Annotated in this window: 57 protein-coding genes (2 of these 57 only partly in view); 32 read left to right on the top strand and 25 right to left on the bottom strand. The window is 69.4% G+C overall.

Annotated elements, in window-relative coordinates:
- Both DAERI_RS06755 and DAERI_RS06750 read left to right on the top strand, forming a co-directional pair.
- Positions 1 to 454, top strand: the 3' portion of a protein-coding gene (locus DAERI_RS06755) for a hypothetical protein (RefSeq protein ID WP_103128650.1). 47 nt of this gene lie to the left of the window's left edge; the window shows 454 of its 501 coding nt (coding positions 48-501); its start codon lies beyond the left edge, outside the window; its stop codon occupies positions 452 to 454.
- Positions 451 to 843 carry a hypothetical protein gene (locus tag DAERI_RS06750; RefSeq protein WP_103128649.1) on the top strand — a complete coding sequence of 131 codons (393 nt, stop codon included), beginning with the start codon at positions 451 to 453 and terminating at the stop codon, positions 841 to 843. The genes DAERI_RS06755 and DAERI_RS06750 overlap by 4 nt, the downstream gene beginning before the upstream one ends.
- A 412-nt stretch (positions 844 to 1,255) precedes the next feature.
- Here DAERI_RS06750 and DAERI_RS06745 read toward each other — a convergent pair whose 3' ends face one another.
- From DAERI_RS06745 to DAERI_RS06735, 3 genes are read right to left on the bottom strand one after another with little or no spacing between them, the layout of a single operon-like run.
- A complete protein-coding gene (locus tag DAERI_RS06745; protein WP_103128648.1) occupies positions 1,256 to 1,819 on the bottom strand; it encodes a nucleotidyltransferase family protein in 564 nt (187 codons plus the stop codon).
- Positions 1,806 to 2,801: an ADP-ribosylglycohydrolase family protein gene (locus DAERI_RS06740; RefSeq protein WP_103128647.1), complete on the bottom strand. Its 996-nt coding sequence runs from the start codon at positions 2,799 to 2,801 to the stop codon at positions 1,806 to 1,808. The genes DAERI_RS06745 and DAERI_RS06740 overlap by 14 nt, the downstream gene beginning before the upstream one ends.
- Positions 2,798 to 3,472 carry a hypothetical protein gene (locus tag DAERI_RS06735; protein ID WP_235610281.1) on the bottom strand — a complete coding sequence of 225 codons (675 nt, stop codon included), beginning with the start codon at positions 3,470 to 3,472 and terminating at the stop codon, positions 2,798 to 2,800. The genes DAERI_RS06740 and DAERI_RS06735 overlap by 4 nt, the downstream gene beginning before the upstream one ends.
- Positions 3,473 to 3,613: 141 nt before the next feature.
- Here DAERI_RS06735 and DAERI_RS06730 point away from each other — a divergent pair, with 141 nt between their 5' ends.
- Both DAERI_RS06730 and DAERI_RS21945 read left to right on the top strand, forming a co-directional pair.
- A complete protein-coding gene (locus tag DAERI_RS06730) occupies positions 3,614 to 3,937 on the top strand; it encodes a PadR family transcriptional regulator (protein ID WP_103128645.1) in 324 nt (107 codons plus the stop codon).
- Positions 3,938 to 3,940: 3 nt separating this feature from the next.
- Entirely contained in the window at positions 3,941 to 5,155 is a 1,215-nt protein-coding gene (locus DAERI_RS21945) for a permease prefix domain 1-containing protein (protein WP_133161975.1), read from the top strand.
- On the opposite strand, the gene DAERI_RS06725 is transcribed toward DAERI_RS21945, so the two are convergent.
- Positions 5,152 to 5,610 (bottom strand): TlpA family protein disulfide reductase, encoded by a 459-nt coding sequence (locus tag DAERI_RS06725; RefSeq protein ID WP_103128644.1) that lies wholly within the window; start codon positions 5,608 to 5,610, stop codon positions 5,152 to 5,154. The two genes, DAERI_RS21945 and DAERI_RS06725, sit on opposite strands and share 4 nt — an antisense overlap.
- 38 nt (positions 5,611 to 5,648) lie before the next feature.
- Here DAERI_RS06725 and DAERI_RS06720 point away from each other — a divergent pair, with 38 nt between their 5' ends.
- A complete protein-coding gene (locus tag DAERI_RS06720) occupies positions 5,649 to 6,410 on the top strand; it encodes an ABC transporter substrate-binding protein (protein WP_103128643.1) in 762 nt (253 codons plus the stop codon).
- 1 nt (position 6,411) lies between these two features.
- Here the strand turns inward: DAERI_RS06720 and DAERI_RS06715 are convergent, their stop codons facing one another.
- Positions 6,412 to 7,629, bottom strand: coding sequence for an RNA-guided endonuclease InsQ/TnpB family protein (locus tag DAERI_RS06715; protein ID WP_103128642.1), 1,218 nt, complete (start codon positions 7,627 to 7,629; stop codon positions 6,412 to 6,414).
- Between the two features lie 536 nt (positions 7,630 to 8,165).
- On the opposite strand from DAERI_RS06715, the gene DAERI_RS06710 reads away from it, so the two are divergent.
- The 7 genes from DAERI_RS06710 to DAERI_RS06680 all read left to right on the top strand — a co-directional run bounded on the left by DAERI_RS06710 (position 8,166) and on the right by DAERI_RS06680 (position 15,055).
- Positions 8,166 to 8,861: an amino acid ABC transporter permease gene (locus DAERI_RS06710; RefSeq protein WP_103128641.1), complete on the top strand. Its 696-nt coding sequence runs from the start codon at positions 8,166 to 8,168 to the stop codon at positions 8,859 to 8,861.
- Positions 8,861 to 9,769: a zinc-dependent alcohol dehydrogenase gene (locus DAERI_RS06705; protein ID WP_103128640.1), complete on the top strand. Its 909-nt coding sequence runs from the start codon at positions 8,861 to 8,863 to the stop codon at positions 9,767 to 9,769. Before DAERI_RS06710 ends, DAERI_RS06705 begins: the two co-directional genes overlap by 1 nt.
- Positions 9,766 to 10,626: an AraC family transcriptional regulator gene (locus DAERI_RS06700; protein ID WP_165794100.1), complete on the top strand. Its 861-nt coding sequence runs from the start codon at positions 9,766 to 9,768 to the stop codon at positions 10,624 to 10,626. The genes DAERI_RS06705 and DAERI_RS06700 overlap by 4 nt, the downstream gene beginning before the upstream one ends.
- A gap of 10 nt (positions 10,627 to 10,636) precedes the next feature.
- The gene (locus tag DAERI_RS06695; protein ID WP_103128638.1) at positions 10,637 to 11,347 is read left to right on the top strand and encodes an AzlC family ABC transporter permease; all 711 of its coding nucleotides are present in this window, start codon (positions 10,637 to 10,639) and stop codon (positions 11,345 to 11,347) included.
- On the top strand, positions 11,344 to 11,640 hold the full coding sequence (locus DAERI_RS06690) for an AzlD domain-containing protein (RefSeq protein WP_103128637.1): 297 nt from the start codon (positions 11,344 to 11,346) through the stop codon (positions 11,638 to 11,640). The genes DAERI_RS06695 and DAERI_RS06690 overlap by 4 nt, the downstream gene beginning before the upstream one ends.
- 418 nt (positions 11,641 to 12,058) lie before the next feature.
- On the top strand, positions 12,059 to 13,789 hold the full coding sequence (locus tag DAERI_RS06685) for a PASTA domain-containing protein (RefSeq protein WP_103128636.1): 1,731 nt from the start codon (positions 12,059 to 12,061) through the stop codon (positions 13,787 to 13,789).
- A gap of 132 nt (positions 13,790 to 13,921) precedes the next feature.
- A complete protein-coding gene (locus DAERI_RS06680) occupies positions 13,922 to 15,055 on the top strand; it encodes a cysteine desulfurase family protein (RefSeq protein WP_103128635.1) in 1,134 nt (377 codons plus the stop codon).
- Here the strand turns inward: DAERI_RS06680 and DAERI_RS06675 are convergent.
- From DAERI_RS06675 to DAERI_RS06660, 4 genes are all read right to left on the bottom strand, one after another.
- Positions 15,042 to 15,734, bottom strand: coding sequence for a Nif3-like dinuclear metal center hexameric protein (locus DAERI_RS06675; protein ID WP_103128634.1), 693 nt, complete (start codon positions 15,732 to 15,734; stop codon positions 15,042 to 15,044). The two genes, DAERI_RS06680 and DAERI_RS06675, sit on opposite strands and share 14 nt — an antisense overlap.
- A gap of 166 nt (positions 15,735 to 15,900) precedes the next feature.
- Positions 15,901 to 18,666: a valine--tRNA ligase gene (locus tag DAERI_RS06670; protein ID WP_103128633.1), complete on the bottom strand. Its 2,766-nt coding sequence runs from the start codon at positions 18,664 to 18,666 to the stop codon at positions 15,901 to 15,903.
- Positions 18,659 to 19,162: an NUDIX domain-containing protein gene (locus DAERI_RS06665; RefSeq protein WP_235610280.1), complete on the bottom strand. Its 504-nt coding sequence runs from the start codon at positions 19,160 to 19,162 to the stop codon at positions 18,659 to 18,661. The genes DAERI_RS06670 and DAERI_RS06665 overlap by 8 nt, the downstream gene beginning before the upstream one ends.
- Positions 19,163 to 19,515: 353 nt before the next feature.
- Positions 19,516 to 20,037 (bottom strand): DUF4388 domain-containing protein, encoded by a 522-nt coding sequence (locus DAERI_RS06660; protein WP_103128632.1) that lies wholly within the window; start codon positions 20,035 to 20,037, stop codon positions 19,516 to 19,518.
- Positions 20,038 to 20,198: 161 nt separating this feature from the next.
- On the opposite strand from DAERI_RS06660, the gene pdxH reads away from it, so the two are divergent.
- From pdxH to mqnB, 4 genes are all read left to right on the top strand, one after another.
- Positions 20,199 to 20,843 (top strand): pyridoxamine 5'-phosphate oxidase, encoded by a 645-nt coding sequence (gene pdxH / locus DAERI_RS06655; RefSeq protein WP_103128631.1) that lies wholly within the window; start codon positions 20,199 to 20,201, stop codon positions 20,841 to 20,843.
- Between the two features lie 300 nt (positions 20,844 to 21,143).
- Positions 21,144 to 21,668: an NfeD family protein gene (locus DAERI_RS06650; protein ID WP_103128630.1), complete on the top strand. Its 525-nt coding sequence runs from the start codon at positions 21,144 to 21,146 to the stop codon at positions 21,666 to 21,668.
- A gap of 31 nt (positions 21,669 to 21,699) precedes the next feature.
- The gene (locus tag DAERI_RS06645) at positions 21,700 to 23,304 is read left to right on the top strand and encodes a flotillin family protein (protein WP_103128629.1); all 1,605 of its coding nucleotides are present in this window, start codon (positions 21,700 to 21,702) and stop codon (positions 23,302 to 23,304) included.
- 72 nt (positions 23,305 to 23,376) lie between these two features.
- Positions 23,377 to 24,006, top strand: coding sequence for a futalosine hydrolase (gene mqnB / locus DAERI_RS06640; protein ID WP_103128628.1), 630 nt, complete (start codon positions 23,377 to 23,379; stop codon positions 24,004 to 24,006).
- 15 nt (positions 24,007 to 24,021) lie between these two features.
- On the opposite strand, the gene DAERI_RS06635 is transcribed toward mqnB, so the two are convergent.
- The 3 genes from DAERI_RS06635 to DAERI_RS22345 form a co-directional block, all read right to left on the bottom strand.
- Positions 24,022 to 24,315 (bottom strand): hypothetical protein, encoded by a 294-nt coding sequence (locus DAERI_RS06635; protein ID WP_103128627.1) that lies wholly within the window; start codon positions 24,313 to 24,315, stop codon positions 24,022 to 24,024.
- A gap of 102 nt (positions 24,316 to 24,417) precedes the next feature.
- Positions 24,418 to 24,834 carry a uracil-DNA glycosylase gene (locus tag DAERI_RS06630; protein ID WP_103128626.1) on the bottom strand — a complete coding sequence of 139 codons (417 nt, stop codon included), beginning with the start codon at positions 24,832 to 24,834 and terminating at the stop codon, positions 24,418 to 24,420.
- A gap of 21 nt (positions 24,835 to 24,855) precedes the next feature.
- Complete coding sequence (locus DAERI_RS22345) at positions 24,856 to 25,002, bottom strand: hypothetical protein (RefSeq protein WP_165794099.1); 147 nt, start codon at positions 25,000 to 25,002, stop codon at positions 24,856 to 24,858.
- A 228-nt stretch (positions 25,003 to 25,230) separates the two neighbouring features.
- Between DAERI_RS22345 and tdh the strand changes: the two genes are divergently transcribed.
- The 4 genes from tdh (at position 25,231) to dnaJ (ending at position 29,281) form a co-directional block, all read left to right on the top strand.
- Positions 25,231 to 26,292: an L-threonine 3-dehydrogenase gene (tdh, locus tag DAERI_RS06625; protein WP_103128694.1), complete on the top strand. Its 1,062-nt coding sequence runs from the start codon at positions 25,231 to 25,233 to the stop codon at positions 26,290 to 26,292.
- Positions 26,285 to 26,902 (top strand): LysE family translocator, encoded by a 618-nt coding sequence (locus tag DAERI_RS06620; protein WP_103128625.1) that lies wholly within the window; start codon positions 26,285 to 26,287, stop codon positions 26,900 to 26,902. Before tdh ends, DAERI_RS06620 begins: the two co-directional genes overlap by 8 nt.
- Positions 26,903 to 27,050: 148 nt before the next feature.
- On the top strand, positions 27,051 to 28,079 hold the full coding sequence (trpS, locus tag DAERI_RS06615; RefSeq protein WP_103128624.1) for a tryptophan--tRNA ligase: 1,029 nt from the start codon (positions 27,051 to 27,053) through the stop codon (positions 28,077 to 28,079).
- A gap of 77 nt (positions 28,080 to 28,156) precedes the next feature.
- Positions 28,157 to 29,281 carry a molecular chaperone DnaJ gene (gene dnaJ / locus DAERI_RS06610; RefSeq protein WP_103128623.1) on the top strand — a complete coding sequence of 375 codons (1,125 nt, stop codon included), beginning with the start codon at positions 28,157 to 28,159 and terminating at the stop codon, positions 29,279 to 29,281.
- A gap of 67 nt (positions 29,282 to 29,348) precedes the next feature.
- Here dnaJ and DAERI_RS06605 read toward each other — a convergent pair whose 3' ends face one another.
- Both DAERI_RS06605 and DAERI_RS06600 read right to left on the bottom strand, forming a co-directional pair.
- Positions 29,349 to 29,837, bottom strand: a complete 489-nt coding sequence (locus DAERI_RS06605; RefSeq protein WP_133161973.1) for an SMI1/KNR4 family protein — start codon at positions 29,835 to 29,837, stop codon at positions 29,349 to 29,351.
- Between the two features lie 31 nt (positions 29,838 to 29,868).
- Positions 29,869 to 30,312 carry a DMT family transporter gene (locus DAERI_RS06600; protein ID WP_103128621.1) on the bottom strand — a complete coding sequence of 148 codons (444 nt, stop codon included), beginning with the start codon at positions 30,310 to 30,312 and terminating at the stop codon, positions 29,869 to 29,871.
- Between the two features lie 151 nt (positions 30,313 to 30,463).
- Between DAERI_RS06600 and DAERI_RS06595 the strand changes: the two genes are divergently transcribed.
- Positions 30,464 to 31,462 (top strand): ribose-phosphate diphosphokinase, encoded by a 999-nt coding sequence (locus DAERI_RS06595; RefSeq protein ID WP_103128620.1) that lies wholly within the window; start codon positions 30,464 to 30,466, stop codon positions 31,460 to 31,462.
- 57 nt (positions 31,463 to 31,519) lie between these two features.
- Here DAERI_RS06595 and DAERI_RS06590 read toward each other — a convergent pair whose 3' ends face one another.
- Together DAERI_RS06590 and DAERI_RS06585 are read right to left on the bottom strand one after the other, a co-directional pair.
- Positions 31,520 to 33,013 carry a serine hydrolase gene (locus tag DAERI_RS06590; protein ID WP_103128619.1) on the bottom strand — a complete coding sequence of 498 codons (1,494 nt, stop codon included), beginning with the start codon at positions 33,011 to 33,013 and terminating at the stop codon, positions 31,520 to 31,522.
- A gap of 52 nt (positions 33,014 to 33,065) precedes the next feature.
- Positions 33,066 to 34,541, bottom strand: a complete 1,476-nt coding sequence (locus DAERI_RS06585; RefSeq protein WP_103128618.1) for a hypothetical protein — start codon at positions 34,539 to 34,541, stop codon at positions 33,066 to 33,068.
- 177 nt (positions 34,542 to 34,718) lie between these two features.
- Between DAERI_RS06585 and DAERI_RS06580 the strand changes: the two genes are divergently transcribed.
- The 4 genes from DAERI_RS06580 to DAERI_RS06565 all read left to right on the top strand — a co-directional run bounded on the left by DAERI_RS06580 (position 34,719) and on the right by DAERI_RS06565 (position 37,757).
- Complete coding sequence (locus DAERI_RS06580; protein ID WP_103128617.1) at positions 34,719 to 35,567, top strand: VOC family protein; 849 nt, start codon at positions 34,719 to 34,721, stop codon at positions 35,565 to 35,567.
- Positions 35,568 to 35,610: 43 nt separating this feature from the next.
- Complete coding sequence (locus DAERI_RS06575) at positions 35,611 to 36,459, top strand: FG-GAP repeat domain-containing protein (protein WP_133161972.1); 849 nt, start codon at positions 35,611 to 35,613, stop codon at positions 36,457 to 36,459.
- Between the two features lie 123 nt (positions 36,460 to 36,582).
- Positions 36,583 to 36,909 (top strand): non-heme iron oxygenase ferredoxin subunit, encoded by a 327-nt coding sequence (locus DAERI_RS06570; protein ID WP_103128615.1) that lies wholly within the window; start codon positions 36,583 to 36,585, stop codon positions 36,907 to 36,909.
- Positions 36,910 to 36,911: 2 nt separating this feature from the next.
- A complete protein-coding gene (locus tag DAERI_RS06565) occupies positions 36,912 to 37,757 on the top strand; it encodes a hypothetical protein (protein WP_103128614.1) in 846 nt (281 codons plus the stop codon).
- A gap of 3 nt (positions 37,758 to 37,760) precedes the next feature.
- On the opposite strand, the gene DAERI_RS22340 is transcribed toward DAERI_RS06565, so the two are convergent.
- Positions 37,761 to 37,931 (bottom strand): hypothetical protein, encoded by a 171-nt coding sequence (locus tag DAERI_RS22340; protein WP_165794098.1) that lies wholly within the window; start codon positions 37,929 to 37,931, stop codon positions 37,761 to 37,763.
- Between the two features lie 24 nt (positions 37,932 to 37,955).
- Complete coding sequence (locus DAERI_RS06560; protein WP_103128613.1) at positions 37,956 to 39,170, bottom strand: S8 family serine peptidase; 1,215 nt, start codon at positions 39,168 to 39,170, stop codon at positions 37,956 to 37,958.
- A 111-nt stretch (positions 39,171 to 39,281) separates the two neighbouring features.
- On the opposite strand from DAERI_RS06560, the gene DAERI_RS06555 reads away from it, so the two are divergent.
- From DAERI_RS06555 to DAERI_RS06545, 3 genes are all read left to right on the top strand, one after another.
- Positions 39,282 to 40,115 carry an alpha/beta hydrolase gene (locus DAERI_RS06555; RefSeq protein WP_103128612.1) on the top strand — a complete coding sequence of 278 codons (834 nt, stop codon included), beginning with the start codon at positions 39,282 to 39,284 and terminating at the stop codon, positions 40,113 to 40,115.
- Positions 40,116 to 40,169: 54 nt separating this feature from the next.
- The gene (locus DAERI_RS06550) at positions 40,170 to 40,937 is read left to right on the top strand and encodes an SDR family NAD(P)-dependent oxidoreductase (protein WP_103128693.1); all 768 of its coding nucleotides are present in this window, start codon (positions 40,170 to 40,172) and stop codon (positions 40,935 to 40,937) included.
- Positions 40,938 to 41,035: 98 nt separating this feature from the next.
- Positions 41,036 to 42,139 (top strand): App1 family protein phosphatidate phosphatase, encoded by a 1,104-nt coding sequence (locus tag DAERI_RS06545; protein ID WP_103128611.1) that lies wholly within the window; start codon positions 41,036 to 41,038, stop codon positions 42,137 to 42,139.
- Between the two features lie 166 nt (positions 42,140 to 42,305).
- Here DAERI_RS06545 and rnr read toward each other — a convergent pair whose 3' ends face one another.
- Together rnr and DAERI_RS06535 are read right to left on the bottom strand one after the other, a co-directional pair.
- Entirely contained in the window at positions 42,306 to 46,121 is a 3,816-nt protein-coding gene (rnr, locus tag DAERI_RS06540; RefSeq protein ID WP_235610279.1) for a ribonuclease R, read from the bottom strand.
- Positions 46,122 to 46,371: 250 nt separating this feature from the next.
- Positions 46,372 to 47,151, bottom strand: coding sequence for an exodeoxyribonuclease III (locus DAERI_RS06535; protein ID WP_235610278.1), 780 nt, complete (start codon positions 47,149 to 47,151; stop codon positions 46,372 to 46,374).
- Positions 47,152 to 47,247: 96 nt separating this feature from the next.
- Here DAERI_RS06535 and DAERI_RS06530 point away from each other — a divergent pair, with 96 nt between their 5' ends.
- Entirely contained in the window at positions 47,248 to 47,556 is a 309-nt protein-coding gene (locus DAERI_RS06530; RefSeq protein WP_103128608.1) for a hypothetical protein, read from the top strand.
- A gap of 26 nt (positions 47,557 to 47,582) precedes the next feature.
- Here the strand turns inward: DAERI_RS06530 and DAERI_RS06525 are convergent, their stop codons facing one another.
- Complete coding sequence (locus tag DAERI_RS06525; RefSeq protein WP_235610277.1) at positions 47,583 to 47,996, bottom strand: class I SAM-dependent methyltransferase; 414 nt, start codon at positions 47,994 to 47,996, stop codon at positions 47,583 to 47,585.
- Positions 47,997 to 48,443: 447 nt separating this feature from the next.
- On the opposite strand from DAERI_RS06525, the gene DAERI_RS06520 reads away from it, so the two are divergent.
- Positions 48,444 to 48,668: a hypothetical protein gene (locus tag DAERI_RS06520; RefSeq protein WP_103128607.1), complete on the top strand. Its 225-nt coding sequence runs from the start codon at positions 48,444 to 48,446 to the stop codon at positions 48,666 to 48,668.
- 142 nt (positions 48,669 to 48,810) lie between these two features.
- On the opposite strand, the gene accC is transcribed toward DAERI_RS06520, so the two are convergent.
- From accC to efp, 3 genes are all read right to left on the bottom strand, one after another.
- Positions 48,811 to 50,148, bottom strand: a complete 1,338-nt coding sequence (gene accC, locus DAERI_RS06515; RefSeq protein ID WP_103128606.1) for an acetyl-CoA carboxylase biotin carboxylase subunit — start codon at positions 50,146 to 50,148, stop codon at positions 48,811 to 48,813.
- Between the two features lie 69 nt (positions 50,149 to 50,217).
- Positions 50,218 to 50,769, bottom strand: a complete 552-nt coding sequence (accB, locus tag DAERI_RS06510; RefSeq protein ID WP_103128605.1) for an acetyl-CoA carboxylase biotin carboxyl carrier protein — start codon at positions 50,767 to 50,769, stop codon at positions 50,218 to 50,220.
- Between the two features lie 159 nt (positions 50,770 to 50,928).
- Positions 50,929 to 51,486 (bottom strand): elongation factor P, encoded by a 558-nt coding sequence (efp, locus tag DAERI_RS06505; RefSeq protein ID WP_103128604.1) that lies wholly within the window; start codon positions 51,484 to 51,486, stop codon positions 50,929 to 50,931.
- 226 nt (positions 51,487 to 51,712) lie between these two features.
- Between efp and DAERI_RS06500 the strand changes: the two genes are divergently transcribed.
- Positions 51,713 to 52,447, top strand: a complete 735-nt coding sequence (locus DAERI_RS06500) for a 50S ribosomal protein L25/general stress protein Ctc (RefSeq protein WP_103128603.1) — start codon at positions 51,713 to 51,715, stop codon at positions 52,445 to 52,447.
- Between the two features lie 78 nt (positions 52,448 to 52,525).
- Entirely contained in the window at positions 52,526 to 52,993 is a 468-nt protein-coding gene (locus DAERI_RS06495) for a cupin domain-containing protein (RefSeq protein WP_103128602.1), read from the top strand.
- 5 nt (positions 52,994 to 52,998) lie between these two features.
- Here the strand turns inward: DAERI_RS06495 and DAERI_RS06490 are convergent, their stop codons facing one another.
- On the bottom strand, positions 52,999 to 53,727 hold the 3' portion of the coding sequence (locus DAERI_RS06490; protein ID WP_201262722.1) for an ATP-dependent nuclease. It continues 708 nt past the right edge of the window; the window shows 729 of its 1,437 coding nt (coding positions 709-1,437); the start codon falls outside the window, past its right edge — the gene reads right to left on this strand; it ends in the stop codon at positions 52,999 to 53,001.

Below are 53,727 nucleotides of genomic sequence, written 5' to 3'. Positions count from 1 at the left end.
CGCCCTGATCGCCTACAGCGCCTTTTACGTGCGGGGAGACACGGCGGGTGTGATGCACTACCTCCGGGAGCGGGGCGACGTGAAGGACCTCGCCGCGAGCGGGGCGAGTGCGGCGGCGGTGGAGGCGGCGCGGCGGAACCTGGCGGCCCTGGGCGAGCGAGTCGCCGACCCCGACCTCGCCCTGCGGATGGTGCCGGTCGCGCTCCTGATCGGCGTCCTCGTCGCCTGGCTGGTGTGGCGGGCGTTCGGGTCGCGGGTGGGCAGCGCCGAGCGGGGGGACGTGCAGGAGCGTATGGTGCTGCGGCTGGCCTACCGCAAGGGCGGGCAGTTCACCCTGGGGGACCTGGGTGCCTCCTCGCCCCTTTCCGAGGAGCAGGCCCGCGCCGTCACGCGCCGGATGCTGGAGTCGGGCCGCCTGACCCGGGAGGGTGACACCTTCCGGCTGGTGCGGTGAGCGCCGTGGCTCTTGCGCCGCAGGACCTTGCCCGGCTGCTCGAAGGGGCGCAGAACGGGCCGCATTACAGCATTCGGGCGGCTCTGTCGCTGGCCGACGGGCAGCCTCCGCCGCGCATTGCGGGACTCGTGGCGGGGCTCACGGGCAGCAAGCGGGCACTCTGGGCGAGGATCGCGCAGGTCACGGGAATGGCCGCGCCGCCGGACGACGCCGGGCTCACGCGGCTCTCGGAGTGGGAAGTTCAGGCGGTGCGGGCCTTGAAGCCCGAGCATCTGGCGATGCGGGTGCAGGGGCGGGTGGTCGAGGAGTTGCTGCTGGAACACGTCCGGGAAGTGTTGTGGACGGCGGGGCAGATTGCGGCGTATGCGAATCGGGTTCGGTTTGCTTGAGGGGGCAGGGGATCTTGCTGCGAGTTACCCCCACCCCCCAGCCCCCTACCCCCAGAGGGGGCAGGGGGAGCTTTCCGCTGCGCTCGGCAAGGGGCTCGGCCCATCGCGTCTGTGGCCGTTTCTCTCTGCGCGCAATGTTTGATCTTGCTGTTCACGAGTCACGGGCCCACCGTCTCGCTGCGCGAGCCGACGTGGTGAAGGCGGTGCGAGAGTAAGCCGAGGAGTGGGAGTTGGCCGTCCACAGTAGACGGTTTTAGGAAGCGAGGGCTTTAGCTCTTTTTGCCCCTTCCCCCTTGTGGGGGAGGCTGGGTGGGGGGTAGCAGGCAACGCTTGCCCTATGGACCCTGCTCCCGACATCGTTTTCAAGCGGTTCCAAGAGTTCAGGCAGAGGGCTGGGAAGTGCCAGTTGGCGCTACTTATCCTCCTCGCCCCCCATCTCCCGCAGCCACGGCCAGCGCTGGCGGTAGTCGGCCACTTTCGCCGCGTACAGGCCGGGTGTGTGATTCAGGGGGTTGGGGCGCAGGTGGCCTGCGGCAAGGTCGGCCAGGCCGTAGGGGGCATAAACCGTGCCGCGCTCGTCCACGCCGACACAGGTGCATTCCACCAGAAATTGGTCGATGCCCTCACGGGCGGAACGCAGGGGTGGGCGGGTCAGGCCGAATTTCTGCGGAAACCACAGGTGGACGCGGGCCTGGTTGCGGACCTCAATGCGGGCACCCAGGTCGGCGAAGAGGGCGGCGGCGCCGCGAATGACCCTGTCTTCCGCCTCGTAGCTCATGTCGGCGTCCCAGTAGAAGAGGTCGTAGTCGCGGATGTGGGCTTCCGGGGACTGGCCACTCCGCACGTTCCACACCGTCTGGAAGAGCGCCCCGGCGACGAGGTGTGCCTGTGGTGCCCGCAGTTCCGGCAGGCGGTCGAGGATCGCCGCGTTGACCGGGTTGAGGCGGACGGTGTGCAGGAACTCAGCCTCGGTCACGTGCGCCCTCCACCACGGCGGGGAAGTGTTCGGTGCAGGCCCAGCCGCGTTCCCAGCCCGGCCAGGTGTGTCCCAGCCGCAGCGGCGGGAGGAGGTGGGCCGGAATCTCCAATCCCCGCGCTCCGGCGATGGCCCCGACCACACACGCCACGGTGTCGCTGTCGTCGCCGCCCAGCACGGCGGGTTCTATGCAGGCGAGCCAGGAGTCGGCGCGGGCGTGGGCGACGGCAGCCTCCAGCGTGTCCAGCACGTAGCCGCTCTGAGAGGTGAGGTGACCGTCCAGCCCGGAGCGGACGCGGGCGCGAATTGCCGCGCGGGCCTCACGCTCCTGCTTCTGGAAAGCGTCGTGAGCCGCCCTTGTGGTCAGTCCGAAAATCCCCTGATCCAGCAGCGTGCGCCGGGCGTCCAGACTATCCATCACGCGCAGGGCCGCCCCCGCCGCCTCCCGGTAGGGCTGGCCCGCGTGCAGGGCTTCCAGAAGAGCTGTCAGAAAGACGCCCGCGTACACGCAGCGCGGGTCGGCGTGCGTGAGGGCCGTGATAATCGCTGACTCTCGCGCCAGGGCCTCTCCCCTGAACCCCGCGATCCACACCGCCGCAATCCGCATGAGGCCGCCGTTTCCGGCACTCTGGAAGCCGCTCCCGGCCCAGGCCCTTGCCCCGCCGTCAAGGGTCCCGGATGCGAGGGCGGCGCGGGTCAGTCCTCCCACATCCGGTGGCCCGGCTGCTAGCCAGGCGCGCAGGGCTGCCAGCACGCCCTCTGGCCCCTCACCCCGCGCGTAACCCAGCAGGGTTGCCACCGTCATCTGGCTGTCGTCGGTCGCCTCGCCGGGGGCGAAGCCGAATACGCTGCCAGGCTGATAGTCGCTCAAGGTCTGGCCGTAGCGGGCGCGAATCGCCTCGGGTGTCTTGAACTCGGTCGCGGCGCCCAGCGCGTCAGCAGCCGTCAGGGAGAGGAGAGTGTGCAGGTGCGGGTCGGTCACGCCCCATTCTCGCTCAGCCAGGGGAAGCCCCAGGGGTCAGTTTGCGAGAGGGCGACCACCCGCGTCGCGTCGTGAACCCGCACGGGCAGTGGGAAATCAGCGGGCGAGACAGGGACGCACAAGAGGGGCTTGACTGGATTCGGATTGACCCAGTGCGGTTCGCGCACCCGCCCCACGCCCGGCCACTCGTACGGCGGCATTTGTTCGAAGCCGTCCGGCGGCAACACGTACACGAAGCCGGGGGCGAGGAGTGAGCGCCCGTCCGTGACTGCCGGGTCCTGTGGGGCAAACGAGAGGAAGTAGCGCATCCGCGACCAGCGGTTCCCCTCCCACACTTGCAGCGCCGAGTTCAGCATCCGCCGGACGCGAGAGCGGTCCCGCAGCGCGTACATCAACGCCCACAGGCCGTCCGACGCGGCGAAGACGCCCGTGCGTTTACTGAACTCATCGGGGCTGAGGTCGTGCGGCGTGCGCGGCTCGAACAGGGTCAGGTCGCCGCAGGCCGAGCCGTGGAGCAGCCAGCCCCCGCGCGCCAGCCATTCCAGGAAGACCCAGCGGGGGAGACATTCCGGGAGAAGCTGGGGATTCAACTCCTCCAGTACGCCCCGAAATTGCTCCTGGACACCCCCGGGAAGGTGCATCTGCGGGGCCTCGAGCATCCAGGATCGCACAGTGACAACCTACCACCCACTCCCCAGACAAGCTGGGCTTGACAAGTCCACTCCTCAGGCGAACTATGTAGACAGTCAAGGCTTTGTAGGGCCGGCAACTGCACGGGACGCCGCGCGGCCGACGGTCCACCCAGGAGGACTATGAACCCCGACCTGCTGCGCGGCAATCTCGACCTGATCCTGCTCTCCATCCTGGAGGCGCGGCCCCTGTACGGCTTTGCCATTATCCAGGAGGCGCGGAACCGCACGGACGGTTACTTCGATTTTAAGGAGGGGAGCCTCTACCCGGCCCTCCACCGCCTGGAACAGGAGGGACTGCTCGCCCCCCAATTCGGCGAGGTCGGGCGCAACGGCAAGCCGCGCAAGTACTACGCCCTGACCGACCGGGGCCGCGAGGTGCTGCGGGCCAAGCGCGAGGAGTTCCGCGCCTTTACTGGAGCCGTGTGGCGCCTGGCGGGGGGCTGACCTGTGACCTCCCGGACGGGCACGCCCACCGCCCTGACCGCCTATCTGCGCCGCGCGACGTGGGGTTTGCCGAAAGCCCGGCAGCAGGAACTGTGGGACGAGCTGGAAGAACACGTGCTGACGCGCGCGGATCATCTCTGCGCGCTCGGTGCTCCGCCGCAGGAAGCTCTCGCCCAGGCGCTCCGCGAACTCGGCCCGCCAACTCGCGTGACCGCCGGAATGACCCAGGTGTACCTCATGCCCAAATTGCTGTTGTCCGCTGGTGTCGCCGCCCTGGCCCTGAGTGCCGCGCTGTATGCGCTGGCGGGGGGTGGGGGGGAGCGGACGGTGGTGTTGCCTGCCCTATCTTCTCGCCCACCAACAGTTCCCATTTGTATCGTAGAGTCGGCAGCAAAAGGTGCTTTGCCAAAGACGAGTAGTGCAGAGGACACCACTGCCTGCGCTGTCCAGGATGATCCGGCCCTCTACAAAGGGGCATTCATCAGCTTGAGCGATCTCAAGAAGGCTCTTGAAGCGAGTGGGATGACTGCGGATGTCCTCTCATCCGGCTCGCTGAACGTTCGTTACCCTAGCGGAACACGCCTGACTATTGATCCTGAGTTCCAACAGGGGGGGCAGGGGTATGTGCAGGCGGCTGCACCGATTGCCATTGCTATCCGGGAAGCCGTCACTCCTCAACTTCAACTCAGGGGCTACGATAATCCTCTGCTGACTCTGGGTTCCGAACGCCTTCAACTGGGAAGTGCGGCTGCGCCAGTGAATGGAGTGGATTTTTACCCGGCCCTGCTTCCCACGCTGGTCAATGTCGTTCTGGGGACGATGGATAAGGGCCAGCCGATAAATGTGGGGGGAATCAACCGTCGTAGTCTCTTGAATGGTCCTTATGGTGCGTCGTCATTGACGATTACCTCGTATGTTCCCGTAAGTCACAAGATTCAGACCGGGCTCAAGCTGGGCGAAGTCGCCATGCTCGTGACGGAAAGAGGATCGGGGTGGGCACAATATTTGGCTGATGCGGCACCAGTGGGTCCTGACGGAACAGCCACTTTCTACGGTCAACCATCAAACCTCCGCTTCGTCACCAGTCCCGCCCAGCTCAGTCCTTATCCCGGCGGTGGGCGCATCCCGGCCCTCCTCGTCCGCATTACCAATGTCCCGCTCCGCAATCTGAAAACAGGCATCTTTCTCCCTTCTCAGCCCACCTCCGACGCCAACTAACCCTCTCCCGGCCCACCCCCGACCTGCTCCTCCAGCAGGTACTGGAGGCGGGTCTGCGCGTTCTCCTGGCTGCCGTACACGCTCCGCAGCAGCTCGCCGCCCGGCGCGAAGGCCAGCCAGTGGGGCGTGCCCTCCGTCCCCCACGCGCGGGCGAGGTCGCCACTGAGGTCGAGGGCGACGGGGAAGGGCAGGCGCGCGAAGTCCCGGACAAACTTCACCAGCGTCGGCTCCACGTCCTCCCGCGAGAGGAGGCGGTGGCCCCGGCTGGTGTGCAGGCCCATCAGCTCCACCTGGCCGCCAAACTCGGTGTGGAGACGCTGCAGGAAGGGAATGCCGCGGGACACGCAGGCCGGGCACTCCAGGTTGAAGACCATCACCAACCCCGGCTTCTTCCACTCCGTTGGCGGCGGCAGCACTCCCCCATAGACGAAGTCGGCGGGCGGGGGCCAGTCCATGCGGAAAAGTTTAGGCGACGCTCGCCTATGCTGGTGCCATGAAGCGTGCGCTGCTGGTGCTGTCGGCCCTGGTCCTGTCCTCCGCGTCGCTCGCCGCGACGGTCGCCCAGGTGAAGAAAAAAGGTGTGCTCGTGCTGGGCACCGACCCGACCTTCGCGCCCTTCGAGTTCAAGGGGCCAGGCGGCGAGGTGCAGGGCTTCGACATCGACATTGCCCGCGCGCTGGCGAAAGACCTCGGGGTGCGGCTGGAGGTCCGCTCGGTGGGCTTCGGGGCCCTGATGCCCCAGGCCGTCACGTCGGGCCGGGTGGACATGGCGATGAGCGGCATCACGATCACGCCGGAGCGCGCCAAGGTGGTCTCCTTCAGTGCCCCGTACTACCGCAGCGCGCAGGTGTTCATCGTGCGGGGGGGCAACCCGGGCAAGTTCACCTGGCCGGGCGACGTGAAGGGCAAGACCATAGGCGTGCAGGCGAACACGACCGGGCAGTACGCGGCGGGCGACCTGCTCAAGCCCAAGGGCGCGACGATCAAGGTCTACGACGACTTTGCGGCCGGACTCGCCGACCTGCGCGCGGGCCGCATCGCCGCCCTGATCGGGGACGCGCCCACCGTCGCCGACCTGCAAAAGCGGCTGCCGGGCCAGTACGCCAAGGCGGGCCAGGACCTCACCGCCGAGGATTACGGCATGGTGTTCGCCAAGGGCAGCGACCTCGCCGCCGCCGCGAACCGGACGTTGGCCCGGCTGCGGGCGAGTGGGGAGTACCAGCAGCTCCTGAACAAGTGGATCGTGCAGAAGTGACCTACTCCACACACTGAAGTGCGAGGCTTCTCAGTCCACGTATGACTTCTACGTTCTGGACTGATGGCAAGGCCCTTGCCAGGATGTTCAAGGCCGCGTTGTGGTCGGCGTTCGCCGTATGACCACAGTTCACGCACCTAAACTTCGCCTGCCCTATCCGGTTCTCCCGGCAGGCACGGCCGCATTCGTGGCATGTCTGCGAGGTGTAGCGGGGGTCTACGGTGGTGACGGTCCGTCCGGCGCTTGCAGCCTTGAGGGACAGGAGAGAGAAGAACTGACCCCACCCGACATCGTGGATAGACCGGGCGAGGTTGCCTCGCCCCATCCCCGATACGTTCAGGGCTTCGTGGGCCACCAAGTCGTTTTCCCGAATCAGCTTGGTGGCGGTCTTGTGGTGGAAATCGAGTCGCTGCCGCGCCACCTTGCGGTGCAACTTGGCGACAACAGCTTTGGCCTTCTTCCGGCGATTGGAGCCGCGCTTGCGGCGACTGAGCGCGCGCTGAGCCACCCGTAGCTTTTTCATGCCGCGCTGGAAGTGGCGGGGGTTCTCCACGAACTCCCCATCGGAGGTGATGGCAAACCATGTGGTACCCACGTCCACACCCACCGCCGACCCGGTAGCCGGAAGGGGCTGGGCTTGCACCTCGCAGACATAGGAGACATACCACTCCCCGCATTCCCGACGGATGGTCGCGGTCTTGACCTTGCCTTCCAGCGGGCGGTGCAGCCGGATGCGGAGGTTACCGATTTTGGAGAAGAACGCGGTCTTCGCCGAGACGCTGAAGCCGGACTGCGGATAGCAAATGGAGTCGTACCAACCTGCACCCTTGAACCTGGGATAACCGGGCGTCTGCCCCGCCTTCACCCGGCGGAAGAACGCCTTGAAGGCCTTGTCCAGCCGCTTGAGTACGTCCTGAAGCACCTGCGAATAGACCCCGGCGTATTCCGGCAGCGCGGCTTTGATTTCGGTCAGGTCCTTCATCTGGTCGTAGGCCGTGATGGATACGCCCGCCTTGCGGTAGGCGTCTCGGCGCTCCTGAAGAGCGGCGTTGTACAGGTTGCGGCAGAACCTCAGTTGCTCCAGCAACACAGATTCCTGCGCTTTGGTCGGGCGCAGACGATAGCGGAACGTCTTGAGATGGGTGGTAGTCTGGATGTGCGGCACCTCCTTGAAAGGTGTCTGCCACGGTCCCGGCAGGTACGAACTGCGCGGGGCCATTGCCCTTTCAGTTTACCACGGTACGGCGGCGCTTTCGCTTCAGACGGAAGCATCGGCACCGCCCCTGTCGGGGGCCTGGGCTATCCATCCCTGGGTTGTAACCCGGAGCATTCCGCCCAGACCCTTTTCTGTAACTCAGCTTTGCCCAGTGACGGGCGGGCAGCATGACAACGCGGGGAACGCAGGGGCGTCACGTCAGCCCACGACCGAACCTCTCACCAGGAAAGGAAGTGGCCGGACGCCCTGTGGAGAGGGTGTGTCCGGCCCGGTACTGCTCATGGCTCAACATAAGCATACCAGAAAGCGCCCCAAGCCGCGCAGGAAAGCCAGGAAGCAACGGAAACGGGTGACACCGTGGAAGGAGTTGATTGGCCTCGCCTCGCTGGTCTGGAGCGTCTTCCGGTTTCTATGGGAGCATGGTCATCGGAGTAGTGAATAGCTGCTCTGAACTGGGTTTAAGCCTCTCGCGCCCCGCTTGACTTGCCCGCCGCCCCCACTGGGCGGTTTTTTCTTTTCGCACATTAGACTGGCCCGGCATGGCCGACCTCATCACCGGCTTCCGCACCATCCTCGCGGGTGACTATCCGGCGCTGCTGCTCTCCGGCCTGGGCCTCACGCTCGCCGTGAGCCTGTGTGCGCTGGGGGTGTCGGTGGTGTTGGGCACGGCCCTGGGTGTGGCGCGGGTCTTCCGGGTGCCCGTGCTGGGGGCGTTCGGCAACGCCTACGTGGAGGTCGTGCGCGGCATTCCGCTGATCGTGCTCCTCAGCGTTGTGTACTACGGCTTGCCCGCGCTGGGGCTCACGCTGGGGGACTTTCCGGCGGCGGTGCTTGCCCTGGGGATGTACTCGGCGGCGTACACGAGTGAGATCGTGCGCGGCGGCCTGACGAGCGTGCCGTCTGGGCAGATCGAGGCCGCGCGGAGCCTGGGCCTGAGCCGCGCGCAGGCGCTGCGCTTCGTGGTGCTGCCGCAGGCGTGGCGGGTCGCGCTGCCCGCGCTGGGCAACGAGTTCGTCAGCCTCATTTTGGGCAGCAGCCTCGCCAGCGCCGTCACCCTCCAGGAACTCTTCGCCCAGGGCAAGTACATCACGGGCGTCACCTACCGCCAGTTCGAGGTGTACGCCGTCCTCGCCGCCGTGTACTTCGTGCTGACCTTCACCCTGACCCGCCTCGTCCGCGCGCTGGAGCGGCGTTTGGGCCGTGGTCAGACTCTTCCCAATCGGCGGGTGATCTGATGAGAGTCCGCCGCCTGGTGCTGAGCGCCCCACGCACGTTCCTCTGGGAAGAGGAAGTGCTACCCCCACCCGGTCCCGGCGAGGTGTGGGTGCGGACCCGTCTGAGTGCCGTGAGCGTCGGGTCGGAGTTGAGCGTGGTGGAGGGCCGGGCGTCCGGCGCGGTTTATCCCTGCCCCCTCGGCTACCAGACGCTCGGTGTGGTGGAGGCGGTGGGGGAGGGGGTGTCCTTGACTCCCGGAGGCCGGGTGGTGACCACACTCGGCCATGCGAGCGGCGGGCTGCACTCTGCTTCCACGGTACTCCCCGTTCCCGATCACGTCCCTGACCGGGTGGCCCTCGCCGCCATTCTGGGCGAGGAGACACACAAGGGCGTTTGCAAAGTCGACCCTCAGCCGGGCGAGCGGGTGCTGGTCGCTGGCGTGGGATTGCTGGGCCTCCTGACCGTGTTCAACCTGACCCGGCGGGGCGTGCGGGACGTGACCGTGCTGGAACCGGACGAGGAGCGCCGTGCCTTGGCCGAGGAGTTCGGGGCCGTGGCTTTGCCTCCCGGAGGTCTGTCCCACGACTCCTTCGACGTGGGGTTCGAGTGCAGCGCGTCCCCATCGGGCTTCGCGGAGCTGCTGGAACACTTGCGCCCCAGGGGCCGGGCCTGCGTGCTGTCGGACGGGAACTGGGGAACGCTGAGCCTGCCCCCCGCCTTCCACACCCGCGAGCTGACCGTGACGGCCTCCAGCGACGGGGAGGACTACGCCGCTTACGCGCGGTGGCTGTGGGACCGCGCCGACCCTCTGCTGGAACGGCTGTTCGCGGTCACGGTCAGACCGGACGACCTGCCCGGCACCTTCCGGCGGCTGTCCACCCTGCCCCGCCCCGTCTCGCTCGTCGCCGACTGGACGGGAGAGGCGTGAGGGCTGGGACCTCGGCGGGTGAGCGCGCCACCTTCACCCGGAGCCCGGACCTGCCGGAGGTGGAGACGCTGACGGCGCGGTACGTCACCCACCGCTTCCTGCCCCACACCCACGAGGCGCTCGTGCTAGGCGTGATCGAGGGAGGGGCGGAGGGCTTCCGGTTCCGGGGCGGGCAGGTCGTCGCCCCGGCGGGCAGCGTGGTCGTGGTGCCCCCCGGCGAGGTCCACACCGGGGAGGCCGCCGCGCCCCAGGGGTGGGCCTACCGGGTGCTGTACCTGGGCCCCGATTGGCTCGCCGGGGCGGGAGTGGCGCCTGGGGTGGGATTTCGGGAGGCCAGTGTGGAGGACCCCGACCTCGCCGCCCACGTTCGCCTCGCCCACGCCGCCCTGACGCGGCCCGGCGCCTCCCCCCTGGCCCGCGAGACGCTGCTGCGCGCGGCGTTGGCCCGCCTCGTGGCCCGGTACGCGGACGCTCGGCCCCGCCAGGACATAATCCCCGTTCCCCGCGCGGTCGGCGAGGCCCGCGCCTTTCTCGACGCGCACCCGGAGGCGGGCGTCACCCTGACCGGGCTCGCGGCGCGGGTGGGCCTGAGCCCCGCGCATCTGGCGCGGTCGTTTAGCGCCGTGCTCGGCGTGCCGCCGCACACCTACCAGATGACGGCCCGCGTGCGCCTCGCCCGGTGCCTGCTCGACGGCGGAGCCTCTCCCGCCGAGGCGGCCCTCACCGCTGGGTTCGCCGATCAGGCCCACCTGACCCGGGTGTTCAAGCGGGTGGTGGGGGTGCCGCCGGGGGCGTACCTCCGCCCAGCTCCCGGCGCAGCAGGATCGTTCAAGACGGGAGCGCTCCCGGCCCGCTAGGCTCGCGGGCATGGTCGCCGTGTCCCCCCCATCCTTCTGGCCCCCGTTCTGGCGCGGCTTCCGGGCCCTGATGCCGCTGTGGCTGGGCGTGATCCCCTTCGCCGTCGCCTACGCGGTCACGGCGCGGGCGGCGGGGTTGGGGGTGGGGGAGACCCAACTGATGAGCCTGACCGTCTTTGCCGGAGCGTCCCAGTTCGCGGCGGCGGGCCTCTTCGCCGGGGGAGCCTCGGCGCTGGGCATCGTCGCCACCACCTTTCTCCTCAACGTCCGGCATGTGCTGTACGGCCTGAGCCTCGCGCGGCAGGTGCCCCTGACCCGCACGCAACGGGCGATCGCCGCCCAATTCCTCACCGACGAGGCGTACGGGATGGCGGTCGTGCGCGGGCCGGGCGAGCCGGGGGGCCTGAGCTTCGCCTTCCTGCTGGGCGCGGAACTCAGCCTGTATGTCGTGTGGAACGCGGCCACGCTCGCCGGGGCGCTGGCGGGCGGCATCCTGCCCGATCCCGCTGCGCTCGGGGTGGGCGTGATCTTCCCGCTCGCCTTCCTGGGCTTACTCGTGCCCCTGCTCGTGGACCGGGGGGCCATCTTGGTCGCGCTCGCCTCGGGGCTGGGGGCGTGGGGCCTCTCCCGCGTGCTGCCGGGCGGGCTGGTCGTGCTGCTCGCCGGGGTGGGTGGGGCGCTGCTGGGGGCGTTTCTCGTCACGCGGGGGGAGAAGGCGTGAGCGCCCCCCTCGTCATCGCGCTGATGTGGCTCGTCACGTACCCGTCGCGCCTGCTGGGCCTCAGCCTGGGCCGCTTGAACTTGCCGCCCTTCTGGCTGGCCTTCCTGCGCTTCGTGCCCGTCAGCGTCTTCGCCGCCCTGATCGTGCCCGACGTGCTGGGCAGCCCCGAGTGGCCCCGCCGCCTTCCTGCCGCCCTGGTCGGCGCGCTGCTCATGTGGCGCACCCGGAGCCTCGCCCTGGGAATTTTGGGAGGGTTCGCCGTTTACTGGGCGGTGAGAGTGGCCTTGGGGTAACGTTTTTCTCCCTCTCCCCTCGTGGGAGACTCGTAGAGCTGCTTGCAGAGGGTCGGGGTGAGGGGGCGTGTGACCACCTCAATGGACTGTTCCCACGAGCGGCCTGGACATTCTGATTGGCCTCGGGACGCCAGGCCAGTTCACCCCCTCTCCTGCGGAGCTGTACCAGTCCCAACCTCCCCCCTCAAGGGGGAGGGGAGCCGTCATATACAGCCTCTCTCTCCGTTGAAAGACTTTCCGCGCGACACTCCGTCGAGGAAGCGTGTGCCCAGCGTCAGCCCCTGTACAGTGGCCTGTCTCGTCTGTCCGCCGCGCTGCCTGTCGTCCGCATTCCCCTGCCGGTGTGACAGGCCCATGCGGCCTCCTCCAAGCTCGTCCGTCCCCTCTCCTCACCCCGCCGCGCTATGCTGGCGGACGCATGACGGGCCAGACGGCAGCGGTAATTGACGGGAAGTACCAGGTGGTGCGGGAACTCTCGCGCGAGGGGCACGTGACCCTCAGCGAGGTTCGCGCGGGCGAGGGCGCGACGCGCCGGGTGGCGTGGTTCGACGTGACCTCGCCCGCCGCGCGTCAGGGCTTCCACGCCTACCGCGCGGCCCTGCGCGCCATCGCCCCGGCGGGCCTGACCGACGTGGTCGCGCGCCCCGGGGCCTACTACGCGGTGTGGCAGCCCGTGACGGGCACGCCGCTTTCCGAGTTCGCCGCCCAGCCCAAGAAGCAGGAGGAGACGGTGGAGGCGGTGCAGGCCCTCGCCGCCCGACTCGCCGAGCACGGCTACGCCCTCCCCGACGCCGACGTGCTGGTGGACGGCAAGGAGGTGCGCGTCGCCTACCTGCGCCCCGCCCCCGAGGGCCGCACCCCCGAGGAGGTCGCCCGGCTCAACGCCGCCGCCCTCGCGCCGCTGAACCGGGGGCGGGTGCGCCGCAAGCGGCAGCCGGGAGCGTGGCTCACCTTCGTGCCGGGGCTGCTGCTGCTGGGCGGCGCGGGGTATCTGGGGGCACAGGCCGCGCAGATCTACCTCAACCCGCCCGTGCGCGAGATCGCGGCGGTGACGGGCAAGCCCGCGCCCGAGGCTGCCCGGACCCTGACCGCCGCCGGATTCCAGGTGAACTACGCCAAGGGCGACGCCGCCAACCTGCCCATCGGGGCCGTGATCCGGCAGGACCCGCCGGCGGGGACGAATCTCCCGGTGGGGCGGCAGGTCACCCTGACGGTCAACAACCCGCCCTCGGTGACCGTGCCCCGGCTGGAGGAACTCACGGTGGAGCAGGCCCGCGCCTCGCTGCGCGACAACGCGCTGACCCTGGGGCGGGTCATCCGGGTGGACGGCACCCTCACCAAGACGCCCGAGGGCCGGGTGATCGCGCAGGTGCCCGACCCCGGCGCGGACCTCCAGCGTGGGCAGCCCGTGCAGCTTATGGTGTCTACCGGGGTGCGCGGCAAGGAGACGTGGCTCACCAACCTGCAAGGCCTGACCTATCAGGCGGCCCGCGAACACGCGCGCATCGCCGGGCTGGTGATCACCCGCGTGATCCAGCAGCCCAGCGACGCCCCGGAGAACACGGTGCTCGACCAGACGCCCGCGCCCTACGTGCGGGTGCCGGTGGGCAGCCCGGTCACGCTGACGGTCGCCGTCGCCCGCTACAGCCCGCCCTCCCAGCCCGCGGGCAGCCTGCCCCTGCCGCCGCCCGTCACCTCTCCCGCGAACGGGGAGGGCGGTACGGGGCAGCCTGGCACCGACGCGACCGGTCAGGGCGATACCGGGCAAACGGACACCGGCGGGACGGAGGTGGCCCCCCCCGAGGCCCCCGGGACCACGCCCGACGGAACCACGACGGACGGGACCACCACCGATGGGACGACGGCCCCACTCACGCCCGAGCAGATTCCCGCGACCCCCCCGGACTCCGGCACGACCCCCGACGCGACGGCGCGGACGGTCAACTTCCGGTACGAGTTCCCCCAGGACCTGCCCGCGGGCACCTACACCATCGTCGTGCGCGACACGGACGGGGAGCGGCTGGTGGTCGGCCCGACGGACAGCAGCCAACTGGCGGGCTCGGTCGCCGAGGGCCCTGAGACCGTCCGCGGCGACGCCACCTTCGTGATCCGGCGGGACGGCAGCGAGTACGCGACGGTCACGCCGTAGCGGCGGGCTTCAGTCACATCAGGGGGCAGGGGGGCTTGTCGTCCTGCACGAAGCGAAGGGCCACCTCTTCCAGCGCGGGCTGAGGCTGCCCCGCCCCCGCCCAACAGGACACCTTTCCGGCCCCCACCTCCCATGATCTACCTCGACTACGCCGCCACCCACCCCATGACGCCCGAGGCCCTCGCCGCCTACGCGCACGCCGCCGCCTTGCCCGGCAATCCCGCCTCCGTCCACGCGGCGGGGCAGGCCGCCCGCGAGCGGCTGGAGGAGGGCCGCGCCCGCGTCGCCGCCGCCCTGGGAGTGGACGCCCGCACCCTGATCGCCAACGGCGGGGGCACCGAGGGGGACAATCACGTGCTGCTCGGGGTGGCGCGGGCCTGGACCGAGGCGCACGGGCGGCCCGGCCACCTCGTGACCACCCGGACCGAGCACTCCGCCGTCCTCGCCCCCGCCCGCTGGCTGGCGGGTCAGGGCTGGGACGTGACGTTCCTCCAGCCGGACGCGCAGGGCCGCTATTCGCCCGAACTCCTCGCGGACGCTTTGCGGGAGGGCACCGCCCTCGTCTCCATCCATCACGCCAACAACGAGATCGGCACCGTGCAGGACACGGCCGCGCTCGCCGCCGTCGCCGCCGCAAGGGGCATTCCCTACCACACCGACGCGGTGCAGGCCCCCGGCGTGCTGCCCCTCGACCTGTCCGGATGGGGGGTCACCTTCGCCACCTTCAGCGCCCACAAGTGGGGCGGGCCGCGTGGGGTGGGCTTCCTGTACGTGAGACGCGGCACCACGCTGCCCCCCGTCACCCTGGGCGGGGGGCAGGAGGGCGGGCTGCGCCCCGGCACCCAGAACACGGCGGGCGTATACGCGGCGGGCGTGGCCCTCACCCACGCGGAGGAGGCGCGGGAGGCGACCTTCGACCACCTCACCCGGATGCGGGAGCGATTTCTGGCGCGGGCGGCGTCCATCCCCGGCCTGCGCGTCAACCACCCGCCGGACGCCAGCCCCAAGGTCGCCTCCGTCACCCTGCCCGGCGCGGACGGCGAGGCGCTGCTGATGAACCTCGACCTGCTGGGCGTGTCGGCGAGTGCCGGGAGTGCGTGCGCCGCCGGGACGATGCAGCCCAGCCACGTGCTGACCGCCCTCGGCCTGAGCGAGGAGGAGGCCCGCGCCACCCTGCGCTTCAGCTTCGGGGCTGCGACGACCGGGGAAGAGGTGGACGCGGCGGCGGACGCGCTGGCACAGGCGGCGGAATTCAGCCGGGCGTGACGGGTTCGGCGGGGTAGACCCGGGTTTCCAACTCCGGGAACGCCGCCCGCAGTTCCCGCGCGAGCTGCCGCAGCCCCCACAGCTCGGTGCGGCGGTGCCCCAGCGCGATCACCCCCATTCCCAGTTCCCGCGCCGCTCCCGCCGCCGAGGGCCGCATCTGCCCGGTGAGGTAGAGCCGCGCGCCCATATCGGCCACCTGCCGGATCAGCCCGGGATTCATGGCGTTCATCAGGGCGAGGCGCAGGGGGAGGGGAGCGTCCGGCGCGGGCGGCCACGAGTCGTCCTCGCCGCCGAGTTCGGCCAGGATCGCGGCCCGCACCTCCCGCCACGTCCACTGCGGCGGCGTTGCGGTGATGCCCGCCAGCTTTCCCTCGCGGACGACCTCGCGCACGTCCGTCCATCCCAGGGCACGGGCCAGGCGCCAATTCGGCCCGGTGGTGAGGTGGAGGTCGAAGCCGTCGTGGGCGCCCAGCACGCCGAGCCCCGGCCAGGCGTCCCCCACCCGCCGGGCGCGGTGGAGGAAGAGGGCGTCGGCCTCCAGGGTGGGCGGCAGGTCGCCCGGTTCCAGGGCCAGCGCCAGGCGCCGCACCTCGTCGGGGCCCGGCCGGAAGAGCGGGTGCGCCTCCCCGAGGGTGTCGCGCAGCCAGTCGGCGAGGTCGGTGAGGGTGGGCGGGGTCATGCCCCAGGATGCCGCGTTCTCAGCGCCACGTCTCATCGGGGGCGGGCGGAATCTCGCCGGACCCAGGCAGGGCGAGGAGGTGGAGGGTCGGCCGCATCCGCCCGGGGTAAGGGACGCGCCCCGCGTCCGAGGTCGGATACGGGGCGGTAAAGCGTCCGGGCGAGGCTTACGCGAACTGGGCCAGCACCTGCTCCAGCCGCTCCTTTTGCGCCCCGAAGTCCTGCACCCGGCGCCGCTCCTCCTCGACCACCTCGGCGGGGGCGCGGGCCACGAAGCCCTCGTTGTTCAATTTGCCCTGTGCCTGCTTGATCTGCTTGTCGAACTCGGCGAGGCGCTTACGCTGCTTGGTGAGCCAGTCGCCCACGTCCACCGTGCCCTCCAGCGGGGCGCGGATGGTCACGCCCTGCTCGACGGCGCTGAGGGTCCGGCCCGTGAGCGAGGGCACCAGCGTCACGCGGGCGATCCCCTCCACCACCCGGGCGTTCTCCTGCACCAGGGGGGCGAGGGGACCCTCCACCGTCACATTCAGGCGGTCCTGCGGCGCCAGGCCGAGTTCGTTCTTCAGGCTGCGGGCGGCGCTCACGGCGGCACGCAGGGCGCCAAAGGCGCGGGTGGCCTCGGTGTCGTGGAGCGCGGGGTCGGGCTGCGGCCACGAGTGCAGCGCCAGTTGGCGGCGGTGCCCCAGCGCGGCGTACAGCTCCGAGGTGATGAAGGGCATGAAGGGGTGCAGCAGCTTCAGGATGTGCTCCAGCACGGCCTTGAGGGTCGCCAGCGTGCCGAGTTGCCCCTGGGCCAGCGCGGGTTTGGCCGCCTCGATGTACCAGTCGCAGAACTCGTCCCAGGTAAACGAGTACAGGGTGCGGATGGCCGCGCCGATGTCATAGGCGCCAAGCTGGGCGGTCGCCTCGCCGGTCACCTCGTCCAGGCGGCTGATGATCCAGCGGTCGGCGAGGGTGAGGTCGGGCCGGGTGCGGAGCGCGGCCAGGGCGTCCCGGCTGCGCAGCGTCTCGCCCTCCTGGCGGTCCACGGCAGCGCGCACGTAGTGGGTCAGGGCGTCCTCCCCGGTCAGCCCCGGCACCCCCTCCGACAGCCGCAGCAGGGCGAAGCGCGCGGCGTTCCACAGCTTGTTGGCGAAGTTGCGCCCCTGCTCGTAGCGGCGCTCGTCGTGCCGGATGTCCTGGCCGCCCGTCGAGAGGTACACCCACGCGAAGCGGCAGGCGTCCGTGCCGTACTGGTCCATCAGCACCAGGGGGTCGATGCCGTTCCCCTTGCTCTTGGACATCTTCTGGCCCTTGGCGTCGAGGTACAGACCGTGCAGCATCACCGTGGAGAAGGGCGCCTGCCCCGTGAAGTGATAGCCCGCCATCTCCATGCGCGCCACCCAGAAGAACAGGATGTCGTAGCCGGTCACGAGTACCTGCGTCGGGTAGAACTTGCGGTAGTCCTCGCAGTCGGTGTCCGGCCACCCCAGCGTCGAGAAGGGCCACAGGTTGGAGGAGAACCACGTGTCGAACACATCCGGGTCGCGCCGCAGGTTGAGGTGCGCGTACCGGGGGTCCTGGTCGCAGTCCAGGTCGGGGTTCTCGGGGCTGGGCACGTACACGTTGCCCTCGTCGTCGTACCAGGCGGGGATTTGATGTCCCCACCAGAGCTGGCGCGAGATGTTCCAGTCGCGGATGTTCTCCAGCCAGTCGCGGTTGACCTTGGTGTACCGCTCGGGCGTGAGGCGAATCTCGCCCGCGTCCAGCCCGGCGAGCACCCGCTCGGCCATCGGCCTCATGTGCACGAACCACTGGGTCGAGACGATGGGCTCCACCGGCACCTTCGTCCGCTCGGAAAGGCCGATGGCGGTGTCGTGGTCCTTCTCCTCGAGCAGGTCGCCGGATTCGGCCAGCGCCGCCACCACCGCTTTCCGGGCGGCGAAGCGTTCCATCCCCCGGAACTGCTCCGGCACGAGGTCGCCAGCGAGGTTCCCGTCCAGGTCGATCACGCTGGGCCGCGCGAGCCCATGCCGTTCCCCGATCTCGAAGTCGGTCGGGTCGTGGGCGGGCGTGATCTTGAGCGCCCCGACGCCGAACTCCCGCTCCACCGCCTCGTCGGCGATGATGGGGATGAGGCGGTCGGTGAGGGGAATGCGTGCCCGCTGCCCGATCAGGTGCCGGAACCGCTCGTCCTCGGGATGCACGGCGATGGCCTGATCCGCGAAGATCGTCTCGGGGCGCACGGTGGCGATGCGGATTTCGCCGCTTTCACCGTTGCTGGCGGGCAGGGAGGCGTCCTCCAGCGTATAGCGCAGGGTGTACATCTTGCCCTTGCGCACCTCGCGGTCGATCTCCAGATCCGAGAGCGTCGTCTGCGAGGCCGGGTCCCAGTTCACGATGCGCTCGCCGCGGTAGGCCAGGCCCTCGTGGTACAGCCGCACGAACTGGGCGCGCACGGCCCGGCTCAGCTCCTCGTCCATCGTGAACCGCTCGCGGGTCCAGTCCACGCTCGCGCCCAGCCGGGTCAGTTGGTCGAGGATCATCCCGCCCGACTCGTTCTTCCACGCCCAGACGCGGCTGACAAAGGCCTCTCGCCCCAGGTCGAGCCGGGTCAGGCCCTCATTCTTGAGTTGCCGCTCCACGACCACCTGCGTGCTGATCCCGGCGTGGTCCATGCCCGGCAGGTACAGCGCCTCGAAGCCCTGCATCCGTTTGAAGCGGATCAGCGTGTCGATCAGGGTGTTGTCGAGCGCGTGCCCCAGGTGCAGGTTGCCCGTCACGTTGGGCGGCGGGATCACGATGGTGAAGGGCTCCTTGCCGCTGCTCGCGTCCGCCCGGAAGGGCTCGTTGCGCCAGCGGGCCGCCCACGCGGGCTCGATGGCGGCGGGGTCGAAGGCCTTGGCGAGGGTGTTCGCCTCGGCGGGGAGGTCGGGGGAGGTCGTGTCAGTCATGGGAGGGCTCCATCGGGGAGGCTGAAAGGTGGCGCAGAAGGTCAGGAAGGGCGGCGTCCATCTCCCAGTCGAGGGAGGCGGTGGCGGCAGGCACCCAGCGGAAGGCGAAGCGTTCACCGTCGGCCTGACGCTCCCACTCGTCGGGAAGATCGGGTGGGGCCAGGAACAGGAAGGCGTGGCAGACCTGGCGGGTCAGGCAGTCCGGGAGCTGCGCCTCCCAGAGGTAGGACTTGAGGTACACGGACGGGGGGAGATTCAGGCCCGTCTCCTCACCCAGTTCTCGCCCGGCGGCGGCTTCCGGCGTCTCCCCGGCCTCCACCCCACCCGCCGGAAGTTGCACGCCCGCCTCCGGGGCCTCGGGTTGGTCGAGAACCAGCAACTCAGGCGTTCCGTTCGGGCGCTGGCGGACGACCAGACACATGGCCTTTTCACGCAACAGGTGAAGAGCGGCGAAGTCACGGGCAGTGTCCAAATGATCGAACGGGGTGACAGTCAAGGAAACCTCCAAACGAAAACGCCTCGCCCGCCGGAGCTGATCCTCCGAGTGCGGACGAGACGAGGCATTCCTGCTGGGTCCCGTGGTACCACCGCCGTTCCGGCCCGTATGCGGGCGCGGCGCTCGTAACGCGCGTTGACGGGCGCTCCCGGGGGGCTCTACTCGGCCGGCAGGCCTTTCCTCCCCCTCGCTCGCGGGCGACTTTCCCCGGCTGCCCTCCCGGCTCCGCTCTCAGTCACGGCGGGGCCTTCCTGTGGGCGCAACCTCCGGGTACTCCTCCCGGTCACTGCCCCGCCAGTATACGGGGGCCGGGCCGGGAATGCATGGGTCAGGTGGCTCAGGGGAGGGGCGCCTCACCCCAGCTCGACCAGGCCCGCCGTCACGAAGGGGCGCAGCGTCTCCAGCGTCGTGCGGGGGGGCTGGCCGGTGCGTTCCAGCAGGGTCTTGAGGGGCAGGCCCTCGGGGATCAGGCTCAGGGCCACGTACTGGCCCCGGGTGACGGGTTGCGCCTCCGTCCAGCGCGGGGTGAAGCGCAGGGGCCGGTTCCAGTCGGGAAACACGCGCAGCAGCGGGGCCCAGGCGTCGGCGTCCTCGATCAGGCGGCGCAGGGCGGCGTCGCGGCGCAGCGCGAGGGTCCGCTCGGTGGGGATCACGTCGGGGGCGAAGGCGAATTGCCCACCGTCCAGACTGCTCATCACTTGCAGGGCCGCGTCTCCGGTCAGCGCCCCGGCCCGCGCGTGGACGATCTCCCCCGGCTCCAGCCACAGCTCGCCGCCGCGCGGGTGGGCCACGCTGAACCGCCCCGCCCGCCCGCTGGAGAGCAGCATCTGCATGACGGGCATGAAGGGGAATACCGCCAGGTCACCGCGAACCATATAGGCAGCAGTCTAAGGGGCACACGGACCGTGAAGAAAGGGTGGAGAACGGGGGGGTGGACTGCGGCCGCCTGAGCCTTGTTTCCGGTCAGGCCCCGACCCCCTCGGGCATACTCAGGGTCGACCCCGACGGCCACCGCCCTCATCCCCCGGAGACACCCATGACTGACCTCACCTCCCTGCGCCTCTCCTACGACCGCGCCGAGTTGCGCCGCGCCGACCTGAACCCCGACCCCCTTGCCCAGTTCCAGGGCTGGCTGGACGAGGCCATCCGGGACGGCCTGCGCGAGCCCTACGCCCTGAGCCTCGCCACGGCGGACGCCTCGGGGCGCCCCAGCGTGCGGACGGTGCTGCTGCGCGGGGCGGACGAGCGCGGCCTGACCTTTTACACCAACTACGAGAGCCACAAGGGCCGCGACCTGGCGCAGAACCCAAGGGCCGAGGTCCTCTTCCACTGGGCAGACCACGAGCGCCAGGTCCGCGCCTCGGGAGAGGTCGGGCGTGTCTCCGACGAGGAGAGTACCGCCTACTTCCACGCCCGGCCCTACCAGAGTCAGCTCGCCGCGCACGCCAGCGATCCCCAGAGCGCGCCCATCGAGAACCGGGGGGTGCTCGAAGCCCGCTTCGCCGAACTCCAGGCCCGCTATCCCCAGGGCACGCCCGTCCCCAAGCCCGACTACTGGGGCGGCTACCGGGTGCGCGTGGGGGAGTGGGAGTTCTGGCAGGGCCGCCGCAACCGCATGCACGACCGCTTCCGTTATGCGCGGGAGGGTGAGGGCTGGCGGATCGAGCGGCTGATGCCGTAGGGGAGAGGAAGATGGCCCTCCGGCCCGTGCTGAACGGGTTCTTGGCTCCTCCCCTTGAGAGAGGAGGCGGGGAGGGGGTGAACGTGGACGACCTGCGGCGCGGCAAGGGCCTGAGACAGGCCATCTCGGCGTCCTCCGAGCTGGTCACACGCCCCCTCACCCCAACCCGCTGCTTGGCAGGTCTCCCACAAGGGGAGAGGGAGAACGGGGCCGGCATCACCCGCGCTGGGGGTACACCTCCTTTGCGGCAACTTCCCCGCTCCTGCTCGCGTACCGTAGGGCAAGGAGGACAATCTGGGCATGGACATTTATCTGCTGTGCCTGCTCGTGGGGGGCGGCCTGCTCGCCGCGTCGCTGCTCGGCGGGCATCACGGTGATGTGAGTGCGGGCGATGGGGTGGGACACAGCTCCGACCTGCACGACTTCGCCTCGTGGTTCTCCGTGCGGGCGCTCGTCAGCTTCGCCGCCTTTTTCGGGCTGGCGGGGGTGGTGGGTGGCCTGGCGGGTCTCTCAGGACCGGGACGGCTGCTCGTCGCGCTCGTGACCGGGCTGGCGGTGGGGGCCTTCACCTCGCTCGCCTTCCGGGTGGCGCGCACACGCGGCGAGGTGAGCGCGGCGGCGGGGCGAATGGCGGGACGGACCGGGAAGGTGCTCGTGCCCCCGGCGCCGGGCCGCCCCGGCAAGGTCGCGCTGACGGTCGCGGGGCAGATCGAGCATGTGCTCGCCCGCAGCGACGACCCCCTGCACCCCGGGGACGCGGTCATCGTGATCGGGGCGCAGGGCGGCGTGCTGGACGTGAAAGCCTGGGACGGGCGCGTGGCGTGAGGCCCGGCCCGCAGGAAAGAAGGAGAACACCGTGGTACTCACCGGAACGCTGATCACCGCCGGGCTGATCCTGCTGGGGATCATCCTCGTCTTCATCCTCATCCAGAACTTCCTGATCGTGGTGCCGCCCAACCGGGTACTCGTGATCTCGGGCCGCAGCCGCCGCACCGAGGAGGGGGACACGGTGGGCTACCGGGTCATCCGGGGTGGGCGGGCCTTCCGCATCCCGGTCCTGGAAAAGGTGTCGTGGATGGACCTCACCACCATTCCGCTCGACCTGAGCATCGAGAACGCCTACTCCAAGGGCGGCATCCCGCTCAAGATCCACGCCGTCGCCAACGTGAAGATCAACGCGCAGGAGCCGCAGCTCTCGAACGCCATCGAGCGCTTTCTGGACGTGCCGCGCGAGAACTTGACCGCCATCGTGCGCGACACGCTGGAGGGCAACCTGCGCGGGGTGGTGGCGACCCTGACCCCCGAGGAGATCAATGAGGACCGCCTGCGCTTCGCCGAGGCCCTGATCGAGGAGGCCGAGCACGACACCAACAACCTCGGGATCAAGCTCGACACCCTCAAGATTCAGAACGTGTCGGACGTGGGGGGCTACCTCAACGCCATTGGGCGCCGCAAGGCCGCCGAGGTGCTCAAAGAGGCCCGCATCGCCGAGGCCGAGCGCAACGCGGAGGCGACCCAGGCCGAGGCGCAGGCGTTGCAGCGCAGCCAGGTCGCCCAGGCGATCAGCCAGCAGGCGATCCTGGAGGAGCAGAACCGGCTGGAGGTGCGCCGCACCGAGCTGGGGGCCATCCAGCTCTCGCGCCAGAACGAGGCGGCGGTGGAGGCCGAACTCGCCAAGGTCCGCGCCACCCAGAACTTCGAGCAGGAGCAGGCCGCGCTGGAGGCCGCCCTGCGCCAGCGCCGCGCCGAGGCCCAGCGCCAGGCCCGTATCATCGAGGCCCAGCAGAATGCCGAGGCGTCCGAGGTCGAGGCCCAGGCGAGGCAGCGCGCGACCATCGCCCAGACCGCGTCCCAGCAGGCGATTCTGGAGCGTGAGAATGAGCTGCGCGTCCGCCGGGCCGAGTTGGAGGCGATCTCCGCCGCCCGCGAGAACGAGGCGAAGGTCACCGCCGAGCAGGCCCGCGTGGTCGCCGAGCAGCAACTGGAGCAGGAGCGCGTGATCCTCAACCAGAAGCGCCTGGAGGCCGACGTGGTCGCCCCCGCCCGCGCCCGCCGCGAGGCCGAACTCCTCGCCGCGCAGGCCGCCGCCGCCCCCATCATCGAGGAGGGCCGCGCCAAGGCCCAGGCCGTCAGCCTGATGGTGGAGGCCTTCCGCAACGCGGGGGCCGAGGGCGAGCGCGCCTACGTCCTGAACATGCTGCCGGGCATCGTCGAGCAGTTCGCCAAGAGCGTGCAGGGCATGCAGATCGACAAGCTCACCGTGATCGACTCGGGCAACGGCCAGGCGACGAGGAGCGCCGTGCAGACCCTCCCCGCCAACATCATCGGCATGGTCGAGCAGGTCGAGAACGCGACGGGCGTGAACCTGCTGAGCCTGCTCCAGAACCGGGGCCAGCCGAAGGGGAACGGGGCGAGCGCGGTGCAGCCGCCGCAGGTGGTCGGGACGAAGACGGACGCCTGAACGTTCCTCCAGGCGGACGCTCGCGGGGCCGGGCGTCCGCCTTCCCGTGCCCATCCGCGCTACGGTGGCCCCATGAAGGTGCTGATCGTCGTCGCCACCGCCGGGGAGGCCGCCCGGCTGGCGGACCTGCCCGCCCGGGTGGTGGTCAGTGGCGTCGGGCCGGTGGCCGCCGCACTCGCCACGGCGGACGCGCTTTCCCGGGAACCCTTCGACCTCGCGGTAAGCGCGGGCATCGGGGGGGCGTACCCGGGCAGCGGGCTCGGGCCGGGCGACCTCGCCGTGTCCAGCGTGATCGTGCAGGCCGACCTGGGGGCGCGGGATGGCGACCAGTTTCTCGACCTCACGGCGCTGGGGCTCTCCGTCGTGCCGGACACCCCCCACGCCGGAATCTTCCCCGCCTGGGAGGGGGCACGTGGCCTCGCCGAGCGCGTGGGGGCGGCGTGCGGCCCGACCCTCACGCTGAATACCGTGACCGGAACGGCGCAGCAGGCCCTCGACCTCTCCCGCCGTCACCCCGGCGCGCTCACCGAGGGGATGGAGGGGGCGGGCGTGGCGCACGCGGCGCTGTTCTCCAGTGTTCCGGCCCTGGAGATTCGGGGGGTCAGCAATCCGGTTGGCCCCCGCGACCGCGCGGCCTGGCGTATTCCCGAGGCTCTGTCGGCAACGCGGCGCGGGGTGGAGGGGTTGCTGGGGCTGGGGTAAGCGGTCAGCGCTCCGTCAGCGCGAGTCGTCCACGGGACCCTGGGGCGTGAAGAGCGAGTCGCTCTGGGTGTCGGCACTCGTCTCCTGGTCCAGGTCGAGGGGCTTCCCCGCATCCTCCCCGACCGCCTCGATGCGGAAGGCGTACTCGGGAGCGAGGCCGTCCAGGTGATCCTCCCGCACGGTCCAGAAGATGTCGCCGCGCACCTGGTTGTGGGCGTAGCGCTTGGCGTCCAGCAGGTTGCCAAACTCGCGCTCGAAGTGCTCGGTGGCGGCGCCGGACTGCAACTCCATGCTGAGGCGGTAGGGCACCTTGTCTCCTCTCCCGCGCAGCATGTGCCTTGGTAGGGGGCCAGGCATGTGGGGGCGCCGTCCCGACCTTCAGCGTCGGGTCATGAACGGCGGCCCCCTCCCTTAACCGTTCGCCGTGTCCGGCGCCTGCTGGGGGAACTTGATGCTGACCGTCACGCTCGTCCCAGCGGGCGTCCCCGGCTCCATATTCAGCCAGTGACTGGCCAGCACGGGCGGATTGGGCTGCGGGTCGATGGCGCGCACGAGCACCCGGCCCTGCGAGGGGACGAACAGGCACCAGCCCTCCGGCGTGGCGGAAAAGGCCCGCACGGGCAGGATGCTCTGAAGGGTCAGGTCCTTCCCGTCCGGCCAGTACTCGACGAGCAGGCAGGCGTGCTCGCGGGCCAGGTCGTCGGGGGCCAGGTCGAGCTGCACCTCAATGGCGTCGGGCTGGCCGGGCACGAGGTTCATCCAGCCGGGCACGACGGTGCGGCCGCTGGCGGCGCTCTTGAACTGCGGGGGGGCGCTGGGAGCAGTCATGCGGACAGGGTACCGCAGCGGCTACTCGTTCTGCCCCTGCATCAACGTGCCCAGCAGCGCCCGCATCGCCACGTAGCCCACCGCGAAAAACAGCAGCGGCGTGAGGTTCACCGTGATCTCGGCGTCTTTTTCGGGGGTCAGGGCGTTCTGCCTGCGGTAGCGGATCATGCGTCCAGCGTACCCGGCCAGCCTCCTCCCCACCTTGAGGCTCACTTGGGCCTTCGGCGTGAGAGCGGGCATGGTGGGTGGCCTTCCCCCGCGTTATGGTGGGCTGGAAACCGAGTGCGCCGCCCCAGCGCGGCCCCGCCTATGACGACACCGGGAGGCACCCCCTCCCCGAAAGGACCTGCCATGACCGCCCCCTCGCCCGTTGATACGACCTCGACCCCCACCACCATGAAGGCCCTCAGCAAGCAGGAAGCGCGCGAGGGCTTGTGGATGGTCGAGACGGAAGTGCCCACGCCCGGCCCGAACGACCTGCTCATCCGCATCAAGAACAGCTCCATCTGCGGCACCGACGTGCATATCTACAGGTGGGACGAGTGGGCGCGGAAGACGATCCCCGTCCCCATGGTCGTCGGCCACGAATACGTCGGCGTGGTCGCCGGGATGGGCTCGGAGGTGCGCGGCTTCGAGATCGGGGACCGGGTGAGCGGCGAGGGCCACGTCACCTGTGGGCACTGCCGCAACTGCCGCGCCGGTCGCCGCCACCTCTGCCGCAACACGCAGGGGGTGGGGGTGAACCGCCCGGGAAGTTTTGCCGAGTACCTCGTGCTGCCCGCCTTCAACGCCTTCAAGATCCCCGAGGGCATCCCCGACGAGATCGCCTCCATCTTCGACCCCTTCGGCAATGCGGTCCACACGGCGCTGACCTACGACCTGGTGGGCGAGGACGTGCTGATCACCGGGGCAGGCCCGATTGGCGTGATGGCCGCTGCCGTCGCCCGCCATGTCGGGGCGCGGAACGTCGTGGTGACCGATGTGAACGACTACCGCCTGGACCTGGCGCGGAAGATGGGCGCGACTCGTGCCGTCAACGTCGCCCGCGAGGATCTGTGGGCCGTCGCTCAGACCGAACTCGGCATGACCGAGGGCTTCGACGTGGGGATGGAGATGAGCGGCAGCGGCGCGGCGCTGGCCCAGATGATCCGCACGATGAACCACGGCGGCAAGGTGGCGATGCTGGGCATTCCCTCGGGCCACGTGGACATCGACTGGAACGACGTGATCTTCAAGATGCTGACGATCAAGGGCATCTATGGCCGCGAGATGTTCGAAACCTGGTACAAGATGACGGCCCTGATCCAGTCGGGGCTCGACCTCACCCCCGTCCTGACGCACCGTTTCCCCATCGGCGAGTACCAGAAGGGCTTCGCCGCCATGCTCAGCGGGCGGAGCGGCAAGGTCATCCTGGACTGGGGGGTTGAGGAGACGGCTGCTAGGCTGAGCCATGGTTGATCCCCAGCAGTACGGCGCGTTCTTCCTGGCGGCCCTGGTGCTCGCCGCACTTCCCGGTCCCGGGCTGCTGTACGTCCTCGCGCGCAGCCTGGGCGGGGGGCGGCGCGACGGGGTGCAGAGTTCGCTGGGCACTCTGGTGGGCGGGATGTTCCACGTTTTCGCCTCTGCCGCCGGGCTCTCGGCCCTCATCCTGGCCTCGTCGGTGGCCTTCAGCGTCGTGAAGTACGCGGGCGCCGCTTACCTGATCTACCTCGGCGTGCGCACCCTGCTGTCCCGGGAGAGGCTGGAACTGGACGTGGGCGCTGGGCGGCAACGTCAGGCCTTCACTCAGGGGATCATTACCGAGATGCTCAACCCCAAGACGGCGCTGTTTTTCCTGGCCTTCATCCCCCAGTTCGTTCGCGCCGATGCGGGAAACGTGTTCTGGCAGTTCGTCCTGCTGGGCACCACCTCCGTCGTCCTGAATACGCTCGCCGACCTCCTCGTGGCCGTGTTCGCCGGACCGCTGGGCTCGCGTCTGCGGCTGAATGCCCGCTTCCAGAAGGGTCAGCGCCTCGCTTCCGGCGGGGCGATGATCGCGCTGGGCACCTACGCGGCGGTGGAGCGGTAGGCGGGAGAACTTGCTATGCTGACCCTCATGAGCCTGCAGAACGTGTGGTGGTGGCCCGGAAGTTGACCGGGTGACCTTCCTCGTTTCTGCTGGCAGGCCGCGCCCGGAGTGATCTGGGCGCCTTTTCTTTTTCCCTTCGGAGGACTCCATGACCAAACCCCGCATCCTGACGGGCGACCGCCCCACCGGTCCCCTCCACATCGGCCACTACGTCGGCTCGCTGCGAAACCGGGTCGCGCTCCAGCACGAGTACGAAACCTACGTCCTGCTCGCGGACGTGCAGGCGCTGACCGACAACTTCGAGCATCCCCAGAAGGTGCGGGACAACGTGCTGGAGGTGGCGCTGGATTACCTCGCCGTTGGCCTGGACCCACGGGCGGCGACGTTCGTGATCCAGTCCCAGGTCCCCGAGATTGCCGAACTCACCGTCTTCTACCTCAACCTCGTCACGGTGTCGCACCTGCGGCAGAATCCGACCGTCAAGACCGAGATCGCGCAGAAGGGCTTCGGGGAGGCGGTGCCCGCCGGATTCTTCGTGTATCCCGTGTCCCAGGCGGCGGACATCACGGCTTTCGGGGCGAACCTCGTGCCGGTCGGCGACGATCAGCTTCCGATGATCGAGCAGACGCGCGAGATCGTGCGCCGCTTCAACCACCTCTACGCGCCCGTGCTGGTCGAGCCGAAAGCGCTGGTGGGGGAGACCGCGCGCCTGCCCGGGCTGGACGGCCGCGCCAAGATGAGCAAGTCGCTGGGTAACGCCATCTTCCTCTCCGACAGCGCGGACGAGGTGGCCCGCAAGGTGCGCGGGATGTACACGGACCCCAACCACCTGCGGGTGGAGGACCCCGGCACGGTGGAGGGCAACCCGGTCTTCGCCTACCTCGACGCCTTCGACCCGGATAAGGCGGGGGTGCAGACGCTCAAGGACCACTACCGCCGGGGCGGCCTGGGCGACGTGCGGGTCAAGCGGCACCTGCTGGAGGTGCTGGAGGCGACCCTGGCCCCCATCCGCGGACGCCGGGCCGAGTTTGCGCGGGACCGGGTGGGCGTGGAGGCTATCGTCCGGGACGGCACCGAGCGGGGCCGGGAGGTTGCCGCCGGGACGATGCGGGCGGTGCGGGGGGCGATGCGGCTGGACTACTTCGCGCGGGTCCCTGATCCCATGCCCACCGCCTAGACGCGCCCACGTTTCTTGAGTCCGGTCGTGTTAACCTGGGAGACGGAGGCTGGGTGATGCCTGGCGTGCAAACACACATGGACTATTACGAACTGCTGAGTGTCTCGCGCACCGCGAGCGCCGACGAGATCAAGAGTTCCTACCGCAAGCTGGCCCTGAAGTACCACCCCGACCGCAACAAGGAGCCGGGGGCCGCCGAGCAGTTCGCCCGCATCAACGAGGCGTACGCCGTTCTCTCGGACCCCGAGAAGCGCGCCCACTACGACCGCTTCGGCAGCGCGCCGGGCGCCGGGATGCCGGGCGGTGACCCCTTCGGCGGCATGGGGGGCGTGGGCTTCGACCCCATGGACATCTTCGAGCAGCTCTTCGGCGGGTTGGGGGGGGCGCGGGGGGGCCGCCGGGGACCGGCACGCGGCGACGACATCGAGACCGAGGCGCGCGTCACCCTGCTCCAGGCGCGCGCGGGCGAGGAGATCGAGGTCGAGGTGGACCGCCTGACGACTTGCGAGCATTGCCACGGCGGCCGCACGGAGCCCGGCGGGAAGCCGCCCAGGACCTGCCCGACCTGCGGCGGCATGGGCGCCGTTCGTGCCCAGGCCCGCACGATCTTCGGCGTGGTGGAGACCCAGCAGCCCTGCCCGACCTGCCGCGGCGAGGGCCAGACCATCGAGGAGCCCTGCACGGTCTGCAAGGGGCGGGGCCGGACCCTCAAGGCCGAGCGCGTCAGCGTCAAGCTCCCGCGCGGCATCGACGAGGGTTACCGCATCCGGGTGGCGGGCCGGGGCCACGAGGGGCCGGGCGGCAACGGCGACCTGTACGTGCATATCGAGATGGAGCCCCACCCCGACCTGCGCCGCGAGCAGGAGCACCTGATCTACACGGCGAAGATCGGCTTTGCCAAGGCCACCCTGGGCGGCGAGATCACGGTCCCGACGCTCGACGGCCCGCAAGCGGTCGAGGTCAAGGCCGGGACCCAGCACGGCGAACTCCACCGCCTGCGCGGCCAGGGCCTGCCCCGCTTGCAGGGCGCCGGAGTGGGCGACCTGATCGTCGAGTACGAGATCGCGGTCCCCAAGCCCGGCCAGCTCACCCCCGAGGCGCGCGAGGCCCTGCACGCCTACGCCCGAGCCGTCGGCGACGAGGTGAACGAACACCGCGAGGGCTTCCTGGGCAAGGTGGGGAAAATCTTCCGGGGCGAGTGAGGTAGTGGGAAAGGCGGGGGCGTGGCGAGGTGGGCCGCGCCCCCGCCTTCTTACTCAAAGGCAATGCCTATGAGGTGATCGCCGTGCCCGTGATGATTTTCGCTGCCCGCCAATCGCTCGGGGCGACTTGCAACATCACGTCGTCCAAGTATTCGGCAACTTGTTCGAAAGCGGTCATCCAGGGTTCTTCCGTTTCCGCATAGGTGTACACGGGTGAAGCGTCGCCAAGGGATGCGAGGACGAAGAGCAAGCTATAGCCCTGGTGGAATAGGAATACGAACGCATCCTGGGGAAGTTGCTGAAGGTGTGGGTTCCTGGTCAGGAGCTGACGTGCCTCCAAGTTGAGGTCGAGAAGGTCACCTGCGTAATCAGAACCTTCCCAATCAGGAATCGTGCCGGACATCTTCCCAGTCAGAGAGAGAAACGTGCGATAGGTCGGGGGAATGTGCAGGCCGAGGCCAGCTTCGACGCGCCGCAGTTCTGCCTCATTCAACCCCTGTCCCACATAGCGTCGTTTGAGCTGAGCGATGCGTTGAGGATCAGGCTTGGAGGTCATGGCCCAAGCATATGAGGTTCACTTGCCTGGGCTAGAACCGCCGCACCAGCACAATTCCCACCACGACCAGCGCCAGCCCCAGCACTCGCCCCGGTGTCAGGGCGTGGTGCGGCAGCCCCAGCCAGCCGAAGTGTTCCAAGACCCCTGCCGCCAGCAGTTGCCCCAGCACAGTCAGGCTAAACAGCGTGGCAGTGCCCAGACGGGGGGCCAGTGCGGCGAGCCCCACCAGGTAGATCATTCCAAAGGCCCCGCCGATCCAGGTCCACCACGGCAGCCTCGTGCCCGCGAGCGCCGAGACGTGACCGGGCCGCACGAGCAGGACAAAGGTGGTGAGCAGCAGCAGGGTGAGGATGACGCTGATCAGGGCGGCCCAGGTGGGATGCCCGGCCGCCAGCGCGAGGCGCGAGTTGGCGGCGGTCTGGAGGGGAACTGCGGTGCCCACGAGGACCGCCAGGAGTAGGAGAAGCCAGGCCACGGGTCATGCTACCCGTTCCCGGGCTGTCCCCACGTCGGGGACGGACGCCCCCTTCAGCGCCGTGACAGTGACTCGCCGGGCCGGGTATGCTGCGGTGCGTTCGCCCCAGCGCGAGAAGATCACCGCTCCCCTTTCCCGGAGGTTCCCCACCGTGACCGTGTCCCCACGCCCCCAGTTAGAGCGGCTGGCGCAAAGCCGCCGCCAGCCCCTGCTCGTGTTCGCCGGACAGAGCAACCGGCCGCTCGCGCAGGCGATCTGCGACAACCTCGGCGTGACCCTGGGTCAGAGCAAGACCGAGAAGTTCACCAACGACAACCTGATCGTGCATTACGAGCAGTCGCTGCGTGAGGGCGACGTGTTTATCGTGCAGACCTTCTCCACGCCCGTCAGCGACGCGATCATGGAACTGCTGCTGATGATCGACGCGGCCAAGAGCGCGTCGGCGGGCCGGGTCACCGCCGTCATCCCGTACTACTCGTATGCCCGCAGTGACAAGAAGGACAGCCCGCGCATCTCCATCGCCGCGCGGCTCGTCGCCGACATCTTGCAGGAGGCGGGGGCCGACCGCATCCTGACGATGACCCTGCACTCGCCGCAGGTGCACGGCTACTTCAAGGTGCCCGTCGATCACCTCTCCGCCGACCGGGTCCTCAGCCAGCACTTCAAGTCGTGCGTGCCGAACGCGCACGAGGGCGTGGTCCTCGCCCCCGACGCGGGCAGCATCAAGCGGGCTTCGCAGATCGCCCGCCGCCTCGACTCTGGCCTCGCCATGATCGACAAGGAACGGCTCTCGGACACGGAAGTCCGGCCCCGGGCGCTCATCGGTGAGGTGGAGGGCAAGACCGTCTTCATCGTGGACGACGAGATCAGCACCGCCGGGAGCCTGGTCGAGACGGTGAACATCGCCCGCTCGATGGGCGCCAAGGACGTGTACGTGGCGGTGACCCACGGCGTCTACACCGGCCCCGCCATCGAGCGCATTGCGGCTCTGGACGTAACGCAGGTCGCCAGCACGAACACGGTGTACGTGTCGCCGGAGAAGATCGCCGCCTCCAACGGCAAGCTCGCCGTCCTTGACGTGGCGCCGCTCTTCGCCAACGCCATCGCCAACATCCACACCGGGGAGAGCGTCAGCACCCTCTTCGAGTAAGCGTGAGGTGGCAGGGGGAGGGCCGGAGATGGGTCCTCCCCTTCGTTGTTCCTGACCTCAGCGCAGCAGCCGCAGCACGCCACCGTACAGGGCGATGAACCCATCGTCGTTCAAGAGGCGGGCGTCGTTCCAGGTCGCGCTCACGCAGTACGTCTTCCCGGCCTTGTTCGTGAGCTGCGTCGTGAGGTTCAGCACCCCGCCCTCGCTGCCGCCCTTGTAGCTCACCCGGGCGAAGTCGGCGGGACTTGCCACGCCGGGGTTCAGGGTCGTCTCGGGCAGGGCCGCCACGTCCGCCATCAGGGCGCAGAGCCGCTCGGTGCTCACGAACCACTCCACGTCACGCGCCACGGGACCCTGGGCAAAGAGCGCGGCGTTCGGGAGCGGCGCCGTGGCGGCCTGCGCGAGGACCCTGCGCCGCGCCTCCCGGTCCAGGCCCGCCGAGCGGTAGGCGCGCAGCAGGTCCAGGTTGGCGGGGTTTTTCAGCGCGAAGGCTTCTCGTGTGTTCGGCATCGCGGTCTGCCCCAGCCGCGCCTCCACCCCGGGGCGGCCCACCACGCGCAGCAGCAGGTCGGTCGCGGTGTTGTCGCTGTCCCGGATCATCCGCGCGGCGAGGTCCCGCAGGGTGTAGCGGCTGCCCGCCGGGGCGTCCTGCAATGTGCCGCTGGGGAGGCTCCGGTCGGCGTCCGTCAGCGTGACCTCGTCCGTCCAATTCCGCTCGCCGCGCCCCACCTGCGCCTGCAATTCACCCAGGATCGCCAGCTTGAACGTCGAGCCCACGGCGAGGGGCCGGGACGGGTTCAGGGCGGCCAGGGTCCGGCCCGTGCCCACCTCGCGCACGAGCAGGCTGACCTGACCCGGCAGCGCGGCGAAGGCGGCCCGCGCCTCCTCCAGGGAGGTGAAGGTGACCTCCGGCGTGATGGTGAGCGCCGTGACGCGGCCCTGGGCATCCACCCGGAGCGACGTGACGTTGAGGGCGCCGCGCTCGTAGATCACCCTGGGCACGTCGCCCGTCAGGTCCACCCGGACGAAGGCGCCGAACTGAGCCCGGATCGCCGAGAACTGCTCCCGGAGCTGCGTCTCGGGCACCGCCGCCAGGAACTCGGGGGCGAAGAGGGCGGGGTCCACCGTCCCCGGCTGGAACACGCGGGTCAGGGTCTGGAGGATGGTGTCCCGTTCGGCCTGCGTGGGGGCCTGGGTGGTCCCCTGCGGCGCCGGACCCGGCACGGCCCCGAAGCCGGTGAGCCGTCCCTGGGCATCGACCGAGGCCACCGTGATCAGCAGGGTGCCGCGCTCGTACACGGCGAGCGGGCGCCCCTCCAGCGTGTCCAGCCGCACGAAGGCGCCGTACGCCTGACGGATGCCGGCGAGTTGCGCGGTGATGGTCGCCAAAGGCACCTGGGCAAGGAATTCCGGCGCGAACCACTCCGCCCGGGGCTGCCCGGCCCCCAGCAGGCGGGTGAGGGCCCCCTCCTGGGTCCGCATCTCCCCACTCTGGGCCAGGGCGGTGGACAGCAGGCCGAGGATCAGGGTGCTGAGCAGATGGGCGCGCATACCCGACCGTACCAGAGAAAAGCCCGGAGGGGAGACAGGAATGCGCGCCAGCTCAGGCCACCCGCCTTTCCACCGTCGGGAACCCCTCCCGCGTCAGGAACAGGACCCCCAGCGTGACCGCCGCCAGCAGCGTGAGGAGCAGCCCCGCGTGCCCGACGGCCAGGAACGCGAGCGGCACGAGGGCGGCGGCGACGAGGGGGAAGAGGTACGCGCGCCCCAGCACCATGACCCCGAACGCCGCGCCCAGCAGCGCCCCGAGCGGGACGGCCACGACCGGGGGCAGATAGGCGGTCAGCACCCCTCCGAAGACGAACCCGACGCCCAATCCCAGCAGCGCGCCCGCCAGCCGCAGCGGGGGCAGGGGCAGGCGCCGCCGCCCGGCCCACAGCACGGCGAGCAGCGCGGCCAGCACGAGCGCGGGTGGCTGCACCAAGCCGATCTTGGCGAGCATCTCGCGCACGCTGCCCTGGGCGAACACGACCGCCACGTTCTGCGCGGTGATCACGTCCTGAAGCTGCCAGCGCAGCGTCTGGGGACCGCCGAACGCGGTGCGCTCCGCCGACGTGGGATAGAGGCTGTACCGCTCGAACTTGGCGGGCCGGTTGGCCGTCACGGTGAGGTCGAGATTCCGCAGCGGCTCGCGCCGATCCGCCAGGCGGTAACTCCAGCCGCGCGAGCCCTGGTGCTGATAGGTGACGTTCACCCGCACGGTCTGCCCGGCACCTACCACACCCTCCCACACGCTGCCGCCCCCCAGGTCGCTCGCCCGGTAGGCCCGGCCGTTCACCGTCAGGCGAAAGCCGCTCAGGGTGCCGCTGCCGTACGGGAGGGGGAACACGAAGCGCACGGGGCTCGCCTTCTCCCGCGGGTTGGTGAAGGTGTAGTCGGCGCTGAAGGTCGCGTTGTAGTACGTGCCGCGCCCGCCCGCCGGGTTCACGAAGCGCAGGTCGGCGTAGGCGCGGGTGGTGTCCAGCCCCAGGGGTTCTTCCGATTGCAGGGTCACGTCGCGGGTGTAGACCAGATTCCGGCCCCGCCGGGTAAAGCCCTCGCGCAGGTCCTGCACGCTCTGGCCCCCCACCCCGCTGAGGTACGGCAGCAGCGTCTCCCAGCCGCCGTTCAGGTTGAGCCGGGCGTACACGTCGGCGGGCAGGACCAGCGTGCGCGTGTACGTCCGCGTCGTGAGCAGGCTGACGCGCGGGGCCGTCTGCACCGTCTCTCCGCCCGCCGGGTCCGCCGTGTTCGCGTAGCGGGCGTTGAGCTGCGCCCCCATCCGGGCGTCCACCGCGCGGCGCGTCACATGGGTGGCGAGCGCCCCCGCCCCAAGCGCGAGCGCCACCAGCCCCCAGCGCCCCAGAAACGGCAGCCGCCCCCCGGCCCAGCTCAGCCCCGCCCGGAAGCGTTCGCGGTCCAGCAGGCCGACGAGCAGGAGCGCCAGCAGCAGCGCCCCCAGCGTGACGGCCAGCGGCACCGCGAGGGCCGCCAGCCGGGAGAGGGCGTCATACAGAGCATGGAGCGCGGTCTGAACCATAGGGGCCTCCGGGGAAAGCAGGATTAAGGGGTGGTACTGCTTTGAGTATGTACCTCAAAAGAGGTGATTGCTCATCCACCTTTGGGTGGAGCGGGTTCTGAGCAGGCGCTCACGGCATAGAGATGGATAGAATTATCAATCGATTGATTTTTTAAAGTACTTGGAGCAAAATGAGGTATGACCTCCGCGCCCCCCGTCCTGCCCGCGTCCACCCACGTCGGCCCGGTCACGCTCCTCGCCCGCGACCTGCCGCGCCTGTCCGCGTTCTATGCCGGGGTGCTGGGCCTCGCACCCCTCTTTGAGGGAGAAGACCGCGTCACCCTGGGGGCGCACGGCACGCCATTGCTCCACCTGCTGTCCCGCCCAGACCTTCCCGCGCCCGCCGTCGGTCGCCCCGGCCTCTACCACACGGCCTTCCTGCTGCCGACCCGCGCCGATCTGGGGCGCTGGCTCACGCACGCGGCCTCGCTCGGCCTGCGGCTGGGGACGGGCGACCACCTCGTCAGCGAGGCGATCTACCTGAACGACCCCGAGGGCAACGGCGTCGAGGTCTACCGCGACCGCCCCCGCGGCGAGTGGACCTGGGAAAACGGCCAGGTGAGGATGGACACCCTGCCGGTGGATGTGCAGGCTGTTCTGGCGGAGGCGGGGGGCATCCCCTTTGAGGGCGCCCCCGTTGGAACCACCATCGGCCACGTTCACCTGAAAGTGGGGGGCGCCGCCGAGGCTGCCCGCTTCTACTCGGACGCGCTCGGGCTGGACGTGGTGTCGCACTTTCCGGGCGCAGCGTTCCTATCCTGGGGCGGCTACCACCACCACCTGGGGCTGAACGAGTGGCACTCGCGCGGGCAGGGGCGACCCGCGTTTCCTGCGGCAGGGCTGGGCGGCACCGAGTTCATCACGCCGGAGCTGGAGCCGCTGCGGGCGCACCTCGCCGCCCGCGACCTGTTCGTGCAGGACAGCGGTGACGCCCTCTCCTTCGATGATCCCTGGGGGAACCGGGTGACCGTCCGGGCGGGGGACTGACGCCTCTCACTTACGCATCCCCGGGTGAGCCGAGACTGGCGGTATGCCCCGCCCCGCCCTGTCCGCCCTGGCCCTGCTCGCCTGCGTCTCCCTGGGAGTATCAGCCTCTGCTCCTCTGCGGCCCGCGCTCGTGCTGCTCCCCGGCGAGACGAGGCCGATCCTGCTGGGCGCGTGGGACGGCGGGCGGTGGCTCTCTCCGGCAGCCACGGCTCCGCGCCTGGTTGCGGGCGCCCGCTACCGGGTGCAGGACTTGCCGGGCCGGGGGACCACCGCGGGCGGCACTCGGGCCTCCTCCCTCGGCGTCCCCTGCGAGGACAGCTTCGATCTGGGGTTAAAACCCCTACCGGCCAGCCCCGTTTTCCGCGTCGTCACGTCCACCACCGGGAACTCCCGCCCACGCCCGGTCACCGTCCTTCCGACCTCCAACCCGGCCTACCGGGCGCTTGTCCGCGATGAGCTGGTGCGCCGGGGGCTGAAAAACCCACAGGTCAACCTGCTCGGCCTTACCCGCGCTGACCTCGACGGCGACGGGACGGATGAGGTCATCATCGAGGCTGCCCATTACGCCGAGCGTTCGGGCCTCTACCCCCCGCCTGTCGGGCAGCCCGGCGATTACAGCCTGCTCCTCCTGCGCTCGGTGCGAAATGGGAAGGCCCACACCACGGTCCTCGGCGCGTCGCTCGCTCCCCGCACGCCCTACGATCCCGGAAGCGGCGCCCCCATGCCCCTGGCGAGCCTCTACCGCCTGGCGGGGCTGGCGGACCTGAACGGCGATGGCCGGATGGAGATTCTGACCTTCAGCTCCTACTACGAGGGCTTCGGGATCACGGGGGGCGAGTGGACGCCGCAGGGGGAAGTGCGGACCCGGCTGGAGACGGGGTGCGGGGCGTGACCTTAACAGCTTAGTGGGGCGTCGGGGGTGCCTTCTGGCTTGCGACCATGCGTGTTCTCGCTCTCGTCCCCACCGGGCAGCGCGTCACGTCCTTTTCCCTCCCAGCCCGCTAGACTCGCCCCCATGAGCGAGGCGGTCGGGGTCGAGCGGGTGCGGGTGGGGGCGGAGGCGGAACTGCCGGAGGGCAGCCAGACGGCGGTGACGGTGGGCGGCGTGAGCGTGGTCGTCATCCGCTACGAGGGCCAGTTCTACGCCCTGCGGAACAACTGCACCCACAAGGACTACCCCCTGCTGGGCGGCGAAGTGAGCCTGGGCCGCATCACCTGCGAGAAGCACGGCGCCAAGTTCGAACTGGCGACCGGCAAGGCCAAGACGCTTCCCGCCGTGAAGCCGGTCAAGATTTACCGCACCCTCGTCGAGGACGGCGAGGTGTACGTCCTGCCGCTCTGAGCGTGCGTGTCCTGAACGTCCCCGTCCCGCCTGACCTGCTCCAGACCTGGGCCGGGTGGCTGGCTCCGGCTCGGCAGCCCTTCTTCCTGACGGCGGCGGAAGCAGACAAGTTGGGCTTGAAGACGGTGCCCCGAGCAGAAGAGTTCTTTCCACCGGCGGGACGTGACACAGATACCTTCACCCTCTGGTTCGTGCTGCCAGAAGCCAGCCAAATTGCTTGGCTTACCGAGGAGGACTGGCTGGCCCTGCCCCCATCCACCCGCCGCGCCCTGCTCGGGGCGCAGGTGCGGCATGGGCGGGGAGCGGTGCCGCGCGTCCGCGACTTCGCCGACCTGCTCCCGCACCTCACGGGAGGGCGCTTCGTGTGGTGGCCGTCCCTCCTGTCACCCGCTGTCCTGGCCCGGGCTGTCGCACAGGGCCAGCGGGAGTGCCGGGGAGCGGAGGTGCCCGAGGTCGTCTGGGAGGCCGCCGCGCTCCTCCTCCCCCGGGCCCGCGAACTGGCAGGCACCTTCCCCGACGCGAGCGGCCCGAACTGCTTCGGCACGGTGATGGCTGCGGCGGGGGTAGGGGGTGCGGAGCAGGAATGGATGCAGCGCGAGCCCTTCGAGGCTTTTCTGGCTGGCCGTGCTCAGCCCGGTGGACGAGACGATCAGCCCGGAACGCTCCTGGTGTGGCGTGATGAGGCGGGGGCCGTTCAGCACGCCGCCGTCACGCTCGGCGCGGGCTGGGCGCTCCACAAGCCCTCCCAGTCATGGATGACGCCGCGGGTGGTGCTTCCCACATCCGACCTGATCCGTTACAGCCGGACTCGCGGCTGGCGGCTGCACCGTTCCCGTCTGCGGGTGTAGCCCCTACTTCCCCCTCTTCGTCAGCCGCCAGAGGGTCACGCCGTTGGAGATCAGCAGGAGGGCGCACAGGAGGGCGAAGGGAACGTTCCCCTTCTGCACGAAGCGGATGGTCAGGATGCCCCACCCGCACATCAGCGCGACCACCAGCCAGATGCGCCACGCGGGGGCGTTCACAGGTTCCTCCGGGTCTTCATGGGGCTAGCGTAGCGTTCCGGCGGGGGCGGAGGGTCCCGGGGAGGCCAGCGCCGCCCGCACCGCCGCTTCCGCATTCAGGGTGCCCCGGCCACAGAGCTTGCCCGGGTCGGGGTCGCAGCGGCCACCGGGAAAGGGCGTGGCGGTGCGGGTCAGCAGGTCGCGTACCTGCGCGGGCGTCAGCGTGAGCTTCAAGCCGAAGAGCAGGCTCGCCACGCCCGCCGCGTGGGGGGCGGCAAAGCTCGTGCCGTTCGGGGACCGCTCCCCGCCCGGGCCACTCAGGCTGCTCGCCGGAATGCCGTGGCCGGGTTCGCCCCCGGGTGCGGCCAGCGCGACGCTCGTGCCCCAGTTCGCGTAGCCCGGGCGCTGTCCGCCCTGGGTCACGCTGGTCACCGTCAGCACGTTGCGGCACCCGGCGGGCGAGTAGCCACGGGCATCCGCCCCGTCATTCGCCGCCCCCGCCACCACGAGTGCCCCGCGCGCGGTCACCGCGTCCACCGCCGCCTGAATGCGTGCGTCGCACCCCGTCAGCGGGATGAAGTCCGCGAACAGGCTGAGGTTGAGCACCTTCGCCGGATAGAGGTTGAGCGGCGTGCCCGGAACGCTCAGCCCCGCCGCCCAGCGCAGCCCGTCCGCGAGGTCCTGCGGGGCGACCATGCCGTCCGTGCCCGCCACCCGCACCTGCACCACGCGCGCCTGGGGGTTGATGCCCGCCATGCCCCGACCGTCGTGCGCCGCCCCGATCAGGTTCCCGATGACCTCCGCGTGGTAGGCGAACTCGCCCACGCCGCTCGCGTCGCGGTCGCGCCCATTCCCGTCCCCCGCCCGCGCCGGGTCGGAGACGAAGTCGTACCCGTTCACCACCCGGCCCGCCAGCTCCGGCGAGTTGACGAATCCGGTGTCCAGCACGGCGACCGTCACCCGCGCTCCCCGTCCCGTCCCCGCTAGTTGCGCCCACGCCCCCGGTGCCCGGATCGCCTGGAGGTTCCACTGTTGCGCGAAGAGGGGGTCGGAGGGCCGGTACGCAGCAGGTGTGATGGGCGAGGGCGAGAGCGGCACGAGCGGCGGCAGCGGTGCTGGTCGGGGGGGCAGGGGGGCGAGTTCGGGAAGAGGCGTTCCCGACGATGGGGGCAGCGCCGGGATGGGGATGATCTGCGGGGCGGCGAGCGCCCCCGCACCCACGAGGGCGGCGGCGAGGAGAACGGACGGCAGCACCTTCATCCCCGCAGTCTCGCGTGCCCGCCTGACGGGCGGCTGAGGAAAGAGTGGTGGGAGAGAGCCTCCTTCCGCCTCTCCACGTCCAGCAAAGGCCAGCGCGCTAGGGTACGTGGGATGGGTGCCGAAGCCTTCCCGCCCCCCGACCTGGAACTGCTGGAGGACGTGACCTTCAGCGCTCATGGTCTGCGACTCGACGTTTTGCGCTCACACCAGCGTTCCGCAGAACCGCTCCCCGCCGTCATGCACATCCACGGGGGCGCGTGGGTCATGTTCGGCAAATGGCCGGTGGCGAACGTCTTTCTCGCCCGGGCCGGGTTCGTGACCGTGTCCGTGGATTACCGGCTCGCGCCGGACGCGACGTTCCCCGCACAGATTCACGACGTGAAGACGGCGGTGAGGTGGCTGCGGGCGCATGCAGACACGCTTGGCGTTGACCCAGAGCGCATCGGTGTCTGGGGAATCAGCGCCGGGGCACATCTCGCCGCGTTGCTCGGCACGACTGCGGGGCATCCTGGCTTGGAGGGCCTGGATGGTGGCTGGGAGGACCAGTCTTCCGAGGTTCAGGTGGTCGGCAATGTCGGCGGCGTGATGGATTTCCTCGACCCGGGGATGCTGTTCGGGCCGGAGCCCTTCCCCCTGTTCGGTGCTCCGCTGGCTGGCCGACCTGACCTTGCGGTGCTGGCGAGCCCGGTCACGCATGTGGCGGGCCACTGTGCCCCCTTTATCCACCTGCATGGAAGGAATGACGAGCATGTTCCCGTGTCCCAGGCGCGGCGGATGCATGCGGCGCTGAAGGCCGGGAATGCCTGCACTGAACTCGTGGAACTGGAGGGCGACCACTTCATCAACGAGACCCATCAGGACGAGGTGGAGCGCAGGCTGCTGGCATTCTTCCGGCGCGAACTCGCCTACGCCCCGGGCGTCCCTGCCGGGTGGTCGAGTGGGTAGTGAGCCGCGCGGACTGGCAGCGCCCCGACTTCCCCACCCTTTAGCATGGGCGCCATGACCTCTCTTCCAGCCAAATCGCGCACGGTGATCCTCACGGGCGCTTCGAGCGGCATCGGTCGGGCGGCGGCCTTTGAACTTGCCTCCAGGGGGCACCGGCTGGTGCTGGCGGCCCGCCGCGAGGCCGAACTCGCCGCCCTCGCCCGCGAACTCGACCCGTCCGGCTCGCGCGTGATCGCCGTCCCGACCGATGTGACCGACGACGCCTCCCGCCGCGCGCTCGTGGACGCGGCCCGCGCGCACTTCGGCCCCATCGACGTGCTGATCAACAACGCGGGCGTTACCGTCGAGCGGGGCTGGTGGTGGGACGATCCCGATCCCCTGCGGGTGCTGCGGGTGAACCTGGAGGCGCCCATTGAACTCACGCGGCTGGTGCTGCCCGAGATGCGCTCACGCGGGGCGGGTCACATCGTCAACATCGGCTCGGTGGCGGGGCGCGCCGCGACGCACGGCATGTACTCCGCGAGCAAGTTCGGCCTGCGCGGCTTCTCGCTGGGCCTGCGCCGCGAACTTCAGGGCACTGGGGTGGAGGTCAGCTTGATCGCCCCCGGCTTCGTCCGCAGCGAGATGACCGCCTCGGCCCGCCTCCCCATGCCCGGGCCGGAGATCGTGGCCCGCGCGATGGCCGACGTGCTGGAGCATCCGCGCCGTGAGGTGATCGTGCCACGCTTCTACGCGCTGCTCGCCGCCCTGGAGCATTTGCTGCCCAGCCTCGGGGACTGGGTGACCGCCCGAATTATTCACCGCCGCTACGACCACCGGTAGGACGGGACCGGGGTGCTGCGGCCTGACCCATCTCTCAGCGTTCCCTTCAGGCGGGCGGGCTGCCTTCCCCGCTCCCGACTTCGTAGACTGGGCCGCAGATGAACGCGGCCAAGATGGGCTTCAAGGCGGTGCAACCCACGCTGGAACGGGCCTTGCGGGCGGTGGACCACGCGGTCAGCGGGTACGTGCAGCCCCGCCGCGCCCGCGGCAAGCTGATCCTGCAACCCTACGTGGGCTGGGGCACGCCCCAGTTCGTGGAATTGACCGGCCGGGTGCTGCTGCCCCGCGCGCTCGCCCCCGCGAAAAAGGGCGACCCGCGCTGGCGCAACTTCCGCAGCACCTTGCGCCGCCTGCTCTCGCGTGAGGTGGGCGGGGTCAAAGTCACCGGCACGCTGGGGAGCGTCACGGCGAGCGGCGTCAGCGACAGCGACGGCTACTTCACCCTGACGTTCGTGCCGGGGGAGGGCGGCACGCCCTTCGCGGGCGGCTGGCACGAGGCGGGCCTGACCATCGGGGGCCGCGAGGGCGTCACCCGCGCCCGCGTGCAGGTGGTCGCCGGGGCGCGCTTCGGCATCATCAGCGACCTGGACGACACCGTGCTCCAGTCGGACGTGACCAGCCTGCCCCGGATGCTCTACACCAGCCTGACCGGCAACGCCCGCACCCGTCTGCCCTTTCCCGGCGTGGGCGCGCTCTACCGGGCGATGGTCCGGGACGGCGAGCTGCGCAACCCGATCTTCTACGTCTCCAGCAGTCCCTGGAATTTCTTCGACCTGCTGTGGCAATTCCTGGACTACCGCCGCATTCCGCTGGGGCCGCTCTTTCTGCGGAACTGGGGCTTCGACCTGCTGGGCGGGCACGGCGGGTACAAGCACGGGGTCATCGAGCGTATCTTCACCCGTTTCCCCGACCTGAAGTTCGTCCTGGTCGGCGACAGCGGCGAGAAGGACCCCGAAATCTATGCCGAGGTCGTGCGCCGCCACCCCGGGCGGGTGCTCGCCGTCTACATCCGGGACGTGACGGAAGCCGGGCGCGACGAGGGCGTCCTGAAGCTCCGGGAGGAAGTCCGCCGGGCGGGCGTGGACCTCGTCCTCGCCGCCGACAGCCTGAACGCCGCCAGCCACGCGATGGCGATGGGCCTGATCACGCCGGGCGAGCTGCGGAGCGTGCTGACGAGCGTGGCGCGGGCATACGCGACGTGAGGAGGGCTGTGAGCGGTGTGCTTTGAACAACCCCCTCAGCCCCGACCCTCACCAGCCACCTGATAAGCTCCCCACTCCTACCGCTGGGCTGCTGTCCACTCATAACTCACGGCCAAAGGAAGCGGGCCAGAGGTTTTCCCCTGACCCGCTCTTTTAACCTTTTCCCTTACCCCTGTGGCCCGTTGCCGTTCCCCCGGCGCCCACGGCGGCGGCGGCGGCGTTTGGCGTCCGCGTCGCCCCCCTGGCCGCTGTCGGGCTGGGCCGGAGCCTGGGCAGCCTGCGGCGCACGGGGCGGCCGATTCCCCCCCTGCCGCCCGTTCAGGTCGCGCACGGCGCCCCGGTCGCTCCCGCCGCGCGAGAAGCCCTGGCCCCGTCCGCCACGGTCATTGCCATTGCGGCCCTCCCGCCCGAAGCCGCGCCCGCCCCGGTCGCCGCCCTGCCCCTCCTCGGGAGGCATGTTGTCCACCGTCCAGTCGCCGAAGTACATGCGCTGCACGGTGATGTTTACCGGACGCAGGTGCTCGTTGCGAGGGCGCTCCAGGGTGATGACCCGCCGCTTGTAGCCGCCGCCCTGGGGCCGTGCCGGGCCGCGCCCGTCCTGACCGCGTCCGTCCGGCTTGGGGCTGGGGGCAGCAGTGTTCCGTCCGCTGCGCTCCTGCCCCGCCTGCCGGGAAGGGCTGGCCGGGAGGGCGGGCGCCGGGTCGTCCAGCGTGAATTTCCGGGGCGCCGCCGTGCTCACGCTCTGGAGCTTCTCGCGCCGTTCGGCCTCGCGCTCCTCGCGGCGCCGGGCGCGGGGCCGGGTCGTGTTGTCGTTGCCGTCCATGTCGTTCTCCTGCGTGAAGTCGATTTGCCGTGCCAGGGGATTGACCTGGCTGATCGTCACGGTCACCGGGTCGCCCAGGCGGAAGGTGCGCCCATTCGAGCGGCCCCGCAGCATCTGCGCGTCCTCCAGGTAGATGTAGTAGTCGTCGTCGAGGTTGGAGATGTGCAGCTTGCCCTCCACCCCGTTGTCGAGCGCCACGAAAAGCCCGCTCGACACCACGCCCGCCACGTTGCCCGTGAAGGTCTCGCCCAGGTGCTCCTGCGCCCACTTCGCCTGGTAGTACTTCGTGAGGTCGCGCTCGGCCTCGGCGGCGGCCCGCTCGCGCTCGGAAGTGTGGTCGCCCATGCCGGGCAGCTTCGCCCGCAGGTCGTTCACCGCGCGGCTGTTCGCGCGCAGGTCGCCCGAAAGGACGCCCTTCAATACCCGGTGCACCAGAAGGTCCGGGTAGCGGCGGATCGGCGAGGTGAAGTGCAGGTACTCGTCAAACGCGAGGCCGAAGTGCCCCAGGTTCTCGCCCGCGTACTTCGCCTGCTGCATGCTCCTGAGCAGCAGCGTGTTCACCACGCTCTCGCGTGGGGTGCCCCGCACGCCCTTGAGGACGGCCTGGTAGGCCTTCGGCGTCGGCTCCCCGCCTGGGAACGAGATTCCCAGCCGCGCGATGGCGTTTGACGCATCCTGGAACTTCTGGAGGGTCGGTTCCTCGTGAATGCGGAAGAGGGCCGGAATCTCGCGCTCGATCAGGTAGTGGGCGACCACCTTGTTGGCGAGCAGCATCAGGTCCTCGATCATCCCGCGCGCCGTCTCCTCGCGGATGGGGATGAGTTCCATGCGCCCGTCCGGCCCCACGTCCACCTTCACCTCGCGCAGCTTGAAGTCGAGCGAGCCCTCGCGCAGCCGCTTCTGCCGCAGCTTGGAGGTGATCTTGAGCAGGAGGTGGAGGTCGCCCTCCAGGTGGCGGGCGTGGTCGGGCAGCGTCGCGGTCGCCTCCGAGTACGCCTGCACCTCGTCGTAGGTCAGGCGGGCCTTGGAGCGGATCACGCTGGGCGCGAGCTTCACGTCGAGGATGTCGCCCTCGGCGGAGAGCTCCACCATCGCCGTCATCGTCAGGCGGTCCTCGTACGGCACCAGGCTGCACACCCCGTTGCTGAGGTGCTCGGGGAGCATGGGCAGCACGCGGCCCGGCAGGTACACGCTCGTCGCGCGGGCGTAGGCCTCCTTGTCGAGCGGCGAGCCCTCGGTCACGTAGTGGCTCACGTCCGCGATGTGGACGCCGACCACAAAGGTGCCCTCCGGCGTGGGCTGGATGTGGATCGCGTCGTCGAAGTCCTTCGCGTCGCGCCCGTCCACCGTGAAGATGTTGAACTCGCGCAGGTCGAGGCGGCCCACGAGTGCCTCAGCCGGGATTTGTGTCGGGATCGCGTTCGCCTGCTCCAGCACGTCCGCCGAGAATTCACCGCGCAGGCCGTACTTGACGATGACCGCCTCGGTCTCGGTCTCGGGGTCGTCCTGCTCGCCGAGCACGCGGGTGACCTGCCCGAAGACCTCGTCCTCGCCGGTCTGCTCGGGCCAGAACAACTCGACCACGACGCGGGCACCGCTTTCCAGACCTTCCAGCCCCTCGGGCAGGAGCAGGATGCGGTGGCGGGCGCGGGGATCGTCGGGCTTCAGGATGGGGTGGCCCTTGCTGAATTCCAGCGTGCCCACGAGCTGCTTGTACGCGCGCTGCACGATGCGGGCGACCGAGGCGCGCGGGCTGCCGTCGCCGCGCTGACCGCGGCGGGGGCCGCTGCTCCGGCCATCCCTGCCACCATCGCCCCGGCCCTCCATGCGGACGAGCACGGTGTCGCCGTTCCAGGCCTCCATGGTGTGCTCGGGGGCCACGTAGAAGTCCTCGCCGCCGCTGTCGGGCACCACGAAGCCGAAGCCCGCTGCCGACGCCTGGAAGCGCCCGCGCACCAGGCTCATCGCCTCGGGCAGGCCGTAGGTGCGGCGCCGGGTGCGGATCACCTCGCCCGTGCGGGTCAGGTCGTCCAGCAGCGTCTCCAGGTCGCGCCAGTTCCCCAGGCGGTCGAGCATCTGCCGGGTAAAGGTGCGTTCCAGGTCGCGCACGTGGATGGGCCGCCCCAACTTGCGAAGCTGCGCGACGACGAGGGCGCGGGCGGGATCATCCTCGCCCTGGTCCGCCTCGTCCTCGGCCTGGTCAGTCGCCTCGGGCTCGGCCTGCGAGGGCGTGGCGGAAGCGGGAGCAGCCTGCTCGACCTCTGCTCCCCGTCTGGACTTACGGCCACGGCGAGGCGTCGGCGCGGGAAGGTCGTCTCCCGGCTCCACGAGCAGGGTGTCCACCACCGGGTCGGGCGTGTCCGCCTGGGCATCCCCCGTGATGGTGATGGTCGCCTCCGCGAGGGGCACGGGCTCCTCGACCTCCACGGGCTCCACGCCGCCCAGAACAGCGTCCAGGGGCACTTCACCGGGGGTCGTGGTCGGCTCCACCGCCTCGGGCTCGGGTGCTTTGACCTTCCGCCCCCGCCGTTTCTTCGGAACTTCGAGCAGGAGGGGGTCGGTCGGCTCGGCGACGGGCGGAATGACTTCCGGCGTCGGTGCGGCTTCGGTCTCAGCCTTGGGTTTCCGGTTACGCCGCGTCCTGGTGGTGGCGGGCTGCTCCTCGGCGGGAGGGGACGCCTCGGACGTCACCGGCTCGGGAGCAGTTGGAGTGGGTTCCGGGACGGCCTGGTCCGTTTGAGGCTTCGCCTGACGCTCGCGGCGTGTGCGCCGGGGTGCGGCCTCCGGCGCGGGCGCCTCAACGGCGGGAGCCGCCTCGACGGGCACTTCTTGGGCGGGCTGAGCTTTCGCCTTACGCTTGCGGCGGGGTTTGGGGGCAGTCTCCGCGCCCGGTTGATCCGCAGTCGCGGGACGCTCGGCCACGGCGTCCTGTGCCGCGTCTCCGGCAGTTTTCGCCGTGCGGGAAGAGCGCCCCCGCCGGGAGGTGCCGCTGTTCACGGGCTCGCTCGCCGGGGAAAGGGTTTCGTTGGTTTCGCTGGGGGCAGGGGCAGCACTCGTGCGCCCGCGCCTGGCCCGGCTGGTGGTCTTCGGTTGTTCTTGGGAGGGTGGCTGGACCTGCGAGGGGTCCTGCTCCACGCGCTCCTTTTTCGCTCTCGGCATTCCTCACCTGTCAGGACACCCGTGGAGTGTTCTCGTAGAGGACGCGGGGGGGCCACCTTCTGCACATGCACCTGAGCTGGCATGGTCGTGGCCCTGAGGCGTGCCTCTCACCCACGGGGTAGAGGGGTCGCTTGTCTCGGGCCGCGCCCGGTCTGCCCATGTGGGGCGGCGTGGGGACGCTGTCCTGTTGCCCGGCAGCGAGGTCAGTCTATCACGTGTTCCCGGTTCCTGTTCCTGTTTGGGCCTGCCTTTATCCGTTGGGGGAGGTCTGCCCGCCCAGGTCCACCGTCCCCGTCAGCGGCGCGTGATCGCTGAGGCGCGCGTCCCGGTCTACCCACAGGTCGCGCAGGGGCACACCCGCCGCGAGCAGGTAGTCGATGCGCCAGCCCACGTCGTTCGCGTAGGCATTTCCGCGACTACTCCACCAGGTGTACTCGGCGCGCTCGCCGAGGTGAGCCCGGTGCGTGTCCGTCAGCCCGGAGGCGAGGTGCGCCGTCATCCACGCCCGTTCGTGGGGCAGGAAGCCGCTGTTCTTGACGTTGCCGCGCCAGTTCTTCAGGTCCACCTCGCGGTGCGCCACGTTGTAGTCGCCGCCGATCACGAGGGGTAGGCCCTCGGCGAGCGTGGCGACTGTCCAGGCGTGGTAGTCGCCCAGCACGCGGTCCTTGAACGCCTGCCGCTCCGGGCCGCTGGAGCCGCTGGGCAGGTACACACTCGCAAAGCGCACCCCCCGCACCACGGCGCTCAGCACCCGGCCCTCGCCGTCCATCTCGGGGTGCGCCATGCCCACCCGCACATCGTCCAGCCCATGACGGCTGAGCAGCGCGACCCCGCTGTACCCCGCCTTCTGGGCCGGGAACCACGCCCCGGCGTAGCCCAGGGCGGCCAGCGCCTCCGGCATGGGGTCCGACCGCACCTCCTGGAGGAGCAGCACGTCGGGCCCCGTGCGCGCCACCCAGTCCACCAGGCCCTTGCGCAGCGCGCTTCGCAGGCCGTTCACGTTCAGGGTGGTGACCTTCAGGGCAGACACCCTGGGGAGGATAGCGTGTGCGCCCGGTCACCGCTCAAGGAACCCTCAGCCGATTCGTGTGCGTGTCCACCCGGCGTCCGGTACGCTGGCTCTACTATGGTTGACATCCAGTTCCGCGACGAGAAGGACGGCAGCGAATTCCAGATGACCCACCCCCGGGCGGGGCGCGTCCTAGACGACGTGCGGGCCTGGGCGGACCAGAACGGTTTTACCCACGTCACCTTCTGGCGCGACCGGGAGGACATGCACAAGCTGTGGGTTCAGCTCGGCGACAACCGCCTGAACTACTGGATTCACGACAGCACCTTCACCGAGGGCAAGCACGAGTCGGTCGAGATGCAGCTCGACTACGCCCGGGGGGCCCAGCGCCGCAGCGCCGCCGGATACGACAAGTTCGACAAGTAAGCGAAAGGAATAGGTTGGGGGAACCCTCAGGTGCGGGGGAACCGTCGGCTGACCTCGACGACCAGGTGAAGGTGGTCGTTGACAGGAAAGCCCTTCCCCTCGCCGTCCACGGTTAGGCCGTAACTCTGTGCAAGAGTGCCCGCGTCCGCCGCTGAGACGATCACAGGGACGCGGAGGTGGCGGGCGTTCGGCTGAGGGCTGGACCGCGCCGCATTCTCCTTCCCAGTCAGGACCCGCCACGTCTCCCGTAGGTGGTCCGGCCCGTGGGCTGCCACCACCATCTGCCCGCCTGGCTTGAGGACCCGCCGCGCCTCGGCGAGGGCCGTCACCAGGTCTGCCCGGTGGGCGAGGACCCGGACGAGCAGCACGGCGTCGAACGAGGCGTCCGGGAAGGGGAGAGCCTCGGCCGTGCCCGCGATGATGCGGGTCCACCCCCACACCCCGCCCCCGGTGTCCCCGCTCGCGCAGCAGGGACAGGAGCCGCCCGTCGCCCGCCCCTAGGTCGAGCACGTCGGCCTCCGGCGGAAGCCCGAGGGCGTCTAGCAACGGCTCGAAAGGCCAGGCCAACCCCGAGAGGCGGGAGAGGAGGGCGTCACGGTCGTGGAGGGCCATGGGGACAGCCTAGACCCGCGAAACGTTGTCCGGCGGGAGGTACGGGAGCATCAGTCCTGCCGCAGCAGACACCTTTTTCCGCCCCTGAAGGCTCGACTCACCGTTCCGTAGCCAAGCCTCCACGCAACCTTTACAACGGGGCCGGGATTACGTTTCGGCCCTGCCGGGCGGGACAGAGTTGGCCTGTGTCGGTTCAGGGAAGTTCGGGCCGCCCACAACGGTGTTCCCCGTTCGCCCCACGTTTTAGGCCCCTTTTTTAAGGAAGCAGGTACTCCATGAAACTCTCGAACATCATGTATGTCCTCGGCTTCGTCTCCATCCTGGCCTCGGCGGCCAGCTTTGCCACCGGCAAGGCAGATGGGGGTCCCGGCGATAAGAGCGGTGAGGAGAAGCAGCGCAGCGGCCTGTTCGTGGGCTTCTGGCCCCCCACGTTCTTCATCCTCGGCAAGATCATCGAGGACCGCGAGAACTCGGGCAAGAGCATCATCACCGGCGAATAAAGCAAATACAGGAGAAGGGGGCGTGGTGTAAAAGCCACGCCCCCTTCTCCTGGCTAATTTTCCCAACGGCGGAACACGGTCACGCTGAGCGAAGCAGCTCCAGACACGTCAGAGGCCCTTCGCTCAGGGTCACACGTCTTTTTTAAACTTCCAGCCGCGTTTTGAGGAAGTTGGTCATCACGGCGCCCCGCTTATAAAAGGGGTTTTCCATGATCTTGACGTAGAGCGGGATCGTGGTTTTCGGGCCGTGAATGACGGTTTCTTCGAGCGCCCGCTTCATGCGCGCGATGGCTTCCTCGCGCGAGTCATGATGAACGATCAGTTTGCCGATCAGTGAGTCGTAGTGCGGGGGAATCACATAGCCCGCGTAGGCGTGGCTGTCGACACGCACGCCGGGCCCGCCCGCGAAATGCACGTCGTCGATCTTGCCCGCCGCCGGGCGGAAGTCCTTGTCGGGGTCCTCGGCGTTGATGCGGCACTCAATGGAATGGCCGCGCAGGCGCACGTCCTCCTGCCGCAGGTGGAGTCCCTCGCCCGCCGCGATCTGGAGTTGCAGCTTCACGAAGTCCAGGCCCGAGATCATCTCGGAGACGCAGTGCTCGACCTGGATGCGGGTGTTCATCTCCATGAAGTAGTAGTTGCCGTCGCGGTCCACGATGAACTCCAGCGTGCCTGCGCCCGCGTAGTTAACGTGCCGGGCGAGGCGCACGCCCGCGTCCAGAATCTCCTGCCGCAGCGACTCGGGGAGGGTCGAGGGCGCTTCCTCGATCAGCTTCTGGTTGCGCCGCTGGATGGAACAGTCGCGCTCGCCGATGTGGATGACGTGGCCCTGGCCGTCGCCCATGACCTGCACCTCGACGTGCCGGAACTCCTCCAGGAACTTCTCCATGATGATCGCCGGGTCGCCGAAGTACAGCCGCGCCTCCTCCTGCGCCTGCCCGAAGGCCGAGCGCAGCTCCTCCTGCGTCCGCACGACCTTCTGCCCGCGCCCGCCGCCGCCCGCCGACGCCTTGAGGAGCACCGGGTAGCCGATCTGCTTGGCGGCGAGCAGCGCGGCGTCCACGTCCTCCAGCACGCCCGTGCCGGGGACGACGGGCACCTTGCTCTGGGTGGCGATGTCGCGCCCGCCCGCCTTGGAGCCCAGCGCCCGCATGGATTCCGGCGTCGGCCCGATGAAGACGATGCCGTGCTCGCGGCACATCTCCGCGAAGTCGGGGTTCTCGGCCATGAAGCCGTAGCCGGGGTGGATGGCCTCGGCGCCCGTCATCAGCGCCGCCGAGAGGATGTTGGGAATGTTGAGGTACGAGGCGTTGGAGGCGGGCGGGCCCACGCACACCGACTCGTCGGCGAGGAGCACGGGGAGGCTCTTCTCGTCGGCGGTCGAGTACACCACGACCGTCTTCACGCCCATCTCGCGGGCGGTGCGGATGACGCGCAGGGCGATCTCGCCCCGGTTGGCGATCAGGATTTTCTTGAACATGTTGCCTCCGGCAAGAGCGGAGGAGTTAGGGAAGCCCTTCCTGACCCCTAACTCCTACCCCCCACTCCTTCACTCGATGATGAACAGCGTCTGCCCGTACTCCACCGGCTCGGCGTTCTTCACCAGAATCTCGCGCACGGTGCCGCCCACCTCGGCCTCGATCTCGTTCATCAGCTTCATCGCCTCGATGATGCACAGCACCTGGCCGGGCTCGACCCGGTCGCCCACCTTGACGTAAGGCGGGGCATCCGGCGAGGACGCGGAGTAGAACGTGCCCACGATGGGCGCCTTGACGGGCGTTCCGGCGCTGGCGCTCTTCGCCGGGGCAGCGGGCGCGGGGTCGGCGGTCGGAGTCGCGGGTGCCGGGGCGGAGGACGACTCGCCCATGCTGGCCGCCGGGGCCCCCGCCGTCTCCGCGGGGGCCGCAGAAGGCTGGAAGCTGGGCATGGGAGCCGGGGCGGGCATCGGCGCGGCGGGCGCACTCGGCGCGAAGGCCGGGCCGCTTACAGCCTGTGGCCCCCGCTTGAGGTCCAGGGCGAAGCTGCCCGTCTTCAGGCTGAACTCGCGCACGTCGGCGACGCTCAGGGCGTCGAGAATCTTCTTGAGGTCGTCTGGGTTCATGGCCCCTCCTGTGGTGTGAAATCTGCTGCGCCCATCATGACCTGCCCCGGGCGGGTGAGGCTGTCACCCTTATCCGAACGGTCGTTAGGCTGGACCGAGTCTAACGGCAAAAGGAAGCGCCGCCCCCATCGCGGTGGGAGCGGCGGCTTCGGAGCTCATTTACGCGCGGCTGAGGTACTGGCCGGTGCGGGTGTCAACCTTCACGTCGGTGCCCTGCTCGACGAAGAGGGGCACCTGCACGACGGCGCCCGTCTCCAGCGTGGCGGGCTTGGTGCCGCCCGAGACGGTGTCGCCGCGCACGCCGGGGTCGGTCTGGGTGATCTTGAGGACCACCTGGTTGGGCAGGGTGATGCTCAGCGGCTTGTCGCCGTACATCGCCACCTCGACCTCGGTGTTCTCCTTCATGAATTTAGGGGCGTCGCCCAGGAGGGCGGGGGGCAGGTGGACCTGATCGTAGGTGTCGAGGTCCATGAACACGAAGTCGCCCCCATCCTTGTAGAGGTACTGCATCTTCTTGCCCTCCACGTAGATGTCCTGGAGCTTTTCGCCGCTGTTGAAGGTGCGGTCCACGATGGAGCCCGTCTCCATGTTGCGGAACTTGGTGACGACCTTGGCGCCGCCGCGCCCCATCTTGAGGTGGGAATACTCCAGGCACTCCCACAGTCCGCCGTCCATCTCCACCTTCGTGCCGTTACGCAGTTCAGTCACGCTGATCATGTGTGCTTCTCCTTTTTCTCGGGTCCGGGGCGCTCTGCCCTGGAGGAGCAGGGGGGGGCGCCGCGCGGCAACAGGCACGATTCTAGCAGAGCCCCCCGGGGAGGCGGAACCCACACGGCGCGGAAGTTTTGCTACACTGCCAGGGTTGCTTGGCCCCCGCCCCCGATTCCCGCAGGGACGCGGCGCGAAAGAGGCGGCCAAAGCCTTCCCCGGAGGACACACGCACATGGAACTGAAGGCCACCCCCCGCAAGAGCCAGGAGAAGCTGGCGCCCGGCATGATCCCCGCCGTCGCCTACAACAAGGAGCACAACGTCTCCTTCGCCATTGACCGCAAGGCCTTTGACCGCGCCTTCCGCCAGCAGGGCCTGACGGGCCTTTTCGACATCACCATCGAGGGCGGCGAGACTTTCCCCGCGCTCGTGAAGACCGTGCAGATGGACAAGCGCCGCCGCGAGGCCATCCACGCCGACTTCTACATGGTGACCTACGGCCAGCCCATCGAGGTCAGCGTGCCCCTGCACACCACCGGCAAGAGCCAGGGTGAGATCCAGGGCGGCCTGGTGGATATCGTCGTCCACAGCCTCGACGTGATCGCCCCCGGCCCGCGCCGCATTCCGCAGGAGATCACGGTGGACGTGACCCGCCTGGGCATCGGTGACCACATCACCGCCGGGCAGATCAAGCTCCCCGAGGGCGTCAAGCTCGCCGCCGACGCCGACCTCGTGGTGGTCAGCGTCCTGCCGCCCCGCCTCACGGCCGAGGAGCTGGCCGCCGAGCAGCAGGCCGCCCAGGTCGCCGGTCTGGTCGCCGCGGGTGCCCTCTCCGAGGAGGCCGCCGCCGCCGTGCTGGAGGGCGACGCCACCATCGAGGAAGTCAAGGCCGACGCGGTCGAGGCCCAGGAGCAGAGCAACACCGACGCCGAAGACCTCACCAACACCCCCCAGGGCGAAAAAGAGTAAGTTCACAGGGACGAGGAGGGCCGGGATTCCCGAGAGGGGTTCCGGCCTTCTTCCTTTGGGTCGGCGTTACCGTGGGGCATGACGCCCGAGTTGCTGACCCTCCCGTTGGGTGGCCCTGTTCCGAACAACACCTTGCCTGCCCGACTCTACCGCGCCGCCCTGAAAAGCCAAGCGCCCGCCCAGATCGAACAGCATCTCGCCGAGCGCGGCTGGACAAACGCCTGGCGCAATGGCATCTACCCCTTCCACCACTACCACTCCACCGCCCATGAAGTCCTCGTCATCGCCCGCGGTCAGGCCCGCCTCACCCTCGGCGGCGAGGGCGGCCCGCAGGTGCAGGTGGGAGAGGGGGACGTGCTGCTCCTACCCGCTGGGACGGGGCATAGGAATGACGGCAGCAGCGCCGACCTGCTGGTGATCGGCGCCTATGCCGGGGGGCGGGACTGGGACCTGTGCCGCCCGGAAGAGACGGACGTGGAGGAGGCACGGGAGCGGATTGGGCGGGTGCCGGGGTGGGAGAAGGAGCCGGTGGGCAGGGTGGAATAATGTCTTTAGATAAGTGCCTGTCGAACTTTATCAGTGACGTTTGCAATGTCAGTTACGTTTTCTGGCATACCCGCCCATACGGAAGCTAGCGCCTGCCATAATGTATCGGTGCCGATGACAAGCTCGTTCGCAGCGGATTTCAGCCAGTCATGATGGTCATCTTGCGTCATGCTCCTATTTAAAGCATCTATAGTCTCAGATGGCTGTCTTCCTATGCGCTCATAAACGTTTCCCCAATTTTTTTGTGCAAGAGACTCGAAAACTACTCGCTCTGGAACGTCCCCTCCTGGCAATAGGTTACACCCTGGACTCGCTGTTTGGTCTCCGTCTAAAAAAACTAAAGAAGGTCTCGGAAATCTATTCTGAGAAGCCATCATGCCTAATGCAATTCCAACCTGCGCTGATCCAAAAGGTATAATCTGGCACCTGGAAAGAACATCTTTATCACCAATAAATAGCATTTCTGACATTAACTTCTTCGCTATTTCATCTTCAACATATATGTCGCATTCAGGGTGTTGTTCTTCGTCCATTCGAGTCATGGCAAACTCAGGGCTAACGCCTGTTACGATGGATTTACCGCTTGCTCCGTCCATAATATAGACACGACCCTCTGAAGGTATTTCTTCCAATACATAGGGAGAATGAGTTGTTAATATAATTTGTAATTCCTTAAGTCTCGCAACTTCAGCCAAATCTCTTATGAGTCGTCTCTGCGCTCTAGGATGTAAAGA

Origin of the sequence: Deinococcus aerius (genome assembly GCF_002897375.1) — a bacterium.
GTDB lineage: Bacteria > Deinococcota > Deinococci > Deinococcales > Deinococcaceae > Deinococcus > Deinococcus aerius.
The sequence above is the reverse complement of the archived record's forward strand: the minus strand, read 5'-3'. Positions and strand labels throughout refer to the sequence as shown.

Excerpts from the sequence above, each read along its gene's own strand:
- DAERI_RS06730 (WP_103128645.1), top strand. The coding sequence starts at position 3,614 with ATGAACCCCGACCTGCTGCGCGGCAATCTCGACCTGATCCTGCTCTCC.
- DAERI_RS06725 (WP_103128644.1), bottom strand. The coding sequence starts at position 5,610 with ATGGACTGGCCCCCGCCCGCCGACTTCGTCTATGGGGGAGTGCTGCCG.
- DAERI_RS06720 (WP_103128643.1), top strand. The coding sequence starts at position 5,649 with ATGAAGCGTGCGCTGCTGGTGCTGTCGGCCCTGGTCCTGTCCTCCGCG.
- DAERI_RS06715 (WP_103128642.1), bottom strand. The coding sequence starts at position 7,629 with ATGGCCCCGCGCAGTTCGTACCTGCCGGGACCGTGGCAGACACCTTTC.
- DAERI_RS06710 (WP_103128641.1), top strand. The coding sequence starts at position 8,166 with ATGGCCGACCTCATCACCGGCTTCCGCACCATCCTCGCGGGTGACTAT.
- DAERI_RS06705 (WP_103128640.1), top strand. The coding sequence starts at position 8,861 with ATGAGAGTCCGCCGCCTGGTGCTGAGCGCCCCACGCACGTTCCTCTGG.
- DAERI_RS06695 (WP_103128638.1), top strand. The coding sequence starts at position 10,637 with ATGGTCGCCGTGTCCCCCCCATCCTTCTGGCCCCCGTTCTGGCGCGGC.
- DAERI_RS06685 (WP_103128636.1), top strand. The coding sequence starts at position 12,059 with ATGACGGGCCAGACGGCAGCGGTAATTGACGGGAAGTACCAGGTGGTG.
- DAERI_RS06680 (WP_103128635.1), top strand. The coding sequence starts at position 13,922 with ATGATCTACCTCGACTACGCCGCCACCCACCCCATGACGCCCGAGGCC.
- DAERI_RS06675 (WP_103128634.1), bottom strand. The coding sequence starts at position 15,734 with ATGACCCCGCCCACCCTCACCGACCTCGCCGACTGGCTGCGCGACACC.
- DAERI_RS06670 (WP_103128633.1), bottom strand. The coding sequence starts at position 18,666 with ATGACTGACACGACCTCCCCCGACCTCCCCGCCGAGGCGAACACCCTC.
- DAERI_RS06660 (WP_103128632.1), bottom strand. The coding sequence starts at position 20,037 with ATGGTTCGCGGTGACCTGGCGGTATTCCCCTTCATGCCCGTCATGCAG.
- pdxH (WP_103128631.1), top strand. The coding sequence starts at position 20,199 with ATGACTGACCTCACCTCCCTGCGCCTCTCCTACGACCGCGCCGAGTTG.
- DAERI_RS06650 (WP_103128630.1), top strand. The coding sequence starts at position 21,144 with ATGGACATTTATCTGCTGTGCCTGCTCGTGGGGGGCGGCCTGCTCGCC.
- mqnB (WP_103128628.1), top strand. The coding sequence starts at position 23,377 with ATGAAGGTGCTGATCGTCGTCGCCACCGCCGGGGAGGCCGCCCGGCTG.
- DAERI_RS06630 (WP_103128626.1), bottom strand. The coding sequence starts at position 24,834 with ATGACTGCTCCCAGCGCCCCCCCGCAGTTCAAGAGCGCCGCCAGCGGC.
- DAERI_RS22345 (WP_165794099.1), bottom strand. The coding sequence starts at position 25,002 with ATGATCCGCTACCGCAGGCAGAACGCCCTGACCCCCGAAAAAGACGCC.
- tdh (WP_103128694.1), top strand. The coding sequence starts at position 25,231 with ATGAAGGCCCTCAGCAAGCAGGAAGCGCGCGAGGGCTTGTGGATGGTC.
- DAERI_RS06620 (WP_103128625.1), top strand. The coding sequence starts at position 26,285 with ATGGTTGATCCCCAGCAGTACGGCGCGTTCTTCCTGGCGGCCCTGGTG.
- trpS (WP_103128624.1), top strand. The coding sequence starts at position 27,051 with ATGACCAAACCCCGCATCCTGACGGGCGACCGCCCCACCGGTCCCCTC.
- dnaJ (WP_103128623.1), top strand. The coding sequence starts at position 28,157 with ATGGACTATTACGAACTGCTGAGTGTCTCGCGCACCGCGAGCGCCGAC.
- DAERI_RS06605 (WP_133161973.1), bottom strand. The coding sequence starts at position 29,837 with ATGACCTCCAAGCCTGATCCTCAACGCATCGCTCAGCTCAAACGACGC.
- DAERI_RS06590 (WP_103128619.1), bottom strand. The coding sequence starts at position 33,013 with ATGCGCGCCCATCTGCTCAGCACCCTGATCCTCGGCCTGCTGTCCACC.
- DAERI_RS06585 (WP_103128618.1), bottom strand. The coding sequence starts at position 34,541 with ATGGTTCAGACCGCGCTCCATGCTCTGTATGACGCCCTCTCCCGGCTG.
- DAERI_RS06580 (WP_103128617.1), top strand. The coding sequence starts at position 34,719 with ATGACCTCCGCGCCCCCCGTCCTGCCCGCGTCCACCCACGTCGGCCCG.
- DAERI_RS06575 (WP_133161972.1), top strand. The coding sequence starts at position 35,611 with ATGCCCCGCCCCGCCCTGTCCGCCCTGGCCCTGCTCGCCTGCGTCTCC.
- DAERI_RS06570 (WP_103128615.1), top strand. The coding sequence starts at position 36,583 with ATGAGCGAGGCGGTCGGGGTCGAGCGGGTGCGGGTGGGGGCGGAGGCG.
- DAERI_RS06560 (WP_103128613.1), bottom strand. The coding sequence starts at position 39,170 with ATGAAGGTGCTGCCGTCCGTTCTCCTCGCCGCCGCCCTCGTGGGTGCG.
- DAERI_RS06555 (WP_103128612.1), top strand. The coding sequence starts at position 39,282 with ATGGGTGCCGAAGCCTTCCCGCCCCCCGACCTGGAACTGCTGGAGGAC.
- DAERI_RS06550 (WP_103128693.1), top strand. The coding sequence starts at position 40,170 with ATGACCTCTCTTCCAGCCAAATCGCGCACGGTGATCCTCACGGGCGCT.
- DAERI_RS06545 (WP_103128611.1), top strand. The coding sequence starts at position 41,036 with ATGAACGCGGCCAAGATGGGCTTCAAGGCGGTGCAACCCACGCTGGAA.
- rnr (WP_235610279.1), bottom strand. The coding sequence starts at position 46,121 with ATGCCGAGAGCGAAAAAGGAGCGCGTGGAGCAGGACCCCTCGCAGGTC.
- DAERI_RS06530 (WP_103128608.1), top strand. The coding sequence starts at position 47,248 with ATGGTTGACATCCAGTTCCGCGACGAGAAGGACGGCAGCGAATTCCAG.
- DAERI_RS06520 (WP_103128607.1), top strand. The coding sequence starts at position 48,444 with ATGAAACTCTCGAACATCATGTATGTCCTCGGCTTCGTCTCCATCCTG.
- accC (WP_103128606.1), bottom strand. The coding sequence starts at position 50,148 with ATGTTCAAGAAAATCCTGATCGCCAACCGGGGCGAGATCGCCCTGCGC.
- accB (WP_103128605.1), bottom strand. The coding sequence starts at position 50,769 with ATGAACCCAGACGACCTCAAGAAGATTCTCGACGCCCTGAGCGTCGCC.
- efp (WP_103128604.1), bottom strand. The coding sequence starts at position 51,486 with ATGATCAGCGTGACTGAACTGCGTAACGGCACGAAGGTGGAGATGGAC.
- DAERI_RS06500 (WP_103128603.1), top strand. The coding sequence starts at position 51,713 with ATGGAACTGAAGGCCACCCCCCGCAAGAGCCAGGAGAAGCTGGCGCCC.
- DAERI_RS06495 (WP_103128602.1), top strand. The coding sequence starts at position 52,526 with ATGACGCCCGAGTTGCTGACCCTCCCGTTGGGTGGCCCTGTTCCGAAC.